We start from the raw sequence: 57,671 nt of genomic DNA, 5'->3' as shown, positions 1-57,671 counted from the left end.
CTCCCACGCGGCGCGCAGCAAGCGCCCCTGCGGATAGTCGCACGCTTCGAACCCGGTGCGCCCGCGCACGTCAGCCTCGCTGGTGAGCGCGATCTGCTCGACGCGCTGGGGTTTACGCCAGGCATCGATGTTATCGAACAGCTTAACGATGGTGGCCGGTTTCAGGATCGGGAAGGTGTGGATAAGGTCGTGGAATTCGGCCACCAGTTTCGCCAGATCGCGGATCTCGTTCGGCACCCGCAGGCGCTGGCACAGCCCCTCGACCAGCTTCACCCCTGCCGGGCCGTGCCCGTGGTGACGAGGCCAGAATTCTTTTGGCGTTAAGCCTTTGCCGAGATCGTGGCACAGCGTTGAGAAGCGCACGTCCACCTCCGGGCTGAGCATGGCCGCCATACTGAGCGTCATCAGGGTGTGCACGCCAGTGTCGATTTCCGGGTGCCATTTCGCCGGGGCAGGCACACCAAACAACGCGTCTATCTCCGGGAACAGCACCTTCAGGGCGCCGCAGTCGCGCAGCACCTGGAAAAAGACCTGTGGGTTGCGGGTGGTGAGGGCGTTCTCCGTCTCTTTCCAGACGCGCTCTGGCGTCAGGTGTTCAAGCTCACCCGCCTCGGTCATGGCGGTCATCAGCGCCATCGTCTCATCGGCAATACGGAAACTGAGATGGGCGTAACGTGCGGCAAAGCGCGCCACGCGCAGCACCCGGAGCGGATCTTCCGAAAACGCCGGGGAGATGTGACGTAAAAGACGGTTGCGCAGATCGTCCTGGCCGCCATAAGCATCAACGATCTGGCCGTTCTCGTCCTGCGCCAGCGCGTTGATGGTGAGATCGCGACGCAGGAGATCCTGCTCCAGCGTGACGTCGGGCGCGGCATAGCAAGTGAAGCCAGTATAGCCGGAACCGGATTTACGCTCCGTACGCGCCAGGGCGTACTCTTCCCGGCTTTGCGGATGGAGGAACACGGGAAAATCGCGGCCTACCTGCTGGTAGCCCGCGTTTAGCATCTCTTCGGGGGTGGCGCCTACCACCACCCAGTCTTTATCTTTGACCGGCAGACCTAACAACGCATCACGTACCGCACCACCGACCAGATAACTCTTCACGCCCTACACTCCCGTTTTCTCTTTTGGCAAGATAATACGTAAGTCTGGCAGAGAAGACGAATTAGTTCATCCAGCGGTCTTTACGTTTACGGCTTGGGATCAGGTGTGGCAGAACAAGACCCAGCACCAGGCCGACGCCCAGCACGCCGCCGCCATACATAAACCACTGCATGATGATGGTGCGCTGTTTGTCATCGAGCTGCAGATTAGCGGCATTCACCTTCTTCTGCGCCACAATCAGCTCATTTTTCAGTTTCTGGTTCTCTTCTTTCAGACCGTTAATCACGCTGTCGCTCTGCGCGACTTTCTGCTGCATTTCAGCGGTGCGCTGGTTCCAGGTACCGTCAATGTTGTTCAGCTTGTCGGTGAGGGTTTTCACCTGGTTTTCCAGATCCGGCACGCGGGTGCGCAGGCTTGGCACGGTGCTCAGCTCTTTCAGGGGGATCCAGGAGGTACGGCCGGAACTGTCGCGAACCTGACCATAATTGGTCTCGGTGTTGGTCTGTAACAGGGTGACTTCCTCGCCGGCATTTACCGTACCCACGAGGCGATAATTATCTCCGGGGCCGCTACGTACCCAGGTGTTCAGTTCGTCAGAAACGTAACGCTTTTCTTCAGCGTGGACCGCAGTCGCGGCGCTAAAAGCGAGTAAAGTAAGTCCAATCAGGCGTAATTTAAGCATATCAGTCGTTATTTTCATAAATAGTGGAACGATAGTAGTGGCATCAGTGTCTCTACGCAAAGGATTCGTCATCAATCAGAATCATCTGTGTCCCGATCGCCGCCGCTGCAAACTTTTTACGCCCGTCAAATTGCTCATTGCGTGGCAATTTGGCGCAAAATACTATGTACTGACAAACAAATGGCGAGGAAGTTCGCCTTCATCGACGCGTCTGTGACGCACGCAAAAGTACAAGGCTATGGCACAAGAGATCGAATTAAAGTTTATCGTCGAAAAAGACAGCGTTGACGCGCTCCGCCAGCATCTGCAAACGCTGTCCGGCGAACACCATGAACCCGTACAGCTGCTCAATATCTATTACGAAACGCCGGACAACTGGCTGCGTCGTCATGATATGGGCTTGCGCATCCGCGGCGCGAACGGGCGCTACGAGATGACGATGAAAATCGCCGGTCGCGTTGTGGGCGGTTTGCATCAGCGCCCCGAATACAATATCGACATCAATCAGCCAGAACTTGAGCTGGAACGTTTTCCGGCAGAAGTGTGGCCAAACGGCGAACTGCCATCCACCCTGGCAGCAGAGGTGCAGCCGCTGTTCAGCACCGATTTCTGGCGCGAGAAATGGCTGGTAACGGAAGGCAAAAGCCGCATTGAAATCGCCCTTGATTTGGGCGAGGTGAAAGCGGGGGAATACCAGGAGCCAATTTGCGAACTGGAGCTTGAACTGCTGGAAGGCGAGACGAACGATGTGCTGAAGCTGGCGCGTAAGCTAGTGAGTCAGTCAGGCTTGCGTCAGGGCAGCCTCAGCAAAGCCGCCCGCGGCTATCATCTGGCCGCCGGGAATGCGCCACGGGCGCTGAAAGAGACCCCTGTGTTGCGCGTAGCCCCAAAAGCCAGCGTTGAGCAGGGCATGGAGGCGGCTCTGGAGCTGGCGCTTTCGCAGTGGCAGTACCACGAAGAGCTCTGGGTGCGTAATGTTAAAAACGCAAAAGCCCACGTCCTGGCTGCTATCGGTCTGGTTCGTCATACCCTGATGCTGTTTGGCGGCATCGTGCCTCGCAAAGCAAGTGCTCACTTACGCGATCTGCTGACGCAAACTGAAACGCTGATGCTCTCTGATGTGTCTGCGCAAACGGCGATCTACAGCCCGCAAACCGCGGCCGCCAAACTGGCGCTGACCGAGTTTCTGGTGACGCGCGGCTGGCGCACTTTCCTGGACGCGAAAGCCCAGACAAAAATCGCAGAAAACTTTAAACGTTTCGCGGATATCCACCTCTCCCGCCATGCCGCAGAGCTGAAAACCACCTTTGCTTATCCGCTGGGTGACCAGTACGGCGACCAGCTGATCCGTCTGACGCGCAACATCGACTGCATGCTACTGCTGTCGGGTGCCTATGATGACGTCAAAACGCAGGCGTGGCTGGAAAACTGGCAGGGGCTGAAACATGCCATCGAAACCCGTCAGCATATTGAGATTGAGCATTTCCGCAACGAGGCCATTTCGCAGGAGCCATTCTGGCTGCACAGCGGAAAACGTTAACTCTGGCAAGGAACCCCTATAATGCCGCTTTCTTCGCAGTTACAGCAGCAGTGGCAGACCGTTTGCGAACGTCTGCCTGAGTCATTACCGGCGTCATGGTTAAGCGAGCAGGCAAAGTGCGTGCTCACGTTCAGTGATTTTGTGCAGGAAAGTATTACTGCTAACCCGGACTGGCTGGTGGAGCTTGAAAACGCCCCGCCGCAGGCTGACGAGTGGCGGCATTATGCAGGCTGGCTGCAAAGCGCGCTGGCTGAGGTGGCGGATGAAGCCACGCTGATGCGCGTTTTGCGCCAGTTTCGCCGCCGGGTGATGGTGCGCATTGCCTGGGCGCAGTCGCTTGAGCTGGTCAGCGAAGAGAGCACGCTCCAGCAGTTGAGCGAGCTGGCGCAGACGTTGATCGTCGCCGCGCGAGACTGGCTCTACGCCGCCTGCTGTAAAGAGTGGGGCACGCCGTGCAGCGAGGAAGGGGTTCCTCAGCCGCTGTTGATTCTGGGGATGGGCAAGCTGGGCGGCTGCGAGCTGAACTTCTCCTCCGATATCGACCTGATTTTTGCCTGGCCGGAGAACGGCTCCACGCGCGGAGGCCGTCGTGAACTGGACAATGCCCAGTTCTTCACCCGTCTTGGCCAGCGTCTGATCAAGGCGCTGGATCAGCCGACGCAGGACGGTTTTGTCTATCGCGTGGATATGCGTCTGCGTCCGTTTGGCGACAGCGGCCCGCTGGTGCTGAGCTTTGCGGCGCTGGAAGATTACTACCAGGAGCAGGGGCGCGACTGGGAGCGTTACGCGATGGTCAAAGCGCGGATCATGGGTGACAGCGACGACGCTTACGCCAACGAGCTACGCGCCATGCTGCGCCCGTTTGTGTTCCGTCGCTACATCGACTTCAGCGTGATCCAGTCCCTGCGTAACATGAAAGGGATGATCGCCCGTGAGGTACGCCGTCGTGGGCTGAAAGATAACATTAAGCTCGGCGCGGGTGGCATTCGTGAAATCGAGTTTATTGTCCAGGTCTTCCAGCTTATCCGCGGTGGTCGCGAGCCGTCGCTGCAATCCCGCTCGTTGCTTCCGACGCTGTCGGCGATTGAGCAACTCCATCTTCTGCCAGAGGGGGACGCGCAAACCCTGCGTGAGGCATACCTGTTCCTGCGTCGTCTGGAAAACCTGCTGCAAAGCATCAATGACGAGCAAACCCAGACCCTGCCGGGGGATGACCTGAACCGGGCGCGTCTGGCGTGGGGCATGCGCGTGGACGACTGGGCCGCATTGACCGAACGGCTGGAGGCGCATATGGCAGGCGTGCGCCGTATCTTTAACGAGCTGATTGGCGATGATGAAAGCGAATCGCAGGACGATACGCTCTCTGAACACTGGCGTGAACTGTGGCAGGATGCCCTGCAGGAAGATGACACCACGCCCGTGCTGGCGCACCTGAGCGACGATGATCGCCATCGGGTGGTGGCGCTGATTGCCGATTTCCGCCTCGAACTCAACAAGCGCGCCATTGGTCCGCGTGGTCGCCAGGTGCTGGATCACCTGATGCCGCACCTGCTGAGCGATGTCTGTTCCCGTGCCGACGCCCCGGTGCCGCTTTCCCGCATGATGCCGCTGCTGAGCGGCATTATTACGCGTACCACCTATCTTGAACTGCTGAGCGAATTCCCGGGGGCGCTGAAGCACCTGATTACGCTCTGCGCGGCGTCACCGATGGTGGCCAACAAGCTGGCGCGTTACCCGCTGCTGCTGGATGAACTGCTCGATCCCAATACCCTCTATCAGCCGACGGCGACCGATGCCTACCGCGATGAGCTGCGCCAGTATCTGCTGCGCGTGCCGGAAGAAGATGAAGAGCAGCAGCTGGAGGCGCTGCGCCAGTTCAAACAGGCCCAGATGCTGCGCGTCGCGGCGGCAGATATTGCCGAAACGCTGCCGGTGATGAAAGTGAGCGATCACTTAACCTGGCTGGCGGAAGCGATCATCGATGCGGTGGTGCATCAGGCGTGGATCCAGATGGTGGCGCGTTACGGCCAGCCGAAGCATCTTGGTGAACGAGAAGGCCGCGGTTTTGCCGTGGTGGGCTACGGTAAGCTCGGCGGGTGGGAGCTGGGATACAGCTCCGATCTGGATTTAATCTTCCTGCACGACTGCCCGGCAGACGTGATGACCGACGGCGAGCGTGAAATTGACGGGCGCCAGTTCTATCTGCGTCTGGCCCAGCGCATTATGCACCTGTTCAGCACCCGCACGTCATCGGGGATTCTGTACGAAGTGGATGCCCGTCTGCGCCCGTCCGGCGCGGCTGGTATGCTGGTGACCTCAACGGAATCCTTCGCCGATTATCAGAAAAACGAAGCCTGGACGTGGGAGCATCAGGCGCTGGTGCGCGCCCGTGTGGTGTATGGCGATCCGCAGTTAAAAACGCAGTTTGATGCCATTCGTAAAGCGGTGATGACCACCCCGCGTGAAGGCAGTAAGTTGCAGACCGAAGTGCGCGAAATGCGTGAAAAGATGCGCGCGCATCTGGGCAATAAACACCGCGATCGGTTTGATATTAAAGCCGATGAGGGTGGCATTACCGACATTGAGTTTATTACCCAGTATCTGGTGCTCCTGCACGCGCATGACAAGCCGAAGCTGACCCGCTGGTCGGATAATGTGCGCATTCTGGAGCTGCTTGCGCAAAACGACATCATGGATGAGCAGGAGGCGCAGGCTTTAACCCGCGCCTACACCACGCTGCGCGATGAGTTGCACCACCTCGCCTTGCAGGAACAGCCGGGCCACGTGGCGCTCGACTGCTTTACCCGTGAACGCGACCAGGTGAAAGCGAGCTGGCAGAAGTGGCTGGTGGAACCGTGCGTAACAAAACAAGTGTGATATCATCGCGCGCAAATTGTGAATCTTTCTGGAGTCAGGAATGAAAGTAACACTGCCAGAGTTTGAACGTGCTGGAGTTATGGTTGTCGGCGATGTAATGCTTGATCGCTACTGGTATGGGCCGACCAGCCGTATCTCCCCGGAAGCACCGGTACCGGTCGTTAAGGTCGATACCATTGAAGAGCGTCCTGGCGGCGCGGCAAACGTGGCGATGAACATTGCTTCTCTGGGCGCGCATTCGCGTCTGGTGGGCCTCACCGGTATCGACGATGCGGCGCGCGCGCTGAGCAAGTCGCTGGCGGACGTGAACGTGAAGTGCGATTTCGTTTCTGTTCCGACGCACCCGACCATTACCAAGCTGCGCGTGTTGTCGCGTAACCAGCAGCTGATCCGCCTCGACTTTGAAGAAGGGTTTGAGGGTGTGGATCCTGAGCCGCTGCACGAGCGCATTAATCAGGCGCTGGGCAATATCGGCGCGCTGGTACTGTCTGATTACGCCAAAGGGGCACTGGCAAGCGTACAACAGATGATCCAGCTGGCGCGTAAAGCCAATGTGCCGGTACTGATCGATCCGAAAGGCACCGACTTTGAGCGCTATCGCGGCGCAACGCTGCTGACGCCAAATCTCTCTGAGTTTGAAGCGGTGGCGGGTAAGTGCAAGTCGGAAGCGGAGATCGTCGAGCGCGGCATGAAGATCATCGCTGACTTCGAGCTGTCTGCACTGCTGGTGACCCGCTCCGAGCAGGGAATGACGCTGCTGCAGCCGGGCAAGGCGCCGCTGCATATGCCAACCCAGGCGCAGGAAGTGTATGACGTGACGGGTGCCGGTGATACGGTGATTGGCGTGCTGGCGGCAACGCTGGCGGCGGGTAACTCCCTCGAAGAAGCGTGCTACTTCGCGAACGCCGCGGCGGGCGTGGTTGTCGGTAAACTCGGGACCTCTACCGTTTCGCCAATCGAACTGGAAAACGCCGTGCGCGGCCGCGCCGATACTGGTTTTGGCGTCATGACGGAAGAAGAGCTGAAAGTGGCCGTTGCCGCCGCGCGTAAACGCGGTGAGAAAGTGGTGATGACCAACGGCGTATTCGACATTCTGCACGCGGGCCATGTCTCTTATCTGGCGAATGCGCGCAAGCTGGGCGATCGTCTGATTGTGGCGGTGAACAGCGATGCCTCGACCAAACGTCTGAAGGGCGAAACGCGTCCGGTGAATCCGCTGGAGCAGCGTATGATTGTGCTCGGCGCGCTGGAAGCGGTGGACTGGGTTGTGCCGTTTGAAGAAGACACGCCTCAGCGCCTGATTGCTGGCATTCTGCCTGACCTGCTGGTAAAAGGCGGCGATTACAAACCGGAGCAAATCGCGGGCAGCGAAGAGGTCTGGGCCAACGGCGGTGAAGTGATGGTGCTCAACTTTGAGGACGGGTGTTCAACCACCAACATCATCAAAAAAATCCAGAAAGACAGTCAGTAAAAAACGGGCCAGTTGGCCCGTTATTTCACCCTCTCCCCGTGGGAGAGGGCTGGGGTGAGGGCATCAGGCCGCACTTAGGCTTGGTCATCCACCGGCGGTATCGCTGGTGCCGGCTTCACTTCTTCCGGGGTATTGCGGTTTTCCAGCTCGGTAAGACGCTGTTCCAGCAGCGCCAGCTTTTCACGGGTGCGCAGCAGAACCTGTGTCTGCACGTCAAACTCTTCGCGGCTCACTAAATCAAGGCGAACTAACTGCGCCTGCAGCGTCTGGCGGATTTTCTTCTCAACGTCATCACCAAATTCACGAATGCCTTTTGGCATGGACTCATGAACCTGACGCGCAATTTGCTCAATTTTCTTCGGGTCAATCATAGTGGCTTCCCTTGATAAGACGGTGTTGATGAACATTGTAGCGCGTCATGCTCCAGGATAAAGCAGATTTGTTTGAAGCTTATGCATTGCCCAGGTTAATCAATAGCGTTATAGTTATCTCGCTTATTCTCAGGGCGGGGCGAAATTCCCCACCGGCGGTAAATCAGCGTCATGCTGAAAGCCCGCGAGCGCTTTGGGTGAACTCTCAAAGGTCAGCAGATCCGGTGTAATTCCGGGGCCGACGGTTAAAGTCCGGATGGGAGAGAGTAACGATCCAGTCGGGCATGGGCCCGCTCACGTTATCTTTTTGCCGCTTATACGGCGCTCCTAAGACTGCCCTGATTCTGGTAACCATAATGTTAATGAGGTTTTTTTACCATGAATCAGACGCTACTTTCCTCTTTTGGCACTTCAACTCAACGTGTTGAACATGCACTGGATGCCCTGCGCGAAGGCCGCGGCGTGATGGTGCTTGACGATGAAAACCGTGAAAACGAAGGCGACATGATTTTCGCCGCCGAAAACATGACCGTTGAGCAGATGGCACTGACCATCCGTCACGGCAGCGGCATCGTATGCCTGTGTATTACCGAAGACCGCCGTAAGCAGCTCGAGCTGCCGATGATGGTCGAAAACAACACCAGCGCCTTTGGTACCGGCTTTACCGTGACCATCGAAGCCGCGCATGGTGTGACTACCGGTGTCTCCGCGGCTGACCGTCTGACTACTGTCCGTGCAGCAATTGCCGATGACGCCAAGCCATCCGACCTGCACCGTCCTGGCCACGTCTTCCCGCTGCGTGCGCAGGCGGGCGGTGTGCTGACCCGTGGTGGCCACACTGAAGCGACCATCGATCTGGTGACGCTGGCAGGCTTCAAACCTGCAGGCGTACTGTGTGAACTGACCAACGATGACGGCACCATGGCGCGAGCACCAGAGTGCATTACCTTTGCACGCCTGCACAACATGCCGGTGGTGACAATTGAAGATCTGATCGAGTACCGTCAGGCGCACGAGCGTAAAGCCAGCTAATGATAAAACGTCGGGACATCCCTAATGCCGATCGTTTAAGGATCGGTTGACCGATCCGCTGGCTGGTGTAAAAAGGGTTCATGTTCATCATGGACCCTTTTTTAATGGACTTTCACAAGCCCTCGGCATTATCAACGTTACCTCTCTTGAGCACGCCCGTAGCCTCTCGGACCTCATTCCGACTGAATTTATTCAGAAAGCGTTAACGTTGACGGCTACTGTCACACTCCGCAAAAGCAAACTTCCTCTTGAATCCATGATTTGGCTGGTCGTTGGCATGTCCATTTTCTGTAAATCGTTCCATGACCGAGATAGTGAATCTGATGGATATCACTGACAGGAGCGGTGAGCCTTTCATCGCCCGCAGCTCAGTCATTCAGCACCGAAAAACGCTGGGGGAAGATGCTGTGCGGGAGCTGTCCGACATTACGCAGCGGCACTGGAACCAGCAGGCAGCCCATCCGAAATGGTACGGACTGAATCTGTTTGCCGTGGACGGTGTTGTCTGGCGTACGGCAGACACGCCGGAAAACAGTGCGGCCTTCAGCAGACCCGCCGGGCGAAATGGTATCGGCGATTATCCACAGGTCAGGATAGTTTGTCTGATGGAGCTGAGCAGTCATCTGATCAACGCTAGCGCCTTTGACAGCGAGAACGTCAGCGAAATGTGACTGGCAGCGCAGCTGGCAGAGAGAACGCCGGATGAGAGTATCAATTTATTCTATAAAGGATTTTACTCCCCGGGACTGCTTCATCACTGGCAGATGTCCGAAGAAAAACGGCACTGGCTGCTGCCACTGAAAAAAACAAAATATGAAGTTGTGTGTCAGCTGGGACGGAACGCGGCGACGAGATTGTTGAAATGAAAACCAGTACAAAGGCCCGGAAACTGTGGCCAGCACTCCCCCGGAAGTGAGAGTAAAAGCCCAGAAATATCCGGCAAAAAATGCTGATCACCTTAAGTGACCAGCATTATGGACATCTCGGCGTTTTTTAACCAATACCTGCCGTTTGTAACAACACCAGGCTTAATCCCATTACAGACATTCCGCACAACACCCCATAACTCGGATTGTTGTTAGGATCGATCTCTTTCGCCAGCGGCATCAGTTCATCAACCGACAGCGCCACCATAATCCCCGCAACCGCGGCCATAATGGCGGCCATCACCACCGGTGAAACCAGGCTTCCCAGTATCAGCCACGCCAGTACGCCCCCGAGAATTTCTGCCATTCCCGATATCCCGGCCCAGAACACGGCGGTGCGTTTTGATCCCGTGGCGGCATAAACCGGCCCGGCAACGGCCAGCCCTTCAGGAATATTGTGTAAGGCCACCGCCAGGGCGATACCCAGACCCATCTCCAGATTGCTGCTGGCGGTGACATAGGTCGCGACACCCTCCGGGAAGTTGTGCAGGCTGATGCCGAGCGTCAGGAGGATGGCAGTACGTTTAATCTTTTGCGGCACCGGCGCGACGCTTTTTTGCATCAAATCCTGCGGATGTGCATGGGGCAACATGCGATCGAGGGCAAAATAGCCCAGCAGACCAAAAACAAACATGCCATAACCCAGTACCGGAGACATGCCTTCTGTGCCCAGTGCGGCAGGCAGCATCTCCATCAGAGAGATGAGCAGCATAATGCCGGCAGCAAATCCCAGTGAAAAGGCCAGCACGCGGTTAGACGGCTTTTGACCAAGCACACCGAGGATCGCACCGATAAAGGTGGCGGCACCCGCCAGGATGGTCAGGATCAAGGGGACGGACATGCAATGCTCCTTGTGATAATGATTCTCATTAATACTAATAATTCACGTTGGCCAAAGCGAGAGGGGAACCTCTGTTTTACATATTCCTTACATTCAAATTTCCTGATGATGATCTTCACGCTTATCTGCGTTCATCTTCATCGTGTTAAGCGTAATGTAGCACCATCAAATTGACACCTTCTGTAAGGATATCACCATGACTTCTTCACGTATGCCAGCACTGTTTTTAGGCCACGGTAGCCCAATGAACGTTCTGGAAGACAATGTCTACACCCGCACATGGCGTCACCTGGGTGAGACGTTGCCGCGTCCGAAGGCGATTGTGGTGGTGTCTGCACACTGGTTCACTCGTGGCACTGGCGTAACTGCCATGGAGGCGCCAAAAACAATCCATGATTTTGGCGGTTTCCCGCAGGCGTTGTACGACACGCATTATCCGGCCCCCGGCTCGCCCGAACTGGCACAGAAGCTGGTGGATTTGCTGGCACCTGTCCCGGTCGCGCTGGATAAAGAGGCCTGGGGCTTTGACCACGGCTCATGGGGCGTGCTGATAAAAATGTACCCGGACGCTGACATCCCGATGGTGCAGTTGAGTATCGACAGTACTAAACCGGCAGCCTGGCACATGGAGATGGGCCGCAAGCTGGCTACGCTTCGTGATGAAGGCATTATGCTGGTGGCAAGCGGTAACGTGGTACACAACCTGCGCACGGCGCGCTGGCACGGAGAAAATACGCCTTACCCATGGGCAACGTCCTTTAACGATTACGTCAAAGACAATCTGACCTGGCAAGGCCCGGTTGAGCAGCATCCGCTGGTGAACTATCTGGATCACGAAGGCGGTTCGCTCTCTAACCCAACGCCGGAACACTTCCTGCCGCTGCTGTACGTTCTTGGCGCGTGGGATGGTCAGGAACCGGTGACAATCCCGGTCGACGGTATTGAGATGGGGAGTTTGAGTATGCTGTCGGTGCAGGTGGGGTAAAAAACATGCCGGGTGGCGGCTTCTCCTTACCCGGCCTACATCTCGCGTGTAGGCCCGGTAAGCGTAGCGCCACCGGGCAAGCCTTATTCGACGAAGATGTGCGGATAGAACCGTGACAGATCCTGCGTGATCAGCGCGCGATCTTCGCGGATGCCAATCCCGGCTGGCTGATCGTTGATAAGCCAGCTGCCAATCAGCGTATAGCTGTCGCCAAATTTCGGCAGCTGATAAAACGCCTGGACGATCATTCCTTCTTCGCCGTAAGGCCCTTCAACCGCTTCCAGCGTTTTACCGTTTTCGATAATGGAGACGTTTGCCCCCTCGCGGGAGAAGATTGGCTTCACGACATATTTTTCCATTTGCGGGTAATCATCTTCCGCAAAGTATGCCGGCAGCAGGTTCGGGTGGTTCGGGAACATTTCCCACAGCATCGGCAGCAGGGCTTTGTTGGAGATGATGCTCTTCCATGCCGGTTCCAGCCAGCGCACGCCAGCGTCTTCCAGCTTGGTGGAGAACATCTCACGCAGCATATATTCCCAAGGGTAGAGCTTGAACAGGTTACTGATCACCTGATCCTGCAGGTCAGTAAACTGACCTTTCTCGCCCAGACCGATATCCTCTATATAGAGAAACTCGGTGGCGACTTCCGCTTCGGCAGCACAATCCTGCAGATACTGAACCGTTCCACGATCTTCTTCCGTGTCACGGCAGCAGGCGAGATGCAGCAGGTTGAAACCGTGCTGTTCACGCAGCTCGGCGAAACGCTCAATCAACTTTTCCTGCAGGCTATTGAACTGGTCGCTCTCTTCCGGCAAGTTTCCGGCGTTCATCTGGTCTTCCAGCCAGATCCACTGGAAGAAGGCCGCTTCATACAGAGAAGTTGGTGTATCGGCGTTATTTTCCAGAAGCTTAGGTTCACCCACGCCATCCCACGCCAGATCAAGGCGAGAATAGAGCGAGGGCTGGCTGGTTTTCCACGACTGGCGCACAAAGCCCCAGGTGTGCTTCGGAATGCGGAATTTAGCCATCAGCTCGTCGCTGTCGATGACTTTCTCGACAACCTTCAGGCACATCTGATGGAGCTCTGCCGTCACCGCCTCCAGTTTTTCCACCTGGGCGAGCGTCAGTTTGTAGTAAGCGTCTTCACACCAGTACGGCTCGCCATACATGGTGTGGAAGTTAAAACCGTATTCGGTCGCTTTTTCGCGCCAGTCCGGGCGCTCGGTGATACTGACTCGTTCCATGATCAGCCGCCCATTGAGCGAGTTGACGTGCCCGTCGCGCTGCGCTGCATGCTGGTCTGTTTCGCCACAGATTCACCGAACCCGCCGCGGGTGATGGTGCTGGTGGTAGCCGGTTTCGGAGCCATCGCCGTTTTCGGTACGGTCACGGTGCGGCCAGGCGTTGCTGCGCCATAGCCTTTGCCGCTGGCATCGGTGTATTGGCCGTAGGCCGGGCTGGCCGGGTTTTTCGAGCTAAACAGCGGCTGCTGTTGGTAACCCGCCCCGCCGCCCATCAGGCGGCCCATCATATAGCCGGCCATCAGTGGCATCCAGAAGCTGCCGCTGGACTGAGCCTGCGCCTGATTTTCTGGCGCCGTTCCCGCCTGAGCCGGTGTCTGTTGACACTGGCCTTCACCGAACTCTGCCACGCAGTCTTCGCGTGTGGCATATTTCGGTGCGGTACGTTCCGCTTCTTTCAGGGCGTTGTTATACGCGGTCTTACATTCTGCCGCGTTACCGGTTGCGGCTGAGCAGTCCTCTGCGTTTTGATACAGAGAGACCGTTTCATCGCTTTTCTCACAGCCTGCCAGCATAAAGACAGCGGTAACCGCCAGCGCAACAGGGGTGAGGTGACGCGCGTTCCAGCTTTTGCGGAACGAAGCGTGATTTATGGATTTTGTCCGTTTCATATTTGTCTTCCAGGACCCAGTGGTTATAACGCTCAGGATAGAGGATGAGTGGTTGAAAATGAAGCGAAGAGGGTCGGAATCAGGGGGATCTTTACGTTGGCTTACGTTCGGATGTGATTCAGATGCTCCCTCTCCCTGTGGGAGAGGGCTGGGGTGAGGGCATCAGGCCGCAGTGGGCCTGATGACACTCTTAGTTACGGAACGGATTGCTGCCGGTGTTGGTACGCGCAGCCGCTGGCTGTGCAGCAGGGGCGTTGCTGTTAGCGTTGAAGTTATCAACCGCAGCAACCTGCTCCGGATTCTCCGGTGCCACGCTGTCCGGCGAGGTTGAGACCGGTTTACCCAGCGCATTGTTCAGCGCCAGCAGGTCCTGCTCGTTCAGCGTACCCAGCGCCTGCTTGATGTTCAGCTGGTTAATCAGGTACTGGTAACGTGCACTGGAGAGCTGTTGTTTCGCGTTATACAGCGTGGTGGTCGCGTCCAGCACGTCAACAATGGTACGGGTACCGACGGAGTAACCAGCTTCCATTGCATCCAGGGAGCTTTGGGCAGACACAACGGCCTGTTTATACGCGTTGATGCTGCTGATCGAGGCGTTCACGTTGTTGAACGAAGAGCGCACGGTCTGCACCACGTTGCGGTGGGCGCTTTCCAGCTGCTCGCTTGCGCCAACGAAGTTGTACTGCGCCTGTTTCACCTGAGAATTCACCAAACCGCCCTGATACAGCGGCAGTGAGAAGCTCAGGCCGACTTTGTTCTGGCCCTGGTTGCTGTCGTCATACTGGGCGGTGTTGGTTTTAGAACCGCTGTAGCTGGTATCAGACACGCCGGTGGAGGCGCTCAGGCTCAGGGTTGGCAGATGGCCATCCTGTGCCTGACGAATCTGCTCGCGGGCCAGGTCCTGGCTCAAACGCGCCTGCAGTAAGGTTAGGTTGCGATTTTCTGCTTCTTTCAGCAGGGCATTCACCGCCTGCGGCTTATCGGTCTTGAAGTTATCTACGTTCAGGGAAGCCAGTTCTGGATAGTAATTACCGGTGACCTGACGCAGAGATTCCAGCGCGTTGTCGAGGTTGTTACGCGCGGTCACTTCGTTGGCCAGTACGCTGTCGTACTGTGAACGGGCGTTCTGCACGTCAGTGATGGCGACCAGGCCCACGTTGAAACGCTGGGTGGTTTGATCTAACTGACGGTAAATTGCCTGTTTCTGCGCTTCAGTATAGGAGAGCGAGTCAATCGCGCTCAGCACGTTGAAGTACGCAGTCGCCGTGTTCAGGATCAGCGTTTGCTGGTCGGTCTGATAGGTCACATCCTGGATACCCGCGCTCTTTTCCTGCAGGGTCAGTGCGCGCCATTTGGACATATCAAACAGCGTCTGTGTTAATTGCAGTGAGGCGCTGGTAGCATTGGAGTTAACGCCGTTAGCGTCGCGGAAACCGTTGCTGTAGGTATAATCTGCACCTAAACCTAACTGCGGCAGCAGTGGGCTACGCGCTTCGTTAATCTTTTCAAACGCAGCATCACGATCGGCCGCTGATTTACGTAAATCAGGGTTGCCCAGACGTGCCTGCTGGTAGACCTGTAACAGGTTTTCCGCCTGGCTCATTGCACTGAAGCCCGTCAGGCTCAGGCCGATAAGGATGGGGAGCAATTTCTTCATTTGCATTCCTTGTTGTGAAGCAGTATTAGCGCTGATCTAATTAAAAATAATTGCCGATTCTAACAGAATCATCCACACCAAAAGGTTGGCGTAATGTGCCATGTGGCGTTAATTTGCACCAATCTACCATATAGCCTTGCAAACGGCAGCCAAACAGCCTTGAAATTCATAATTTCATCACCATTGCTACCAGGACTCGACTCATGCAAAAACCAGATAAGTTGCCCGTGACATTCGCCAAAAACGATGTAGAAATTATTGCACGAGAAACGCTTTATAGCGGTTTTTTTTCAATGGAACTTTACCGTTTCAGGCATCGCCTGTTTAACGGTGAGATGAGCGGCGAAATCAGGCGCGAAATTTTTGAGCGCGGGCATGCAGCAGTCTTGCTACCCTTTGACCCAGTGCGTGATGAAGTCGTACTGGTTGAGCAGATTCGCATTGCGGCGTATGACGTCAGTGAAAGCCCGTGGTTGCTGGAGATGGTCGCCGGCATGATCGAAGAGGGCGAGTCGGTTGAAGACGTTGCCCGCCGCGAGGCGCTGGAAGAGGCGGGGCTGATCGTTGGCCGCACAAAACCGGTGCTCAGCTATCTGGCCAGTCCGGGAGGCACCAGCGAGCGCTTGTCCATCATGGTGGGCGAAGTGGACGCCACGACCGCGGATGGGATCCACGGTCTGGCAGATGAAAACGAAGATATTCGGGTTCATGTGGTGAGTCGGGAGCAGGCTTACCAGTGGGTAAAAGAGGGGAAAATCGACAACGCAGCGTCTGTCATCGCCCTGCAATGGCTGCAACTGCATTATCAGACATTACGAAACGAGTGGAAAAAATGAAGCGTTATACACCTGACTTCCCAGAAATGATGCGCCTGTGCGAAACCAATTTCGCACAATTGCGCCGCCTGCTGCCGAGAAACGACGCACCCGGCGAAACGGTAAGCTATCAGGTGAGCAACGCGCAGTATCGATTAACGATAACAGAATCAACGCGCTACACTACGCTGGTGGAAATCGAACAAACGGCACCCAGCATTAGCTACTGGAGCCTGCCGTCAATGACGGTGCGGCTCTACCACGACGCGATGGTCGCTGAAGTGTGTTCAAGTCAGCAGATCTTTCGTTTTAAAGCGCGGTATGATTACCCGAATAAAAAGTTGCATCAACGCGACGAAAAGCATCAAATTAACCAGTTTTTAGCCGACTGGCTAAGATATTGTTTAGCACATGGAGCAATGGCGATTCCGGTTTGTTAGCGTCATAAACCTACCTAAGGACACCATTTGGAAAGCCTGTTGAACCTGACTGTTGCTGGTGGGGCACCAGTCAGGATATTACAAATCACCGATACTCACCTTTTTGCCGAAAAGCATGAAACGCTGCTGGGGGTGAACACCTGGGAGAGTTATCAGGCTGTACTTAGCGCTATTCACGCTGAAAATCGTGCCTGCGATCTGATCGTTGCAACGGGCGATCTGGCGCAGGATCAATCCTCCGCGGCCTACCAGCATTTTGCTGAAGGCATCGCGAGCTTTAGCGTGCCGTGCGTCTGGCTTCCGGGCAACCACGACTTTCAGCCTGCGATGTACAGCTCTCTTCAGGAGGCGGGGATCTCTCCGGCGAAGTGTGTGTTTGCCGGTGAGCAGTGGCAGATCCTGCTGCTCGACAGCCAGGTGTTTGGCGTCCCGCACGGTGAGTTAAGCGAGTTTCAGCTCGACTGGCTGGAGACCAAACTGGCCGCCGAACCGGCGCGACATACGCTGCTTTTGCTTCATCATCATCCGCTTCCGGCGGGCTGTAGCTGGCTCGATCAACACAGCCTGCGCAATTCTGCCGCCCTGGATAGCGTGCTGGCGAAATTCCCGCGCGTGAAGAATCTGCTGTGCGGACACATTCATCAGGAACAGGATCTCGACTGGAATGGCCGTCGTCTGCTGGCGACGCCGTCGACCTGCGTTCAGTTTAAGCCGCACTGCGCGAACTTTACCCTGGATACCATCGCGCCGGGCTGGCGCTGGCTGGAACTGCATGCGGATGGTTCACTGACCACGGAAGTCTGCCGTCTGGCAGGCGCGCAATTCCGCCCCGATACCGCTTCAGAAGGCTATTGATGTCTACGCTCCTCTACCTGCATGGGTTCAACAGCTCGCCGCGATCTGCAAAAGCGACACAGTTACGCCAGTGGCTGAGCGAGCATCATCCGCACGTTGAGATGATTATCCCGCAGCTGCCGCCTTATCCGGCAGAGGCGGCGGAGATGCTGGAATCCATTGTTCTGGAACACGGCGGCGAATCTTTCGGCGTGGTGGGCTCCTCGCTGGGAGGGTATTACGCCACATGGCTCTCGCAATGCTTTATGCTGCCCGCCGTTGTGGTTAACCCGGCGGTTCGACCGTTTGAGCTGCTGCGGGACTTTCTTGGCGAAAACGAGAACCCCTACACCGGCCAACAATATGTGCTAGAGTCACGCCATATTTACGATCTCAAAGTTATGCAGGTCGACCCGCTTGAAGCACCGGACCTGATCTGGCTGCTGCAACAAACGGGTGATGAAGTGCTGGATTACCGCCAGGCAGTGGCGTATTACGCCTCCTGCCGCCAGACTATAGAAGAGGGCGGAAACCATGCTTTCACGGGCTTTGAAGATCATTTCACCCAGATTGTCGATTTTCTTGGACTGCACAGCCTCTGACAATCAATGCGAATTGCTAGTTTAAATCATGACGCAAACCTATAACGCTGATGCCATTGAGGTACTCACCGGGCTTGAGCCGGTTCGCCGCCGCCCGGGGATGTACACCGATACGACGCGCCCAAACCATCTGGGCCAGGAAGTTATTGATAACAGTGTCGACGAAGCGCTGGCAGGCCATGCCAAACGCGTCGACGTTATCCTGCATGCCGATCAGTCGCTGGAAGTTATCGACGACGGTCGCGGCATGCCGGTGGATATCCACCCGGAAGAGGGCGTACCGGCCGTTGAGCTGATCCTCTGCCGACTGCATGCGGGCGGTAAGTTCTCCAACAAGAACTACCAGTTCTCCGGTGGTTTGCACGGTGTGGGGATTTCCGTGGTTAACGCCCTGTCTAAGCGCGTGGAAGTGAATGTTCGTCGCGACGGCCAGGTGTATAACATCGCGTTTGAAAACGGCGAGAAAGTGCAGGATCTGCAGGTTGTCGGCACGTGCGGTAAACGCAACACCGGCACCAGCGTCCACTTCTGGCCTGACGAAAGCTTCTTCGACAGCCCACGTTTCTCCGTTTCTCGCCTGACGCACCTGCTGAAAGCTAAAGCGGTGCTGTGCCCTGGCGTGGAAATCACGTTTAAAGATAACGTCAACAATACCGAGCAGAGCTGGTGCTATGCCGACGGCCTGAACGACTACCTGTGCGAAGCGGTAAACGGCCTGCCGACGCTGCCGGAAAAACCGTTCGTCGGTAATTTCACTGGTGACACCGAAGCAGTGGACTGGGCGCTGCTGTGGCTGCCGGAAGGCGGCGAGCTGCTGACCGAAAGTTACGTCAACCTGATCCCAACCATGCTCGGCGGTACGCACGTTAACGGGCTGCGTCAGGGTCTGCTGGATGCGATGCGTGAATTCTGCGAATACCGCAACATTCTGCCGCGCGGCGTGAAGCTGTCGGCGGAAGATATCTGGGATCGCTGCGCCTACGTGCTTTCCGTGAAGATGCAGGATCCGCAGTTTGCCGGGCAAACCAAAGAGCGTCTCTCCTCGCGTCAGTGCGCGGCCTTTGTTTCCGGCGTGGTCAAAGATGCCTTCACCCTGTGGCTGAACCAGAACGTTCAGGCTGCAGAGATGCTGGCGGAAATGGCGATCTCCAGCGCGCAGCGTCGTCTGCGTGCGGCGAAGAAAGTGGTGCGTAAAAAGCTTACCAGCGGCCCTGCGTTGCCGGGCAAGCTGGCGGACTGTACCGCGCAGGATCTTAACCGTACCGAGCTGTTCCTGGTGGAAGGAGACTCGGCAGGGGGATCGGCCAAGCAGGCGCGCGACCGTGAATACCAGGCGATCATGCCGCTTAAAGGTAAAATCCTGAATACCTGGGAAGTCTCGTCCGATGAAGTGCTGGCCTCGCAGGAAGTGCATGATATCTCTGTTGCGATCGGTATCGATCCGGACAGCGAAGATCTTAGCCAGCTGCGCTACGGCAAGATCTGTATCCTCGCGGATGCGGACTCCGATGGTCTGCACATCGCCACGCTGTTATGCGCACTGTTCGTGAAGCACTTCCGCACGCTGGTGAAAAACGGCCACGTCTACGTCGCGCTGCCGCCGCTCTACCGTATCGATCTCGGCAAAGAGGTGTACTACGCGCTGACGGAAGAAGAGAAAGCGGGTGTGCTGGAGCAGCTCAAGCGCAAGAAGGGCAAACCAAACGTTCAGCGCTTTAAAGGGCTGGGCGAGATGAACCCAATGCAGCTGCGCGAAACCACGCTGGATCCTAACACCCGTCGTCTGGTTCAACTGACCATCAGCGATGAAGATGAACAGCAAACCAACGCCATGATGGATATGCTGCTGGCCAAAAAACGCTCGGAAGACCGACGCAACTGGCTGCAGGAGAAAGGCGATATGGCGGATATTGAGGCCTGATGCCTCAGCCATAGCAATCGTAGGCCCGGTAAGCGCTAGCGCCACCGGGCTTTTTTACATCAAAACGCCATCTTCACCGTAAACTGCACTTCGCGCGGGTCGCCAATCTGGTTGCCCAGGTTGTTGGTCGCAATGGACGAGGTGTCGTAGGTTTTATCAAACAGGTTCTTCACGTTCACCTGCAGCGTCACCGGATACTTCAGCTTCATTTTGTAGGCCACAAAGGCATCGGCAACAAAGTATCCCGGCAAATAATAATCCGCACCGTTGGTCGCTGAACGACGGCTCACGCCGTGCCCACCGCCGCCAAGCGTCAGGGTATTCCCGCCGATCGCGTTATGAATGTCGTAAGTCAGGAACAGAGAACCGGTATGACGCGGCACGTTCGGCAGGGGCTTACCCGCGTAGTCTGGATCCTCCAGCACTTTGGCGTCGGTGTAGCCGTAGCTGGCGATAATATTGGTATTCTCAGTCAGCGATCCGGCAAGATCCACCTCCACACCCTGCGAGCGTACGCGGCCAGCGGTTTTGGCGATGGTTTCACCCCCCACGCTTTCGTTGTACAGCACGTTGCGCTTGTGAATATCAAACAGCGCGATGTTGGCGGTAATGCCATCGAACAGGTCAAATTTAGCCCCCACTTCGTAAGCATTAGACGTTTCCGGCGGCAGGTCACCAATGTAGCTAGCAATGGACGATTGCGGCATAAACGTCTGGGAATAGTTAGCAAACAGTGAGACGGATGGCGTGAGCTTGTAGACCAGCCCCAGCTTCGGCGTCCACTGTTCGTCGCGGCTGTCGGTATTCACATTGAACGGGCGGCCCTTACCCGCATACTGGGTGTAATACTGGTAACGCAGCCCGGCAACGGCAATCCATTTATCGGTGAGATACAGGGCGTCCTGCGCGTAGGCGGAGTAGCTTTCCTGTTTGAGCGTCTGGTCGCTATCAGCGGCGGAGACGGTGGTGCATTTGCTGAGATTGCCGTAGGTCGGATGGTAGATATTGAAATCTTTAACGTTCTTACAGCGCATCATGTCCGTACGCAGCAGATCGTAATTCTCATACGACACACCGGTCAGGATCTCATTGTAAAAGCCCGCGATATCTACGTTCCCCTGCAGATCCGCACGCGTACTGTGCATACGCTGAGTCGAGCCCTGGGTTGCATCCACGCGGCGGGTCAGATTACCCGTTTTGGCGTCATAGGCCATCACGCGCGCCTGGTTATCGCTGTATTTATCCTGGCTAAAGCTGTAGTCAAACTTCGCGGTCCACTGGCTGTTGAGACGATATTCGGCGTTAAGCTGCGCCAGATCGGACTGCCCGTCGGTAACGTTAAACGGCTCGTCAAAGCGGGTTTTACGATCCACGTTTACCGGTTGTTTGGTGCTGAGATCGAAAATGGTTCCTCGATCGAACGGCGTCTTATAGTCGCGATGTGAATAGAGCACGGTCACGGTGGCATCATCACCAAACCAGGTCAACGACGGGGCGATAAAGGTGCTGCGCTCGTTGCCAAAATTACGCCAGTAATCTTCATCCTGATACTCGCCCGTCAGGCGATACGCCAGCCGCGTGCCGTCAATCGGGCCGGTGACATCAACCTGCCCGGTGCCGCCGCCAAAGCTTGAGGAGGTAGCGGAAATTGAGCCGCCGAAGCGGGTTTCCGGGCGTTTGGTAACCACGTTGATCAGGCCGCCAGGATCGAGAATGCCATACAGCGTTGAGGCCGGCCCTTTCAGCACCTCCACGCGCTCGGTCGCGGCATTAAAGCTGCGCGGCAGCACGGTGCGCAGACCGTTGGTCATTATTGACCCGTCGCGGTTCGCGCCAAATCCCCGGCGCACAAACGCATCCTGCGTACCGCCCAGGGTGTTGGTCTGCACCACGTTGCTGACGTTATAAAGGGCTTCATCAAGCGAAGTAGCGTGCTGATCTTCCAGCACTTTATCACTGACGGTATTCACCACCTGCGGAATATCCAGCATTGGCATGTTGGTTAGCGTGGCGGTGGAGGTGTTAAGCGGCTGATAGCCGTTTGTGGCCTCGGCCACGGCATGGGGATCGGCGGTGACGGTCAGCGTTTCGCCGTCGTTAGCCGTTGCGGTGTCGGCCGCCTGCACCAGCGGTGCCATAAACAGCAGTGAAAAGAGCGCGCGCCCTTTTACCCCAGAGAGAGAAGGTGTGAACGTAGCCATTACATCTGTTTTCCCAAAAGATCCCGCGCATGAAGGGCGCGGAAGAATGTATGAGTCATTGCCCTTAATTGTCTGCTCGTTAGCCGTGTGGCATCGAACATGTAATTGAGAATCATTCAATCATGCGGCAATGTAGTAGTAAATGGAAAAAGCAAAAATCGGCTACAGCCTGAAACCTCCCGTCCTGATATAAGTGGATTCCATATAATTCATTGAAAACGCTTAAATAAAAAATAACACCGCCGCTGTAGTACCTGTTATTTAACCCTGGCTTTATCAGGGTGTTTATCCCCTTGACTACTACATGGCGCAGCGGCAAACTTTCAAAAGAGAATGAGTTTTATTTTTATTTGTTCGATTTTTTATTAAGTTGGCATTCACGTGGCGCACAACACCCATAAACCGGGGCTGGTTCTGGAGAACCTCTCCGCGGGCTATCAGAAAAAAATCATCGTCGATGATATCTCCCTTGCGATCCCCCGGCAGAAAATGACCGTGCTGGTGGGGGCGAACGGCTGTGGAAAATCCACGCTACTGAGCACTATCGCGCGTCTGCTGCAACCGCTTGGCGGGGCAGCGCTGCTTGATGGCAAAGCCATTCACGAGCAACCAACCAGAGCGGTAGCCCGCCAGCTGGGGATCCTGCCGCAATCTCCGCTGCTGCCGGAAGGGCTGACGGTGTTTGAGCTGGTATCACGCGGCCGTTTTCCCTGGCAAAATTTTATGCGCCAGTGGAGCGATGAAGACGAGCAGGCCGTTGAAGAGGCTCTGCACCTGACCGGTACGGCAGAGTTTGCACATCAGCCCGTCGAAAGCCTCTCCGGCGGCCAGCGCCAGCGCTGCTGGATCGCAATGGCCCTGGCGCAGCAAACGCCCTATATCCTGCTGGATGAACCGACAACCTTTCTCGATCTCCGCTATCAGGTGGAGATCCTCGAGCTGCTGCATACCCTGACCCGCCAGCATGGCCGTACGGTGGTGGTGGTGCTCCACGATCTCAACTTCGCCGTCAACTATGGCGATTCCCTGGTCTTTTTACGCCAGGGCAAAGTCGAGGGGGTATTGCATGAAGGCGAGGTCTGCACGCCGGAACTCATCAAAGCGGTGTTTGATGTCGATGTCCATATGTCGGTTAATCCCCTGACCGGTAAGCCGTTCTTTATGCCATTCCGCCAGGCGGCGGAAAAATCATGATGCGAACGTCACTGGCTTTCCTGCTGTTTGCCTTGCTGCTGATGATGGGCGCGATTGCCCACCTGGGTATCGGTGCGCGTGTCATTGCTCCCCAGACGGTGGTGCAGGCCTTGCTTCATTTCGACCCGCGCAATTTCGATCACAACGTGATTGTCAGATTACGCCTGATACGGCTGGCTGCCGCCATGGTCACCGGGGCGGCGCTGGGCGTGGCGGGCGTGTTGTTACAGTCGGTGATCCGTAACCCGCTGGGCGAGCCGCATATTCTGGGGCTTAACGCGGGGGCGGCGCTGGCCGTGGTGCTGACCAGCGCGCTTGGGTTTACCTTGCCGTTTGGCTGCCCGCTGATTGCTGCTGTCGGTGCCGCCGCGCTGTTTATGCTGGTGCTGACGTTCTCCTCTTCAGGGCGAACCGGCCTCACGCCGATGAAAATTACCTTATGCGGCGTGGCGATGTCGGCGTTTGCGTCGTCGATTACCGCCACGGTGCTGATTCTGGATGAACAGACGCTGCTTGCCATGCGCACCTGGCTGGCGGGAGATCTTGCCGGGCTTAACGCGGAGATCGTTCGCAGCGCATCCTGGGTTGCCGCTGTGGGGTTCGCTCTGGCGCTCTGGCTGTCGCCATCGCTCAATATGCTGGCACTGGGCGACCGGATGGCGCAGGGGCTGGGCGTGTCGCTGCTCAAAACTCGCCTTTTGGCTCTGCTGGCGATTGCGCTGCTTTGCGGCGCAGCCGTCTCCATTGCCGGGCCGATTGGTTTTATTGGCCTGGTCGTGCCACAGCTTATCCGCCGTCTGGTGTCGGTGGACTTACGCGTGATGGTGCCGCTTTCTGCCCTGTGCGGGGCACTGGTGTTACTGCTGGCGGATATCGCGGCCCGTACGCTGTTTACGCCGTATGAGCTGGCGACCGGGATCATGACCGCGCTGGTGGGTGCTCCTCTCTTTATCCTGATGGCATCAAGGATGTTCAAATGAGCCGGGCCGGACTGCGTGCATGGCGTGTCGGGCCGTTTTCCGGGCAGGTACGCCCGGCGGCAGTGGCGCGCGTTACGCTTATCGCTCTAATGGGCATTCTCCTGCTGGGGTTTGGCCTGACGCACGGTTCGCTTCCCATTCCCACTTCCGCCATCGGGCGCGCGCTGTTCTCCGGAGAACCCCTGGAGGCGGATGCGCGCTATATCGTGATGGATATCCGCCTGCCACGGCTGCTGATGGCCATTTTAAGCGGCGCGATGCTGGGCATGGCGGGGGCGGCGATGCAGTCCATCACCCGCAATGGCCTGGCCGATCCGGGGCTTATTGGCGTGAAAGAAGGCTGCAGCGCGGCGGTGCTGCTGCTGATTTTTCAGTTCCCGGCGCTGGGGCTGGCCTGGCGTCCGCTGGTCGGGATGGCCGGTGGTCTCATTACCGCGCTGCTGGTGGTGGCGCTGGCCCGCGATATCTCGCGTCCGCGTTTTATTCTGATTGGGATTGGCGTGTCATGGGCTTTCTCTGCGGCAATGGGGATCTTTATGACCACCGCCGACGTGCGCGATGTGCAGACGGCGATGCTGTGGCTGGCGGGGAGCCTGCACGCGGCAAACTGGACGCTGGTCGGTATCGCCGCAGCCTGGGCGGCCCCGGCGTTTGCGCTGCTGCTCTTTACTGCCCGCGCGGCTGACGTGGCATTGCTGGGTAACCACGCCGCAACGGGGCTCGGGGTTCGCACCGCACGATTAGCGCTACTGCGCGTTCTCGCGCCGGTGGTGTTCACGGCGGCCTGTGTCTCCTGCGTGGGGAGTATTGGTTTTGTGGGGCTGATTGCGCCGCATATGGCGCGTCTGGTGATGCGCGGTGGGCAAACCGCGTTGTTGATGGGCAGTGCCGTGCTGGGGGCGCTGCTGGTGCTGCTGGCGGATACCGTCGGGCGGCTGGCATTCCTGCCGTTGCAGTTACCGGCGGGGATTGTGATTTCACTGATTGGCGGACCGTTTTTCCTGCTGCTGCTCTGGCAGCGTCGGGACAGATTTTAGAGGACTATGATGCGCGTACTTGTTTCGATGCTGTTGCTGATAGGGTTTGCGGTGGGTGCGGCGGAGCCTACGCAGACGTTCACTGACGATCTGGGGCGTAAGGTGGAGGTGCCGCTTCACCCGAAGCGGATCGTCTCGTTGCACGACCTGGATATCACCATTCCACTGATTGAGCTTGGCGTACCGCCCGTCGCCAGCCATGGCCGCACGCGCCCGGACGGCAGCCATTTTCTGCGCGCCAGCGGCATGCTGACGGGGGTGGATTTCGATAATTCCGACATCAAATTCATCGGCACGGCGGATATCGACATTGAAGCCATTGCCGCCGCCAAACCCGATCTGATCATCACTGAGCCGACCCGCAACACGCCGGTGGAACAGCTGGAGAAGATTGCCCCGACGGTGAGTATCGACCATCTCGACGGCGGTGCACCGGAGATCTACCGCAAGCTGGCGCAGCTCACCGGTACGCAGGCGCGGCTGAAAATCCTGGAGCGCCGCTATCAGGAGCAAATCAGGGCGCTGAAGGCGACCATCGATACGCGCAAAATCACCGTGTCGGTGATTCAGGCTAACCAGGGAAAAATCAATGCCATGCACAGCTACCACTCTTTAGGCCGCGTGCTGCGTGACGCCGGATTTACCTTCCCGCCGCTGATTGAGAATATCCCGGAAGGGGGACGGATTGACGTCAGCGCCGAACGTCTGCCGGAGCTGGACGCCGATTTTGTCTTTGCCACCTGGCGCGGCGACACCGGGGGTAAACCGCAGGACGAGCTGGCGGCGATGGAGGCGGTGATGCCGGGCTGGTGCCAGTTCCTGAACGCCTGTCGGACCGGCCACTACGTGCTGATTTCACGCGAAGAGGCCATTTCGAACTCCTTCGCCTCTTTAGGGCTGATGGCCGCGCAGGTACAGTCGCAGATTGCCGGGCGGCCATTGCCGGAGGTATCACCGTGATCCGTAAAGAGAAAGGGCGTGTGGATGTTTACGGGGAGCGCTTTCGCGCACGTGCACATCATCTGACGCCGCGTCTGCTGCAGGTGGCGCGCTACATCAACGAGAACCGGGAAGCGGTGATGGAGCAGACGGCAATGGAAATCGCCACGCTGCTAAAAACCTCGGACGCCACCGTGGTGCGCGCGATCCAGGCGCTGGGTTTTGCCGGGCTGCGCGATCTGAAGCAGACGCTGGAGCAGTGGTTTGGTCCGGTGGTGACATCCAGCGAAAAGATCTCCTCAACGGTCAACACGCTCACCAGCGACGTTAACGCGAGCATCGATTTTGTGCTGGAAGGGCATCAGCACACCTGTGAGGTCTTGTCACAACCGCACAACCGCTATGCGATGGCGCAGGCGGTGTCGCTGCTGGCGCAGGCCAGGCAGGTGGCGATCTTCGGCATTGGTGCCTCCGGCATTCTGGCCGAGTACACCGCCAGATTATTCAGCCGGATGGGGCTCCCCGCCATGCCGCTCAACCGCACCGGGATAGGCCTTGCCGAACAGTTGATTGCGCTCCAGCGCGGCGATGTGCTGGTGATGATGGCGCAAAAATCTGCACACCGGGAAGGACAAACCACGTTGCGGGAAGCCAAACGTCTGGGGATCCCGACGATTTTGCTGACCAACGCTCTGGACTCACGTTTCAGCAAAGAGGCCAGCGTGGTGATCCATGTGCCGCGCGGCGGAGAAAAGGGCAAAATCCCGCTGCACGGTACGGTGCTGCTGTGCCTGGAGATGATTATTTTGTCCGTCGCCTCCACCGAGCCGCAGCGCACCATCAAATCCATGAAGCGCATCAACGAGTTTCATCGTGGGTTAAAGCCGGGGAAGAAGAGCGGTTAAAGCATGCAGGGCGCTCACGCCGTTCATCGGTCAGCATGGTTCTTCCGGTACTGCAACGGCGTCTCGCCAATTCCCTTCTTAAACGCGCTGATAAACCACGTCACGTCGGAAAATCCCACCTGGGTGGCAATCTCGCGTACGCTCGCCTCGCTGTGCAGCAGGCGCTCGCAGGCCTTGCGCAGCCTTAGCGTATTCAGATAGTTGTGGATCTTCTCGCCTGTTTCCGCATGGAATTTTCGCGATACGTAGCTGCGGGATTTCCCCAGCGTTTCTGCCAGTGCATCCAGGCGAAATTTCTCCTGGTAATGTTCGTCCAGCCAGAACATCACCTGGCTGGCGAGCCCAAGGCTACTGCCCGGCGCACGGGCATTATCGTCCGGGAGCATGGCGAATAAACCAATCAACAGCGCGGCTATTCCCTCGCGGGTTAAAGGCGACGGGTAACAGCCGAGCAGATGATCGACATGGTGATGGCAGTGCGCCAGATCGGCAACCCACGCTCCGGCGCCGCGGGCAGAAAGTTTCTGCAGCCGCTGCTGCGTGTGGGGAAAATCGCGCAGGGCTGTAAGCACCGCGTGAGGGTCGAGATGAATAATGGTACGTCGGTAAATCGCTTCTGCCTGCTCATCCACCCTCACTTTATGCAGGGTAAACGGCGGAAAGAAAAACAGCCGCCCGGGGCGCATGGTGTAGTGACGGTTATCGACAATGGCGACGCCAAATCCTTCTTCTACATACAGAATCTCCAGACACTGATGCCAGTGATGATAACGCACGGTATTGGCAAACAGACGGCTGAATGACACGACGGTGTCATTTAAGGTGATCAGTTCCAGCCGGTCGGAGGTGGGCGTGTCGCGCATAGTGCAATAAAACTCAATTTTCTGCCGTTATATTCTCGTTATAAACCACCTTTTTAAATTTTCTCAACTGGAGGTTTATTTAGCCTTCACGGCTGTGACGTGGCTAACATTTATCCCCCTTGCGGATTCACTATCCTTCGTCGCAGTTGATGACGAGGGCGAGCGTATGTCTAAAAAATCAAATCCATTGTCTTCGCGCCAGGAGGTGGTGGCGTCGTTACATGACCTGCTGGGCGCGCTGGATAAGTCCTTTCCGCAGGATTGTTCACGGTTCTCGCTGGGAGAAACCTGTGCGCACTACCCCACGGAGATTGCGCAGATGGAAGGGCTATCCCGCGCGCTGTGGGGGTTGTTTCCGCTGATGGCGGGCGGCGGGGACGAGCCGTTTAGTGAGAAGTACCTGACCGCCATTAAGCTCGGCACCGATCCGCAGAGCCCGGGCTATTGGGGGGAAACCGGCCCGTACGACCAGCGTCTGGTGGAGATGGCGGCTTACGGCCTGGGGCTGGCGCTGCTGGGGGATAAGCTCACCCGCCGCTTCAGCGAACGTGAGGTAATGAACCTGCACGCGTGGCTCAACCAGATCACCGATGCGCAGATGCCGGACAGCAACTGGAACTACTTCGCGATTATGGTGCAGCTTGGTTTCAAATGTGCCGGGCTGCCGTATGATCCGCGCGCCATCGACCGTCGGTTTGCGATGATGGAGGCGTATTATCTGGGTGACGGCTGGTATTCTGACGGTCCGGGCCGCCCGAAGGATTACTACATCTCAATGGCGTTCCACTTCTACGGCCTGATTTATGCCACCCTCAGCGGTGATGAAAAAAGGGCGGAGGTGTTACGCGAGCGTGCCCGTCAGTTTGCCGAAGATTTTATTTACTGGTCTGCCGCCGACGGCGCGTTGGTACCGTTTGGCCGGAGCCTTACCTATCGCTTCGCGATGGTCGCTTTCTGGAGCGCAGTGGCCTTTTCCGGGCTGAATGTCTTCTCGCCGGGCATCGTGAAGGGCATTGTGCTGCGCCATCTTCGCTGGTGGCAGCGGCAGCCGATGACCGATCGCGACGGTATTTTGACCCTCGGTTTTACTTATCCCAACCTGGTGATGTGCGAGGATTATAACGCCCCCGGCTCACCGTACTGGGCGCTGAAAACGTACCTGATTCTGGCCTTGCCGGAGTCACACCCGTTCTGGCAGGCAGATGAGCAGCCGCTCCCCTCGCTGGCGGAAAAACGCGTGATCCACCCTGCGCAGCACATCCTGATGCATGCGGATAACTCACAGCACGTCACGATGCTCACTGCCGGTCAGCTTGAGCTGAATAACTACGTCAACACCGAAGCCAAATACACCAAATTTGCGTACTCAAGCCGCTTTGGCTTCACCCTCGAACGGGGACGCTTTGGCCTGAAACATGCCGCCTGCGACTCGATGTTACTGCTGGCGGAGGGGGATAACTACTTCCGCGGGCGTCGTGAATGCGCGGAGGTGCGGGTGGATGAGAACTACCTCTATTCACGCTGGTCACCCTGGCATGATGTCCATGTCGAAACCTGGCAAATTCCCTTTGGCGAGTGGCACGTGCGTCTGCACCGCATTAACAGCGCTCGCACCCTTCAGGCAGTGGAGGGCGGTTTTGCGGTGATGAAAACCGAACACCACATTCATGAGCGTGGCTGTTACCTGACGGCCAGCAACGGCAGCAGCGTGATTGTCGATCTTTCCCCGGCCATTGCCCGGGAGCCAGACAGCATCGTCACGCCGCCGAACAGCAGCATTATGTTCCCGGAATGCGCATCCATTCCGCTGTTAAAAACCGATCTCCCTCAGGGAGAGAGCTGGCTCTGTTGCGCCGTCGTGGCCAGCGAGAACCCCCCCGCGGCATTGGCACCTGAACTGAAGATGACCCCTGACCAGGTCGCGATCCGCGAACCCGGAGGCGAACGTAAGCTGTCGTTCACATTATAAAAATCTGACCCTACACGTCGGCGAGGATGATATGAAAAGTACATCTACAACGAACAGAACCGAATATTACAAAATCAGCAGCTTTATATTTCTCTATTTTTTTACCTGGTCCGCCAGTATTGGGCTATTAGCCATCTGGCTCGGCCAAAAGGCGAATCTCAGCGGCTCGGTAATTGGCACTGTCTTTGCGGTCAACGGTGTCTTCTCAGTCATTCTTAAACCGATCTACGGCTATATTCTCGATAAGATCGGCATGAGTAAATACCTGCTCTATTTTGTGGTTGCCATGTCCGCACTGATGGCGCCGTTCTTTATTTATGTTTATCAGCCGCTACTGATGTCCAATACTCTGGTGGGGATCATCATTGGCGCGCTCTATTTAAGCTTTGCCTGGTACGCGGGCGTGGCGGCGTGTGAATCCTATTCTGACCGCTTTAGCCGTTTAAACGGTATGGAGTTCGGGCAAATTCGCATGTGGGGATCGCTTGGCTGGGCCGTGGCGTCCTCGTTCTCCGGTCTGCTGTTTAATCTCTCTCCGGCGTATAACTTTATTTTGGGCAGCGTCGCATCCATCATCATGCTGATCGTCCTTGTGAGCCTGAAAGTGAATACTAACTCCGCTCACGCCAGCGAGGTGCTGACCAAAGAGAAAATCGCCCCTGCGGATGTCTATGCCCTGCTGCGTAACCGCAAGTTCTGGGCGTTCTGCCTGTATGTGGCGGGCGTGGCGTGGATGATGTTTATTGCCGAGCAGCAGTTCTCACGCTATTTCGTCACGTTCTTTGATGATATTCACCAGGGTAACGCGGTGTTCGGTTATCTGGGAACCGTACAGTCGGGTATGGAATTTGTGATGTATATGGTGATCCCGCTGTTGGTGAATAGTATTGGTGCCAAGCGTGGACTGTTAATTGTCGGGCTGGTGGTTGGTGCGCGACTGATTATTTCCGGCCTGTGCGATTCCCATCTGTTAATTTCCGTACTGAAACCGCTGTATGGCCTGGAAATATGTCTGCTGCTGGTCTCGGTCTTTAAATATATTGCTGAGCATTTCGATAAACGCGTTAACGCCACCATGTATCTGCTGGGCTATCAGGCCATGCTCTACGTGGGCAACGTGGTTGTCTCTTCGCCTGCCGGCTATCTGTATGACCGCATCGGCTTTGAGCACACCTATATCATTATGGGAGCCACGGCGCTGACCTTTACGTTTATCTCTGCCTTTACGTTATCCGCCTGCCAGAGCAAATGGCGCGGTACCCGCTCGCTGAACGCAGCAGAACCCTCATCCCGGTAATTTAAAGGACCCGAAACATGTTAAGTCGTATCAAAGAGGAACACCTGCAGGCTATTCCTGTCCCCGTTGAATCGCGGACATTACGTGATGAACTCAGCTCTGCCCGCAGTCACGTGCTTGAGCTGATTAGCCGTCATTTGGTGGCGTTCGGTGACCGATTCCCGGCAGAAACCTGCCAGAACGGGGTTTATCCGCTGACGGAGAATGTGGAGTGGACCACCAGCTTCTGGACCGGTCAGCTATGGCTGGCGTGGGAGATGAGCGGTGAGACAACGTTCCGCGAGATGGCTGAAAAACACGTGCGCTCGTTTGGCCTGCGCATCGCCGGGCGTAATGATACCAACACTCATGATTTGGGGTTCCTGTATACGCTCTCCTGCGTGGCGGCCTGGCGACTGACCGGTTACCGCGAGGCGCGCGGGTTCGCCCTGCTGGCGGCTGAAGCCCTGCTGGAGCGCTTTCACCCGAAGGCGAAAATTATTCAGGCCTGGGGCGATCTGTCAGACCCGGAGCAGGCCGGGCGGATGATTATCGACTGCAACATGAATCTGCCGCTGCTCTACTGGGCGACGGAACAAACCGGCGACGCGCGCTTTGCTGACGCCGCAAAAGCCCACGTGATGCAGGCCGCTACGTACCTGATTCGTGAAGATGCCTCGACGTTCCACACCTACTACATGGATGTGGTTACCGGCGCGCCTCGTTACGGCAACACGCAGCAAGGATACGCGGACGACTCCTGCTGGTCCCGCGGGCAGGCGTGGGGGATCTACGGTTTTATGCTGAGCTATCTCTATACCGGCGATAAGACGATGATTGTGCTGTCAAAACGCCTGGCAAATTACTTTCTTAATCGTCTGCCGGAGGATTATGTCTGCCACTGGGATCTGGCGCTGCTGGGGACAGATGCACTGCGGGATTCCTCCTCGGCGGCCATTGCCGTCTGCGGGCTGCTGGAGCTGGTAAAACAGTTGCCGGTCACGGATCCGGATCGTGAACGTTATCTGGACTGGGCTAAAGGGATTATGTCGTCACTGACAAAGCACTATCTGATGGGCAAAGACGAGAAGGGGAACGGGCTGCTTAAGCACGCTGTCTATCACCTGGCGAGCAACAAAGGCGTGGATGAGTGTGCGAGCTGGGGCGATTACTTCTACGTTGAGGCGCTGGTGCGGTTCACCCAGAGCTGGAAGCCGTACTGGTAAAAGGTCGGGGGCACGCCCCCGACGTGTGGGTTACGCCTTAGGAATACGCAGCGTCTGGCCGGGATAAATCTTGTCCGGGCTGGAGAGCATCGGGCGGTTCGCCTCAAAAATCTTGTTGTACTGGTTGGCATCCCCGTACACGGTTTTGGAGATGGCGCTGAGGGTGTCGCCTGATTTCACCGTATAGTAAGTGGCTTCATCTTTGGCATCAGTGGCGGTGATGTTGTTTTCCACCTCGCTGACGCCCGCAATATTGCCGACGGCGACCTGGATTTTTTCTTTCTGCTCTTGGGTCAGCCCGTCGCCCGTTACGCTGGCTTTACCGTCGGTAACGTTGACCTGCACTTTATCCGCGCCGGGAATGTTGAGTTTCTTGAGGTGCTCGGTGATTTTGTCGCTCTGGCCTTTATGATCGGTCAGGTTGTCCCACAGCTTTTCGCCTGCTTCTTTTACGAAGTTAAAAAGTCCCATTCCTTCCTCCTGTTAATCATGAAGTCAGAATAAGCATAGCAGGTCAGAGAGATTTCCCTCTCCGAAAGGAGAGGGAAGGCAGGTTTTACACCCCTTGCTCCAGAATACGGATGTGGGTTTCCAGCACGTCACCTTTTACCGCATCGCTCCACGCTTTCATGTGTGCGGTCTGCAGGTGCGCTTCGAGATGCGCCACGGTTTCCCACTGCTCAACCATGATGATGGAGTCCGGCGCGGTGGCCTGGAAGCTGGCGTTGGTTGCGGCGTCAACCATCGGCGCATAGCCGTGGCAGCCTTCTTCTTGCAGTACGGTTGGGATAATTTTCGCGAACTGATCCAGCACCGCCTGGCGGTGATGTTGGCCAGGACGGGTACGGATTTCAGCAATAACGGTAAGCATAATTAACTCCTTCTAATTCCAGGTTACCAGTTAAGCAAAAATTTCAGCCAGATGCTTGCGATATTCTGCGATATAGCGCGGGACGTCAGGCATTTTAATCACGTCGTTGACGATAAAGGTCGGCAGCGGGTCCATGCCGAGGAACTGGTTAGCCTTGTGGAACGGCAGGTATGCGCCGTCTACCCCTACGCCTTCAAAGAACTGATCTTTATCGGTGAACGCGTCCAGCGGGGCGTTCCAGGTCAGGGAGAGCATATATTTCTTACCCTGAATCAGGCCGCCTGAACCATATTTTTTAGACGCGTCGGAACGGGTACGGCCGTCGCTGGCATACAGTGAACCGTGGCCCTCAGTGAACACGTCATCCATGTATTTTTTCACGGTCCACGGTGCGCCCATCCACCAGCCCGGCATTTGCCAGATAACCACGTCAGCCCACAGGAAGTTCTGCACTTCGGCTTTCACGTCGTAATGGCTGTCTGCGCGCACAACCTTAACATCATGCCCGGCGTCGCGCAGGAAGCCGTCCGCGACCTCGGTCAGGGTGTCATTCAATTGGCCTTTAGAGTGGGCGAATTCTTTCGCACCGTTGATAATCAGAATGTTGCTCATTATTTGTCCTCGTCGATGAGAGTATGGCGAGTATTCTACGCGCGAGGGCGATACGGTAAAATGAGCAAAATGTGCAAAGTCTTTTGCGTTAAATGCAATAATCCCTTACCAGCACACCTTCACATCAACGCCGCCTTCCGCAGCATTATCCAGTGAAACGCGCATACCGTGCAGGGCAGCAATGCGTTTTACAATCGATAACCCCAGTCCGCTGCCCGTGGCATCCTGGCCGGGTGGACGATAAAAACGCTCGCCAATACGGGCCAACGCCTCGGGGGCGATCCCTGGTCCGTTGTCGCGTACGGAGAAGCAACGGGCGTCCAGCGTAACGTCAACCACGCTACCGCGCGGGCTGTAACGAACGGCGTTATCCAGCAGGTTACGCACCAGCAGGCTCAACAGCAGCGGCTGACCCGTGCGTTCAGCCTGCGGGGCGTTGATGTTCAGGCGAACATCGATACCCGCCTGCTGCGCCGGATGCCAGATGTCCAGAACCGCTGATTGCAGCAAATCGGCCATCTTTATCGGTTCGACATCGTCGAGATTTTCCAGAGAATCCAGACGCGAGAGAGTGAGGAGTTGATCCACCAGCCGGGAGGCCCGGTCGATCCCCGCGTGGAGCTGCGAGAGCGCTTTTTCCTGCGCCTGCGGGTCGTCCAGAGAGAGTTGCGCCACGTCGGTTTGCACCTTCAGGGCCGCCAGCGGGCTACGTAATTCGTGCGCGGCATCGGAGGTAAAGCGGCGCTCGCGGCTCATCATCTCCTGGGTTCGGGTAAAGAGGTGGTTCAGGGAGTCCAGAAGGGGGCGCACTTCTGATGGCACGCCCTGTGTCGGCAGAGTGTCGGTGGCATCCGGTGAGCGCAGGCGCAACGTCTGAGCCAGTTTTTTCAATGGCTTAAGCTCCCGGCTCAGCAGGACAATCAGCAACAGCAGCATCACCGGTAGCGCCACCAGCCACGGCGTCAGCTGCGAGCTGACCACATCCAGCGCCATCTCCTGCCGGTATTCCCACTCCTGACCGACCACCACGCGGTACTTCCCGTCCGGCGAGGTCAGCCATAAGAAACGCCAGTCATCGTTGTCGTCTTTGAGCCTGCCGTCATCAAACCCATCGCGGCGATAGTGATACGGGATGTCGCGGCCGTTTTCCCCGTCATTGAGGATCATCGTGCCGTCGGTAGCGTAAATGGCGAAGGCCAGAGCATCGTCGTCCAGGCGACCGTGCTTCACTTTTTTGGGGATCTCGCGCATCCGCTCCGGAGCGCGGATCTCATCCAGATCCATCGTCAGCAGCCGTTTAGCAAACAGCATCTGCTGGGTATCAAACAGCTTATCAAGCTTGTGGGTCGTCTGCTGCCAGGCGACAAGGCTTGCGGCAAACCAGGCCGTCAGCGACAGCAGCAGAAAAAGAAGCGTCAGACGGAGTTTCAGGCTCAGTTTCATGCGTCTCCCAGGGTATAGCCGATGCCATGAACCGTGCGGATAAACTCGCTGCCCAGCTTACGCCGCAGATGATGGACGTGAACTTCCACGGCGTTACTGGAGACGTCATCGTCCCACGTATAGAGCTTCTCTTCGATCGCTTTACGCGGCAGGACGCGGCCCGCATTGCGCATCAGTAACTCCAGCAGGGCGAACTCTTTGGGCTTGAGGGCCAGCGTTTCCCCCTCCAGCGTGGCGACGAGGCTTGTCGGGTCGAGCGTCACTTTGCCGTGACGCAGTTCGCTGCGCGTCTGACCGTGGCTGCGACGCACCAGCGCCTCAAGGCGGGCGGCCACTTCGATCAGCGCGAAGGGTTTGCAGAGATAATCATCGGCTCCCAGGCGTAGCCCCTCGACGCGCTGATTCAGCGCATCCCGCGCGGTCAGGATAAGCACCGGCTCGCTGCGCCCGCTTTCGCGCCAGGCGCGCAGGATCGCCAGACCGTCGATCTCCGGTAGCGTCAGGTCAAGCACCACCGCATCGTAAGGGGCAGAACAGAGCGCCGCCTGGCCGGTTTTTCCGTCGGTGAACCAGTCCACGCTGAAGCCCATTTTGCTTAAGCCCGCTTTGATGCCATCGCCAATCAGCTTGTCGTCTTCTACCAGTAATATGCGCATATCCCCTCCTTGATGGCGTCAGTAAACCCTCTGGATCCGCCTGCTGTACAGTAAAAAAATAAAAATTTTCCCCTTAAGAAGTTGTTAAGGATTACCCTGTTTAATGGATTGCGACACCACATTAAAGGGAGAGATGAATATGAAAAAATTCGCTGCAATGGCTGCTATCATGATGATGACCACCGCACCGGTCTTCGCTGCTCAGGGCGGTTTTACGGGCCTATCAGCTACCCAACCCCAGACTCAGACGCAGGCAGGCGGTTTTGTTGATAACAACGCCAACCTGACAACGGCCGCGAAAGTCAAAGACCTGAAGGACGACGCCTGGGTGAAGCTGCGCGGGAACATCACCGAACGCCTGTCCGATGACCGCTACACCTTCCGCGACGAGACCGGCACGGTGGTGGTTGAGATTGATCATAAGCGCTGGAACGGTGTGACCGTGTCCCCGCAAGATAAAGTCGAGCTGCAGGGTAAGGTCGATAAAGACTGGAACGAATTTGAAATCGACGTGAAGCAGGTTATCAAGCTGACGAAATAACCCAGAAAGGGCCGCTTATCCGGCCCTTTTTCTTTGTGACTCAACTCGCCAGATAGGGTAGTATCTGCGGCAATATTGCCTGAAACCCATCGGTTTCTGAGTTGAGGAATCACACGTAATGAGCGATATGGCAGAGCGCCTCGCGCTACATGAATTCACGGAAAACGCCTACCTGAACTACTCCATGTACGTCATCATGGACAGGGCATTGCCGTTTATCGGGGATGGCCTGAAGCCCGTTCAGCGTCGCATCGTCTATGCGATGTCCGAGCTGGGGCTGAACGCCACCGCCAAGTTCAAGAAATCCGCCCGTACCGTCGGCGACGTACTGGGTAAATACCATCCGCACGGCGACAGCGCCTGCTATGAAGCGATGGTGCTGATGGCCCAGCCGTTCTCTTATCGTTACCCGCTGGTGGACGGTCAGGGGAACTGGGGGGCACCGGACGATCCGAAATCCTTCGCGGCGATGCGTTATACCGAATCCCGCCTGTCTAAATATGCCGAAGTGCTGCTGGGTGAACTCGGCCAGGGGACGGTGGACTGGGTGCCAAACTTCGACGGTACGCTGCAGGAGCCGAAAATGCTGCCTGCGCGTCTGCCGAATATCCTGCTGAACGGCACCACCGGTATCGCGGTCGGTATGGCGACGGACATCCCGCCACACAACCTGCGTGAAGTGGCGAAAGCCGCCATCACCCTGATTGAACAGCCGAAAACCTCGCTGGACGAGCTGCTGGATATCGTTCAGGGGCCGGACTTCCCGACCGAAGCTGAGATCATCACCTCGCGTGCGGAAATCCGCAAAATCTACCAGAATGGCCGTGGCTCCGTGCGCATGCGCGCGGTGTGGACCAAAGAGGACGGCGCCGTGGTGATCACCGCGCTGCCGCATCAGGTCTCTGGTGCCAAGGTGCTGGAGCAGATCGCCTCCCAGATGCGCAATAAAAAGCTGCCGATGGTGGACGACCTGCGCGATGAATCCGACCACGAAAACCCAACCCGTCTGGTGATCGTACCGCGCTCTAACCGCGTGGACATGGAGCAGGTGATGAACCACCTGTTCGCCACCACCGACCTGGAAAAAAGCTACCGCATCAACCTGAACATGATCGGTCTGGACGGACGCCCGGCGGTGAAAAACCTGCTGGAGATCCTCTCCGAATGGCTGACCTTCCGTCGCGATACGGTGCGCCGTCGTCTGAACCATCGTCTGGAGAAAGTGCTTAAGCGCTTGCATATCCTCGAAGGTTTGCTGGTGGCGTTCCTCAATATCGATGAAGTCATTGAGATCATCCGTACCGAGGATGAGCCGAAGCCCGCGTTAATGTCGCGCTTTGGTATCAGTGAAACCCAGGCTGAAGCGATCCTCGAACTGAAGCTGCGCCATCTCGCTAAGCTGGAAGAGATGAAGATCCGCGGTGAGCAGAACGAGCTGGAAAAAGAGCGCGATCAGCTGCAGGCGATCCTCGCGTCCGAACGCAAGATGAACACCCTGCTGAAGAAAGAGTTGCAGGCCGATGCCGATGCCTTCGGCGACGACCGCCGTTCTCCGCTGCATGAGCGCGAAGAAGCGAAGGCGATGAACGAGCATGACATGCAGCCTTCAGAGCCGGTCACCATCGTCCTGTCCCAGAGCGGCTGGGTGCGTAGCGCCAAAGGCCATGATATCGACGCGCCGGGGCTGAGCTACAAAGCGGGCGACAGCTTCAAGGCGGCCGTGAAAGGCAAGAGCAACCAGCCGGTGGCGTTTATTGACTCCACGGGCCGCAGTTACGCCATCGATCCGATCACGCTGCCTTCCGCGCGCGGTCAGGGCGAACCGCTGACCGGCAAGCTGACGCTGCCGCCGGGGGCGACGGTTGACCACATGCTGATGGAAGCCGACGACCAGAAACTGCTGTTGGCCTCTGATGCGGGTTACGGCTTTATCTGTACCTTTAACGATCTCGTGTCACGTAACCGTGCCGGTAAAGCCATGATCAGCCTGCCGGATAACGCGCACGTTATGCCGCCGCTGGTGGTTGAGAACGAGAGCGACATGCTGCTGGCCATCACGTCTGCCGGGCGCATGCTGATGTTCCCGGTCAGCGACCTGCCGGAGTTGTCGAAAGGCAAGGGCAATAAGATCATCAACATCCCGTCGGCGGAAGCCGCGAAAGGTGAAGATGGCCTGGCGCATCTCTTCATTCTGCCGCCGCAGAGCACGCTGACCATTCATGTCGGCAAGCGTAAAATCAAGCTGCGTCCGGAAGAGTTGCAGAAGGTGGTGGGCGAGCGCGGACGCCGCGGTTCGCTGATGCGCGGCCTGCAGCGTATCGACCGCGTGGAGATCGATTCTCCTGCACGCAGCAACGCGGGCGACAGCGAAGAGTAACGCGTTTCGAACCCCCTCTGTTCCGGAGGGGGATATCCAATAAAATTTCCCGTAAAACCGTTGTTAATTCGTGCGTTGCGATTAACAATACGCGCTCGTAATAAAGTCCTTACCTGGCCACAGGTGAAGTATAATTGTCAGCTGTCAGGGCTTCAGAGGTCGCTATGCTATACATTGTTCGTCTTATTCTTACCGTTATCTACTGCATTCTGGTCTGTGTTTTCGGCTGCATCTATTGCCTGTTCAGCCCGCGTAACCCGAAGCATGTCGCCACCTTCGGCCACATGTTTGGTCGTCTTGCACCGCTGTTTGGCCTGAAGGTTGAAAAGCGTCTGCCGGAAGGGGCGGAGAATTTCGGTAACGCCATCTATATCGCAAACCATCAAAATAACTACGATATGGTGACCGCCTCTAACATCGTGCTGCCGCCGACCGTGACGGTGGGTAAGAAGAGCCTGCTGTGGATCCCCTTTTTCGGCCAGCTCTACTGGCTGACGGGTAACCTGCTGATTGACCGTAATAACCGCGCAAAAGCGCACGGTACCATTGCGGAAGTGGTGAACCACTTCAAAAAGCGCCGCATTTCTATCTGGATGTTCCCGGAAGGTACGCGCAGCCGCGGTCGCGGTCTGCTGCCGTTTAAAACCGGGGCGTTTCATGCCGCAATTGCGGCGGGCGTTCCAATTATTCCCGTGTGTGTTTCCAATACATCGAATAAGATTAATCTTAACCGCCTGAATAACGGGCTGGTGATTGTCGAGATGCTGCCGCCGGTCGATACCAGCAAATACGGTAAAGATCAGGTCCGCGAGCTGGCAGCGCACTGCCGTGAACTGATGGTTCAGCATATTGCTCAGCTCGACAAAGAAGTCGCAGAGAGAGAAGCCGCCGGGAAGATCTAATCCGGCGTTAAAAGGGAAAACGAATTCCCGCGTTGTTAGTCGTTTCAGATGGAGCTTATATGTCACTCAGTCGGCGTCAGTTTATTCAGGCTTCAGGGATCGCCCTTTGTGCGGGTGCGATGCCGCTGACAGCCAGCGCCGCCGGGCAGCAACAGCCGCTGCCCATTCCGCCGTTGATTGAATCCCGTCGCGGGCAGCCGCTATTCCTGACGCTACAGCGAAGCCACTGGTCGTTTACCCAGGGAACCCGCGCGCCGGTCTGGGGCATTAACGGGCGCTACCTTGGGCCGACCATCCGCGTGTGGAATGGCGATGACGTAAAGCTCATCTACAGCAACCGCACGCCTGAAAATGTGGCGATGACCATCAGCGGGTTGCAGGTTCCCGGCCCGTTGATTGGCGGGGCCGCGCGCATGATGTCGCCTAACGCCGACTGGGCTCCTGTGCTGCCGATCCGTCAGAGCGCGGCGACGCTGTGGTATCACGCTAATACCCCTAACCGCACTGCCCAGCAGGTTTATAACGGCCTGGCCGGGATGTGGCTGATAGAAGACGAGGTCAGTAAATCTCTGCCCATTCCAAACCACTACGGCGTGGATGATTTCCCGGTCATTATCCAGGACAAGCGTCTGGATAACTTTGGCACACCGGAATACAGCGAGCCGGGTAGCGGTGGCTTTGTTGGCGACACGCTGCTGGTCAACGGCGCGCAAAGTCCGTATGTCGAAGTCTCGCGCGGCTGGGTTCGCCTGCGTCTGCTGAACGCCTCTAACTCGCGCCGCTATCTGTTGCAGATGAGCGATGGCCGCCCGCTGCATGTGATCTCTGGCGACCAGGGCTTTTTACCCGCGCCGGTGTCCGTTAAACAGCTGGCGCTTGCCCCGGGTGAACGCCGTGAAATCCTCGTGGATATGACCAACGGCGATGAAGTCTCGGTGACCTGCGGCGAAGCGGCGAGCATTGTGGATCGCATTCGTGGCTTCTTTGAGCCGTCGAGCATTCTGGTCTCCACGCTGGTGCTGACCCTGCGCCCAACCGGTCTCCTGCCGCTGGTGACCGACAGCCTGCCCATGCGCCTGCTGCCGCAGGAGATCATGAGCGGTTCGCCGGTGCGCAGCCGTGATATCAGCCTCGGCGACGACCCGGGCATCAACGGCGCGCTGTGGGACGTTAACCGTATCGACATTACCGCCCAGCAGGGCACCTGGGAGCGCTGGACCGTTCGCTCCGACATGCCGCAGTCGTTCCATATTGAAGGTGTGTCATTTCTGATCCGCAACGTGAACGGCGCGATGCCGTTCCCGGAAGACAGGGGCTGGAAAGACACCGTCTGGGTGGATGGTCAGGTTGAACTGCTTGTCTACTACGGCCAGCCTTCCTGGCCGCACTTCCCGTTCCTGTTCCACAGCCAGACGCTGGAGATGATGGACAGGGGCTCCGTAGGGCAAATGCTGGTGAACCCGGCGCCGTAAGCACAGCATTCCCGGTGCACCGGGAATGCGTTATGCCCGCCAGAAAAAGCGCGAGCACAGGATCAACACCGGATAAATTTCCAGACGTCCTAAGATCATCGCCGCGCACATCAACAGCTTGGCCTCTTCCTTTAACGTCCCGAAGGTTGATGCCGTTTCGCCAAAGCCCAGCCCCATATTGTTGATACAGGCAGCCACCGTCGCAAATGATGTAAACAGGTCATAGCCCATCAGATTGAGCGCCCAGACGAAAAAGCCTGTGATCATCACGTAGAGAAAGAAGAAGCTCCATACTGAACGCAGGACGCGCTCATTCACCACGCTATTGCCAACCTTGATGGTCAGCAGCGCCCGCGGATGCGCCAGCTGATTCATCTCCTGAATGCTCTGCTTGAACATCATCAGAAACCGCAGGGCCTTAATCCCACCGCAGGTCGAACCCACGCAGCCACCAAAAAAGCTGGCGCTCAGCAGCAGGAATATGGTGTGGGCAGGCCAGTGGGCGTAATCGGCCGTTGAAAGGCCGTTATCGGTCATCATTGAGCTTGCCAGGAAGAAGGCGTGCACCAGGCTGTCGAGAGGGTTATACATTCCCGCGTGCCAGACCTGCCAGGCGGTAATGGCGATAAGCACAGCGGCAGCGGCCAGAAAGAATCTCACCTCCGGGCTGCGGCGAATCGGCTTCAGCGTGCGTCTGACAAGGGCGACATACCAGAGGGTAAAGTTAAACGCCGAAAGCAGCGAAAAGGTGCCGGCGACAAGCTCAATCGCGTGGCTGTCATAAAAACCGATGCTCTCGCTGCGGGTTGAAAAGCCGCCCAGGGATACGGTGGAGAGCCCGTGACAAACGGCATCAAAAAAGGGCATCCCCGCCAGCCAGTACGCCAGCGTGCAGGTTATCCCCAGCGCCAGATAGGTGACCCACAGGGTGCGTGCGGTATCGGCGAGCCGGGGCGTCAGACGCTCCTCTTTAAACGGGCCGGGCATTTCTGACTGATACAGCTTCATGCCACCGATGCCCAGCAGCGGCAGGACCGCGACGGCCAGCACGATGACGCCCAGCCCGCCAATGAAATTGAGCTGCGCGCGATAATAGAGGTACGATTTGGGCAGGGCGCTGACGTCGCCGATCACCGTTGCGCCCGTGGTGGTGATCCCGGAAACGCCTTCAAAAAGTGCGTCAGCAAAGGAGAGTTGCAGGCCATCGTCCATCCAGAGCGGCATGGCGCTGATTAATGAGAACAGCAGCCAGAACAGGACGATAATCACGAATCCGTCGCGGGTGCGTAGCTGTATACCGGCGTGACGGGTTGCCCGCCAGGCCAGCCCGCCGAGGCTGAAAAAGGTCAAAAAGGTGGTCAAAAAAGCAAAATAGGTTCGCTCTTTATTCAGCAGAGCGATAACCATCGGCGGCAGCATAGACAGGCTGTACAGAAGAACCAGAAACCCGCAGAGATGAAGCACAACCCGCAGCTGGGAGACATGTAACGAATCGTTGAACTTCACAACAGAACTCCGCGCAAGAACCTGTTCCGGGGGAAAATCACCGGAAGTTAGAGTGAATATTATGAGCCAAAATAATCAGGGCGCTGTATTTTAACGACTTCTGTGAATATCTGTCTGCCTCTTGCATCCTTTTCTTCAAATCTGGCGGATGAACAGCGTATAATCCGGCTCCTTTTGTCTATTTTTTCTTCGGAAGCATTATGAGCGCAATTTCCCTGATCCAGCCGGATCGTGACCTTTTCTCGTGGCCCCAGTACTGGGCGGCCTGCTTTGGACCGGCGCCGTTCCTGCCGATGTCCCGGGAAGAGATGGACCAACTGGGCTGGGATAGCTGCGATATCATTCTGGTCACGGGCGATGCCTACGTTGACCACCCGAGCTTCGGTATGGCCATCTGCGGCCGCATGCTTGAAGCGCAGGGCTTCCGCGTGGGGATCATCTCCCAGCCAGACTGGAACAGCAAAGACGACTTTATGCGTCTGGGTAAACCGAACCTGTTCTTCGGCGTGACCGCCGGCAACATGGACTCGATGATCAACCGTTATACCGCCGACCGTAAGCTGCGCCATGACGATGCGTACACACCGGATAACGTGGCGGGCAAACGCCCTGACCGCGCCACGCTGGTCTACACTCAGCGCTGTAAAGAAGCCTGGAAAGATGTGCCGGTGATCCTGGGCGGCATCGAGGCGAGCCTGCGTCGTACCGCGCACTATGATTACTGGTCTGATACCGTGCGCCGCTCGGTGCTGGTGGACTCCAAAGCCGACATGCTGATTTACGGTAACGGCGAGCGCCCACTGGTAGAAGTGGCGCACCGTCTGTCGCAGGGCGAGCCGGTGAGCAGCATCCGCGACGTGCGCAACACCGCCATCATGGTGAAAGAAGCGCTGCCGGGCTGGCGCGGGGTGGATTCCCGCATCATCGATATGCCGGGCAAAATCGATCCTATCCCGCACCCGTATGGCGAAGATCTGCCGTGCGCCGATAACAAACCGGTTGAGCCAAAGAAAGCGGAAGCGAAGGCAATCGTCGTGCAGCCGCCGCGCCCGAAACCGTGGGAAAAGACCTATGTGCTGCTGCCGTCCTACGAGAAGGTGAAAGCCGATAAGGTGCTCTACGCCCACGCGTCCCGTATTCTGCACCATGAAACCAACCCCGGCTGTGCGCGTGCGTTGATGCAGAAGCACGGCGAGCGTTTTATCTGGATCAACCCACCGGCGATCCCGCTCTCCACCGAAGAGATGGACAGCGTCTTTGCGCTGCCGTACAAACGCGTGCCGCACCCGGCGTACGGCAACGCCCGTATCCCGGCGTATGAGATGATCCGCTTCTCGATCAACATCATGCGCGGCTGCTTCGGCGGCTGTTCCTTCTGCTCCATTACCGAGCACGAGGGGCGCATTATTCAGAGCCGTTCTGAAGATTCGATCATCAACGAGATCGAAGCCATTCGCGATACCGTGCCTGGCTTTACCGGGGTGATCTCCGACCTCGGCGGCCCAACGGCGAATATGTACATGCTGCGCTGTAAATCGCCGCGCGCGGAGCAAACCTGCCGCCGTCTCTCCTGTGTCTATCCGAGCATTTGCGAACATATGGACACCAACCACGAGCCGACGATCAACCTCTATCGCCGCGCGCGTGATCTGAAGGGTATCAAGAAAATCCTGATTGCCTCCGGGGTACGTTACGACATCGCTGTGGAAGATCCGCGCTACATCAAAGAACTGGCGTCGCACCACGTCGGTGGCTATCTGAAGATTGCGCCGGAGCACACCGAAGAAGGCCCGCTGTCGAAAATGATGAAGCCGGGGATGGGCAGCTACGATCGCTTTAAACAGCTGTTCGATACCTACTCAAAGCAGGCAGGGAAAGAGCAGTACCTGATCCCGTACTTCATCTCCGCCCACCCGGGTACGCGCGATGAAGACATGGTGAACCTGGCGCTGTGGCTGAAACAACGTCGCTTCCGTCTGGATCAGGTGCAGAACTTCTATCCGTCACCGCTCGCCAACTCCACAACCATGTACTACACCGGCAAAAACCCGCTGAGTAAAGTTGGTTACAAGAGTGAAGACGTGGTGGTGCCGAAAGGGGATAAACAGCGTCGTCTGCACAAAGCGCTGCTGCGCTACCACGATCCGGCTAACTGGCCGCTGATCCGCCAGGCGCTGGAAGAGATGGGGAAAAAGCATCTGATTGGCTCGCGTCGCGACTGTCTGGTGCCGGCACCAACGCTGGATGAGATGCGCGAAGCGCGTCGTCAGAACCGCCATACGCGCCCGGCGCTGACCAAGCACACGCCGATTGTGCATCAGCGTTCGAACGGTAGCGCGGGAACGAAAAAGAATGTGAAACGTAAGAGCGGCTAGTCTCATTGCCCGGTGGCGCTTCGCTTACCGGGCCTACAACTCAGATCGTAGGCCGGGTAAGGCGCAGCCGCCACCCGGCTTTTTACTACCCGCCAAACTGATCCGGATCGGGCCCTAAACGCTTGCCCTGATCCAGTTTCGCAATCTCGCCCAGCTCATCTTTATCCAGGCGGAAATCCCAGACGTCGAAGTTCTCGGCGATGCGCGATGGCGTGACCGATTTCGGGATCACTACCAGGCCGTTGTCCAGGTGCCAGCGAATGACAATCTGCGCCGGGGTTTTGCCATATTTATCCGCCAGATCGCGGATAATTTTCTGGTCGAACACTCCTTCACCGCCCTGAGCCAGCGGGCTCCAGGATTCGGTCTGGATTTTGTGTGTGGCGTTCCAGGCGTGAAGCTGGCGCTGCTGCATCAGCGGGTGCAGTTCAATCTGATTAATCACCGGCACAACGCCCGTTTCGTCAATCAGACGCTGCAGGTGATGAACCTGGAAGTTACAGACGCCGATGCTTTTCACCAGCCCCTCTTTTTGCAGTTCAATCATCCCTTTCCAGGCATCAACATAATGGTCGATAGCCGGAACCGGCCAGTGCATCAGATACAGATCGACGAAATCGAGCTGGAGTTTCTCCAGGCTCTCCTGCAGCGCTTCGCGCGGGCGCTTTTGGTCGTCGTTCCACAGTTTGGTGGTGATAAAAAGGTCGTCGCGGGGCATACCGGCGCTGGCCAGTGCTTTCCCCACGCCGTCCTCGTTTTTGTAGGCGGCGGCGGTATCAATGGACCGATAGCCGACTTCCAGTGCTTTATGAATGGCGGAGACGACCTCGTCGTTACCGGCTTTCCATACACCTAGCCCCAACTGGGGCATCACGTTGCCGTCCTGCAGCTTGATTACGGTTTGGTTTGCCATTTTTCCTCCTTCAGGTGCGCATCGCCGGAGGGGGACTCCGGCGATGGGGTGTGCATTAAGTCTGGACGAAATGTCAAAAAACGAAAGGCAGGATGCCAAAAACGCTTAGCGCGCCGCCTCGTAGATACGACGGCTAACGTCCAGCGTAATGTCGCCGTGTTCGCCCAGTTGAGTCATGCCGTGTTCTTCAAGTTTAGCCAGCAGGGCTGGGATAGAGCTGCCATCCAGACCATAGCCGGACAGACGCGTCGGCACGCCCAGGCCTTCAAAGAAGTTGCGGGTCGCTTCGATTGCCGCATCGATACGCGCGTCGTCAGAACCTTCGGTGATGTTCCAGACGCGTTCCGCGTACTGCAGCAGTTTGGCGCGTTTGGTATCACGTTTTTCGTTCCACAGGGCCGGCAGAACCACCGCCAGCGTCTGGGCGTGATCCAGACCGTGCATCGCCGTCAGTTCATGGCCCAGCATGTGGGTTGCCCAGTCCTGCGGCACGCCTGCGCCAATCAGGCCGTTCAGGGCCTGCGTTGCAGCCCACATCACGTTGGCACGCACGTCGTAGTTTTCTGGCTCTTTCAGCGCCTTCGGACCCTCTTCGACCAGCGTCAGCAGAATGCCTTCCGCAAAACGATCCTGAATTTTGGCATCCACCGGGTAAGTCACGTACTGCTCAACGGTGTGAACAAAGGCGTCGACCACGCCGTTCGCGACCTGACGCGCGGGCAGGGTGTAGGTGTACACCGGATCGAGGATCGCGAATACGGGCTGAACGTGCTCGTTCATAAAGGCCTGTTTGTCTCCGGTGGTTTTACGGGAGATCACCGCGCCTTTGTTGGATTCAGAACCGGTGGCTGGCAGGGTCAGCACGGAGCCCATCGGGATCGCGCTTTTAATGTCGCTGCCGCGGGTTTCCAGGATATGCCATGGGTCGATACCGTCGGCGTAGTGTGCTGCCGCGGCGATGAACTTCGTGCCGTCCAGCACGGAACCCCCGCCGACAGCCAGCAGGAAGGTGATGTTTTCTTCGCGGGCGATTTTCACCGCGTTCATCAGCGTTTCATAAGAAGGGTTTGGCTCGATACCGCCAAACTCGCGTACGTCCAGACCTTCCAGTGCGCTGTAAACCTGATCCAGCACGCCGGTTTTTTTCACGCTGCCGCCACCGTAGGTGATCAGCACGCGGGCGTCAGCGGGGATCTGTGCACGCAGATCGGCGATAGCGCCTTTACCAAACAGGATGCGGGTTGGGGTGTGGAGATTAAAATTATTCATGGCTCGTTCCCTATCGTGGGTGAAAAATCGTGGCGGCGCGGATGGCTACCTGATGCTGCACATTGTGGCTGCCCGGGGATATCCTCTCAATGCACATTCCTGCCGATGTCTTGCCCATTTCTACAGAGCACTGGAGAAACGTCAGGAAAATGCGCAGACTGTGAGGGTCGCAAACCGTACCCGGAGTAACGCTAAATGAACCGTGAAGCCATCTGTCTTCAGCTCACTTCGCAGATTAAGAGACTGATTGATAAGCAAAATAACCCAGGCGAACTGCTGCCGGATATTCGCCTGCTCTACGGGACGCAGCCGGGAACGCGGACGCCGGTGATGTATCAGCCGGGCATCGTTTTTCTCTTTTCCGGCCATAAAATTGGTTATATCAATGAACGCGTGTTCCGTTATGACACCAATGAATATCTGCTGCTGACAGTACCTTTACCCTTCGAATGTGAAACCTTCGCGACAGAGGAGGTACCGCTGGCGGGGATCCGCGTAAATGTCGATATTCTTCAGCTTCAGGAGTTGCTGATGGACATTGGCGAAGACGAGCTTTTCCAGCCGTCGATGGCGGCGAGCGGCATTAACTCAGCCACGCTGTCAGAGGAGATCCTCTGTGCCATTGAGCGTCTGCTGGACGTGATGGAGAGGCCGCTGGATGCGCGTATTCTGGGTAAGCAAATCATCCGCGAAATTCTCTATCATGTGCTGCTGGGGCCGGGGGGCGGGGCACTACTGGCGCTGGTCAGTCGGCAGACCCACTTCAGCCTGATAAGCCGCGTACTCAAGCGCATCGAAAGCCAGTACACGGAAAACCTCAGCGTTGACCAACTGGCGGCGGAAGCGAACATGAGCGTCTCGGCGTTTCACCACAACTTTAAGTCAGTGACCAGCACCTCGCCGCTGCAATACCTCAAAACCTACCGTCTGCATAAGGCGCGGATGCTGATGATCCACGACGGCATGAAGGCCAGCGCGGCGGCGATGCGGGTCGGGTATGAGAGTGCATCGCAGTTTAGTCGGGAGTTTAAGCGCTACTTCGGCGTCACGCCGGGGGAAGATGCGTCACGCATCCGAACCATGCAGGGAGTCTGACGGCAAACGTAGGCCGGGTAAGCGATAGCGCCACCCGGCTTTTATTTATGCACTGCAGTACTTCTTCTTAATCACCACCGCAATCGTTCCCACCAGTCCAGCCACCAGCAGGAACATCGGCAGCACCATCAGGAAGGTCATTACCTGGTCTTCATGGTGCTTCACAAACGGGATCATGTTCAGCGCATAGCCGAGAGTGGTAACGACACCCACCCATAACAACGCGCTCAGCCAGTTGAAGAACTGGAAGCGGCGGTTCGACAGGCCGGAAATGCCTGCCATGGTGGGCAGCAGGGTGCGAACAAAGGCCAGAAAACGCCCGGCCAGCAAGGCCAGCAGGCCATGCCTGTCAAACATGCAGGTCGCACGCTGATGGTATTTATGCGGTAGCTGCGCCAGCCAGCCCTTCACGACGCGCGTGTTGCCGAGCCAGCGGCCCTGCAGATAGCTCAGCCAGCAGCCCAGGCTTGCCGCGGAGGTGAGGATCACCATGGTCGGCGCGAAGTCCATGACACCTTTACCGATTAACGCCCCCGCAAGCAAAAGGAGACTATCACCGGGTAAAAATGAGGCTGGCAGTAATCCATTTTCCAGAAACAGGGTCGCGAACATCACGAAATAGACGATACCTACAACGTGAGGATCGGTCAGTGCGGCGAAGTCGTGTTGCCAGAGCGCCGCGATAATATCTTGAATAACAGCCATGGACTTTCCTGTGGAACAACAGATATAGCACTATTGTACTCCCTTATTTGCCCGATGGGGTTGATCGCGGGCGCAACTAATGCAGGCTTTTCTGGTGGCGGTGTCCACAAAAGCATCCATGGAGTACATGTTTGCCAGCACTCTACACGATACGCGCAAACCCTGCTGCTAAATCGGCAATTAAATCGTCCGCGTTTTCTAAACCGATATGCAGGCGAATCAGGGTGCCGCTGAAGTCCACTTCACCGCCAGGGCGCAGGGCCGCAATCTGCTCCGGCTGATTAGGCAGGATCAGGGATTCAAACCCGCCCCAGGAGTAGGCCATGCTGAAGAGGGTAAAATTATCCAGATAGCTTGCCAGCTCGTCATTATTCAGCCGTTTTTTTAGAACGAATGAGAACAAACCGCTGCTGCCCGTAAAGTCTCGTTGCCAGAATTCATGCCCTTTACTGCCCGGCAGTGCCGGATGGTTGACGCGCTCAACCTGCGGGTGCTGCGCCAGCCACTCAGCTATCTTCAGGCTGCTTTCGTGATGCTGACGCAGGCGCACCCCCAGCGTGCGGATGCCTCTGCTGGTCATGTAGGCGGTATCGGCATCGACCATCTGCCCCATCAGGTAAGCATTTTCCCGCAGCTGATCCCAGCAGCGGGCGTTAGACACGGCCGTGCCGATCATCCCGTCTGAGTGGCCAATCAGATATTTGGTCGCCGCCTGAATGGAGATATCAATGTCGAATTCCAGCGCTTTAAACAGCACGCCTGCCGCCCAGGTGTTGTCGATCATGATAATCGCCTCTGGCGCTTTGCTGCGCACGGCTTTCACAATGGCCGGCACGTCGTGTACTTCCATGGTGATCGAACCCGGAGATTCCAGGAACACAATGCGCGTGTTGGGCTGAATAAGCTCTGCGATGCCTTCGCCAATCAGCGGATCGAACCAGCCCGTGGTTACGCCGAGTCGGGAGAGGATTTTGGTGCAGAAATCCTGGCTCGGTTCATAGGCGGTGTTGGTCATCAGAATATGGTCGCCCTGTTCCACGAACGCCAGAATGGTGTTGGCGACTGCCGCCGCACCGCACGGAAACAGCGCGCAGCCTGCGCCGCCTTCCAGCTCGCACATGGCTTCCTGCAGTGAGAAATGGGTTAGCGTGCCGCGACGTCCGTAAAACAGCCCGCCTTTGGCGCGGTTACGCGTGGCGATTTTTTTGTCCTCTACGGTATCAAACACCAGCGAGGAGGCCCGTTGGATCACGCTGTTCACCGAACCCTGAGTATATTTCTTGCTGCGCCCGGCCTGTACCAGCGTGGTATCAAGATGCTTCTTGGTCATGTTCGCTAACCCTATTTTTATACGTCTGGACGTCCAGACTACCACGAATGTAAAAATCTGCACCCGGATGCTTATCGAATAAGCAGAAAATATTAGCAAAAAACCGCATAAGAAATTTTTACTGCGTAAGCGCAAGGAATATGAGCGAAAATTGCGGCACTATGTAAATAGTAATGAGAACGACTATCAATTCGACGATGTTTTGATATTATTACGTTCAGATTTTGTGATTTGCGTCCTGGAGATACAGAGTGGGTAATAATTTGATGCAGACGGATCTCTCCGTTTGGGGCATGTATCATCATGCTGACATCGTGGTTAAGATTGTGATGATCGGCCTGATTCTGGCGTCCGTGATCACGTGGGCTATCTTCTTTGGCAAGAGCGCCGAGCTGATTTCTCAGAAGCGCCGCCTCAAGCGTGAGCAACAGCAGCTGGCTGAAGCCCGCTCTCTGGATCAGGCGTCTGATATGACCTCATCCTTCCACGCGAAAAGCCTGACCACCCTGTTAGTTAACGAAGCGCAAAACGAGCTGGAACTCTCCGCAGGCAGTGAAGATAACGAAGGTATTAAAGAACGTACCGGCTTCCGTCTGGAGCGTCGCGTCGCCGCCGTGGGCCGTCATATGGGCCGGGGTAATGGTTATCTGGCGACCATCGGGGCCATCTCGCCGTTCGTGGGTCTGTTCGGTACGGTCTGGGGCATCATGAACAGCTTTATCGGGATTGCGCAAACCCAAACGACGAACCTGGCGGTAGTTGCACCGGGTATCGCCGAAGCGCTGCTGGCGACCGCTATCGGTCTGGTTGCGGCGATCCCTGCGGTGGTTATCTATAACGTCTTCGCGCGCATGATTGGCAGCTATAAAGCCACCCTCGGTGATGTCGCCGCACAGGTTCTGCTGCTGCAAAGCCGCGATCTTGATCTGAATGCCAGTGCCGCTAAACCGGTGCACGCGGCGTCCAAACTGCGCGTAGGTTAATGAATTATGGCAATGCGTCTTAATGAAAATCTGGACGATAACGGCGAAATGCATGAAATCAACGTGACGCCGTTTATCGACGTTATGCTGGTTCTGCTGATTATCTTCATGGTTGCTGCGCCGCTGGCGACGGTCGACGTGAAGGTAAACCTGCCGGCCTCGTCCAGCCAGCCGCAGCCGCGCCCGGAAAAGCCCATCTATCTGTCGGTGAAAGCAGATAAATCGATGTTCCTTGGGAACGACCCGGTGACGGCTGACTCTGTCATCCCGGCGCTGGATCAGCTCACTGGCGGTAAGAAAGACACGACGGTCTTCTTCCGTGCGGATAAAACCGTTGATTACGAGACCATGATGAAGGTCATGGATACGCTGCATCAGGCGGGTTATCTGAAGATTGGGCTGGTCGGCGAAGAGAAAGCGGCCGCGAAATAACGAAGAAGCTGGCGAAAGCCGGCTTTTTTTATGCCTGTCGGGTTATTCGTGTTTGTTATCCGTCGACGCGGGAGAGAGGGCTGCCAGCACGTCCTCGTCAAGCGCGACGCTGGTGACGTTTGAGGTACGATACTCGCCGTCGGACAGTTTGCGCGTCAGGCGCAGGGTTGCGGTTTCTCTGGCCAGCAGATACTGATAATTGGCCTCCAGACGCCCCAGAAGCTTCTCTTTCAGCTCGGGCCGTTGTTCGATGATGGCATTCATCACGGCGCCGTAAATCTCTTCCTTGACCTGTAAGGGATAAATCTCGCGGCGGTTCTGCCATTTCAGGCGCACCAGCGTCGCCGGAATGGAAACCAGATCCTGGGTAATACGCGTCATCTCGGCGTTTTTGGTGTTACGCAAAGCCTCGAGATTTTGCTTTAAGATAAATTCGTCACTTTTTTTCTCATCTAAAGTCAAATAAACATCGTTATCTTTAACGTCTTTCACATTAATCTTCCCCCAGGTTATAAAAAATTGGGTTGTTTTTTTCTCGCGTAATTAGATTAAGCCAAATTTCATTGCCCGCTTCATTTATTTCTTTGGTCTTTTCGGCCATTATTTGACTTAGTTTCTGGGCATCTATTTCGCCTTCTGCCTGCAGGTCATTCAACAGGTGGACAAAGGCTTCAATTTTGATGGCGCGAAATAAGCGATCCTTTATATGACGATCGTGCTCTTCCAGCAACATATTACGGGATTTGCCGCTACGGGAAACACCAATTAATATGTCAGGCTCAAAATCAGCGAGCTTTCTTTTTCCCTGAGTGAAATTAGCCTCTTTTTCTGCTTCCGTCGGTTGCTGTTCCACAGGCGTGATGTGGTACTTAGCCGGGACGAGATAGTCGGGCAACATTTTTTAATTTCCTTTAATTTCAACAAGGTGGGAAAGGTAAAGGCGTGAGATTCGTTGACAATATCATGAGGCAATTTTAAAATCAAAAAAAATGGAGCCAACCCATGAACAGCATCTTTTTTACGGTCATTACATTACTATTACTGACCGCTGGTGTTCTTTTATTGATGCAGGAGTTCAATAAAACGAAAGAGTCGAAAGACACCAGTGAAACCCCACAGCCTGAACTGATGACTAAAGAGGAAGGAGAAGACCATTTCTCTGTTTTGATGAACTCGGTGACGCCGGTTTGGTACTGGCGGGTGAACCATGAATATATCGACTTTTTGCACGCGACAATAAAGCGGATGAAAATGTCGGAAATTAATGACACGCCGGGCCTGTTTGAAGCGCAGCGTCGCTGCAGTGACCTGAATTCAGCGGTCTATAAATATTACGACAATATCAAAAAGCGCTGTCTGAATGGTGAGAAGGTCTCGTATTCCGATTTAGACGTATTAAACCTGCGTCAGTGCTTTCGCGAGTTCAGCCTGGAAGCCTATCCAGAGCTGGTGGTGCTGGTCTGGCCGGAGTATGCGCGCCCTGAGGTGGATCCTGACAACGTGTAATGGTTAGTTGTTGCAAACAGTTAGCGCCGTTGCGATATACTGAGTGCTGGTTTCGTTTGCAGACAGGATTTTATGGAACGCTTCTTTGAAAACGCTATGTACGCCTCGCGCTGGATACTGGCACCCGTCTATTTTGGCCTTTCGCTGGCGCTGATTGCGCTCACGATTAAGTTCTTCCAGGAAATCTTGCATGTTCTGCCGAACATCTTTTCCATTGCCGAAGCAGATTTGATTCTGGTTCTGCTGTCACTGGTGGATATGACGCTGGTGGGGGGCTTACTGGTGATGGTGATGTTCTCTGGCTATGAGAATTTTGTCTCCCAGCTTGATATCGACGCGCGTAAAGAAAAGCTGAGCTGGCTGGGCAAAATGGATGCCACGTCGCTGAAGAATAAAGTGGCCGCCTCGATTGTGGCGATCTCCTCCATCCACCTGTTACGCGTGTTCATGGACGCAAAGAATGTCCCGGACAACAAACTAATGTGGTATGTCATTATCCATCTGACGTTTGTGCTTTCGGCGTTTGTGATGGGGTATCTGGATAAGATCAGCAAGAAGTAATTTCCTTCTTAACCACCCTCTCCCTGTGGGAGAGGGCAACAGACCGCACTATTTATCCGACGACGCCTGCCACAGATTCAACTCTCCATCCGCAACATGCTTATCAATGCGTATCAGCTCCTCTTCGCTAAAGCGCAGGTTTTTCAGCGCCTGAACGTTCTCTTCCAGCTGTTCCGGGCGGCTCGCGCCAATCAGCACGGACGTTACGCGCTCATCTTTCAGCAGCCAGCTTAGCGCCATCTGCGCCATTGTCTGACCACGTGCCTGTGCCATCTCATTGAGCAAGCGCAGACTGTTCAGATTGGCTTCGGTCAGCATCTTCTGCGTCAGCCCGCGCACTTTATTCCCCTCGCGCTGCATCCGCGAACCTTCAGGAATACCGTTGAGGTATTTTCCGGTCAGCAATCCCTGCGCCAGTGGGGTAAACGCAATACAGCCAGTACCGTTTTGCTTTAGCGTCTCCAGCAGGCCGGTTTTATCCACCCAGCGGTTAAGCAGGTTGTACGACGGCTGATGGATGAGCAGTGGGATTTTCCATTCGCGAAGCAGGTCAGCCATTTTCTGCGTGCGCGCCGTTGAATAGGACGAAATTCCGACATACAGCGCTTTACCGCTCTGCACCGCATGGGCCAGCGCGGCAGCGGTCTCTTCCATCGGCGTGTTCTCATCCACGCGATGGGAATAGAAAATATCGACATATTCCAGACCCATACGCTTCAGGCTCTGGTCGAGGCTGGCGAGCAGATATTTGCGCGAGCCGCCCGAGCCATACGGTCCCGGCCACATGTCGTAACCCGCTTTGGTGGAGATAATCAGCTCGTCGCGACAGGCGGCAAAATCCTCCCGCAGCAGGCGACCAAAGTTCTCTTCCGCGCTCCCCGCAGGCGGGCCGTAGTTATTGGCAAGATCGAAATGGGTGATACCAAGGTCGAAGGCTTTACGCAGTAGCGCACGCTGGGTGTCGAGCGGCTGAACGTGGCCGAAACTGTGCCAAAGGCCGAGCGACAGCGCAGGCAGGCGCAGCCCGCTTTTGCCACAGTAGCGGTACTGCATATTTTCATAACGGCCGGGGTTAGGGTGCCAGGACATGATGTCTCCTTTCTTATCGATGAATTTTTGAAACAGCGTTTTCATTCTGTCCTTATCAAAACACAAATCCTGGGAAGAAGCGATGCCAGACCTCACTGACAGCACTTTCCCCAGGACCTGTTTGATGGCGTGCACCGTACTGCCCGGTAAACGCAGCGTACCGGGCATCAGACGACACTCAGAAGCTGTAGCTCATCCCCGCCTGCACGCTGGCATCGTTATCCACATCGCCCGTGCCGACGTATACGCCTGTGTTAAGGGTAAAGTTGTGGGCAACGGTGGCATTAATACCCGCCCCGAACATACCCATGGCGTTGTTATGACCGGAGGTGTTGTGGTAATCCGCTACCTGAATGTCAGTATCATCGCTGAACTCTTTCTGGAAGCGCGCGTCAATCCAGGGCATCACCTGCACATTCTTATTCAGATCCCGAAGCGTGGTCGTTAGCCGAACCCCGACGCCCCCGTTCCATGACGAGACCTGGCTGTCGGCAAAGGCCACTTCACTGTCAGAGAAGCCGTTTGCTTTGGTCTGATCCCAGCCTAAGGTGGCGTAAGGTTGCAGCAGCGTTTCGCCAGGCAGCAATACGTTCACCCCCGTGCGGGCCTGTGCAAGATACAAGCTACCATCGGTGGAGCCGTGCAGCGCTTCCGTCATACCGCTGGTGTTGCCCGTAACGTTATTGGCAGACAGGGAGTAACGCATATCGCCATAGCTGAAGCTGCCATCAGCGAACAGTCCCCAGTTTCTGCTGTCAAGCGCCTGCTGCCAGCCGCCGTAAATGCTGTAGTAATTGCCGTAAACGCTGTCTTTAAAGCTGTCGACACTGTCGCTGGTGTCCTGCGCGCGGCTGCGCGTCCACGCCAGTGCGATACCGCCGGTTACGCTATCGCCGTTGTTCAGATGAGCGGTCCAGTCAACGCCGCCCTGCGCCCCCTGGGTTATGCTCTTATAGTCGACGTCGTTGCTGAAATTGCCGTTCTGATAGAGGAAATCCCCCCAGACCTGCGCACCATCCTGCTGTTCTCCCAGCATATTTGCGAGATGCACCTGGTTCATATGGTTGCTGATGTCATCAGCAACCTGATGTCCGGCCTGTTCGGCGGCATCCAGTCCGGCGATCAGCCCCTGAACGTCGCTCGCGAGGTTTCCCTTCTGGCTGTTAAATTCAATATTCCAGCTCTGGCTATTATCTGCGGTAAGCTGAGTCTGAGGTGAGCCGTCGGCGGCAACAATATTCAGGCTATTGTTGTAGTTATACGCGCCGCTACGGTTCTCAACATTCTGCTGGCCGTTGGTAAAACTTGCGGCGGCATAATTTTCTGGTGCGCTGTTGCCTGAAGTGGTGAACGTACCAAGAACAACGTTATGTTGATTCAGTGCTGACGGGGTGATGCTACTCACAATCACTGCGTTATTGGCGCCGGTAATATTACCGAAATTAACATAGCTGTCGGTGCTCATGGTAACCAGTGCATTGCTGCCGGTGGTGGTGGCTATCAGGGTTGAACCATTTTGCAAACTCCAGCTGGTTGCATCGTTAATTTTATCAATGGCAATACTGTTATCGCTGGTGGTATTCACCGTTTCAAACTGGCTTATTTGTCCGGATATGGAACTGCCCGCATCCATTGAAAGAGTATCGCTACCGTCACCGCCGTTAACATTGCCATTTACATGTGAATCATTGGTCAGCACGATCGTATCATCACCCGCACCCGTTGTAATATCACCGTTGACGGTTGCATTATTCTGCAGCGTGATGGTGCTGCTGCCTTTATTCTGGCTGGTATTTATCCCGCCATTCACGGTGCTGTTATCCACCAGAACGGAATTTGCGGAATTACCATCGACGGTTACATTGCCATTTACAACGCTGTTATTTGTCAGTGAGATATGGGTAGTGCCGTTTTCGTTAATGGCTCCAATATCTCCGGTGATCGTGCTGTTATTCAGCGCCAGCGAATCAGCCTTCGTTCCGTACATTGCAATGGCGACATCGCCAAAGGCATCCAGGTTGATGTCGCTGAAGGGCTTGTATTCGCTCAGTTTTACCGCCAGCGTGTCGATGTTCTGCGCGATTTCGCTCTGCGAGGCATCCACGGAAGCGTTAGTCAGCGTAATATTGGTATCAGATTTATCGCTACCCGCGTAGATACCGCCTCTATCCATCGTACTGTCGCTGATGGCAATATTTTGCGCACCGGCTCCCGCGCTGAGAATACTGCCGTGCAGTAAGCTGCCGTTCTCAACGATCACGTTGTGGTAGCCTTTATCCATCGGGTCGAGGTAAATGGCTGAACCCATCATATAGGCTTTCTTTCCCTCATAACTTCCGGCGTCATTTTGGTAATGGTGCCAACTTACTGATTTAGTGTATGATGGTGTTTTTGAGGTGCTCCAGTGGCTTCTGTTTCTATCAGCTGTCCCTC

At 56.4% G+C, this 57,671-nt stretch carries 51 protein-coding genes, 1 pseudogene and 1 riboswitch (1 of these 53 running past the window's edge); of the genes and pseudogenes, 29 read left to right on the top strand and 23 right to left on the bottom strand.

Annotated features, from left to right (window positions below):
* Together AX755_RS03905 and AX755_RS03900 are read right to left on the bottom strand one after the other, a co-directional pair.
* A protein-coding gene (locus AX755_RS03905) for a multifunctional CCA addition/repair protein (RefSeq protein WP_023620520.1) crosses the window boundary here: on the bottom strand, positions 1-1,104 show its 5' portion. It extends 138 nt beyond the left edge of the window; 1,104 of the gene's 1,242 nt are visible here — the first part of the coding sequence; its start codon is at positions 1,102-1,104; the stop codon falls past the left edge of the window.
* A gap of 61 nt (positions 1,105-1,165) precedes the next feature.
* Positions 1,166-1,786, bottom strand: coding sequence for a TIGR04211 family SH3 domain-containing protein (locus tag AX755_RS03900; RefSeq protein ID WP_013098761.1), 621 nt, complete (start codon positions 1,784-1,786; stop codon positions 1,166-1,168).
* Between the two features lie 238 nt (positions 1,787-2,024).
* Here AX755_RS03900 and AX755_RS03895 point away from each other — a divergent pair, with 238 nt between their 5' ends.
* From AX755_RS03895 to hldE, 3 genes are read left to right on the top strand one after another with little or no spacing between them, the layout of a single operon-like run.
* On the top strand, positions 2,025-3,326 hold the full coding sequence (locus tag AX755_RS03895) for a CYTH domain-containing protein (protein ID WP_013098760.1): 1,302 nt from the start codon (positions 2,025-2,027) through the stop codon (positions 3,324-3,326).
* Positions 3,327-3,344: 18 nt separating this feature from the next.
* Positions 3,345-6,203: a bifunctional [glutamate--ammonia ligase]-adenylyl-L-tyrosine phosphorylase/[glutamate--ammonia-ligase] adenylyltransferase gene (glnE, locus tag AX755_RS03890; RefSeq protein ID WP_104668923.1), complete on the top strand. Its 2,859-nt coding sequence runs from the start codon at positions 3,345-3,347 to the stop codon at positions 6,201-6,203.
* Between the two features lie 40 nt (positions 6,204-6,243).
* Positions 6,244-7,674 carry a bifunctional D-glycero-beta-D-manno-heptose-7-phosphate kinase/D-glycero-beta-D-manno-heptose 1-phosphate adenylyltransferase HldE gene (hldE, locus tag AX755_RS03885; RefSeq protein WP_013098758.1) on the top strand — a complete coding sequence of 477 codons (1,431 nt, stop codon included), beginning with the start codon at positions 6,244-6,246 and terminating at the stop codon, positions 7,672-7,674.
* 74 nt (positions 7,675-7,748) lie between these two features.
* Here hldE and ubiK read toward each other — a convergent pair whose 3' ends face one another.
* Complete coding sequence (gene ubiK / locus AX755_RS03880; protein WP_013098757.1) at positions 7,749-8,045, bottom strand: ubiquinone biosynthesis accessory factor UbiK; 297 nt, start codon at positions 8,043-8,045, stop codon at positions 7,749-7,751.
* Positions 8,046-8,166: 121 nt separating this feature from the next.
* Positions 8,167-8,317, top strand: a riboswitch (FMN riboswitch).
* A gap of 106 nt (positions 8,318-8,423) precedes the next feature.
* Here ubiK and ribB point away from each other — a divergent pair.
* Complete coding sequence (gene ribB / locus AX755_RS03875; RefSeq protein ID WP_008502964.1) at positions 8,424-9,077, top strand: 3,4-dihydroxy-2-butanone-4-phosphate synthase; 654 nt, start codon at positions 8,424-8,426, stop codon at positions 9,075-9,077.
* Positions 9,078-9,135: 58 nt separating this feature from the next.
* Positions 9,136-9,990 (top strand): annotated as a pseudogene (locus AX755_RS25540) (IS4 family transposase); the annotation flags it as partial.
* 80 nt (positions 9,991-10,070) lie between these two features.
* Here the strand turns inward: AX755_RS25540 and zupT are convergent.
* Entirely contained in the window at positions 10,071-10,844 is a 774-nt protein-coding gene (gene zupT, locus AX755_RS03865; protein ID WP_013098748.1) for a zinc transporter ZupT, read from the bottom strand.
* Positions 10,845-11,040: 196 nt separating this feature from the next.
* Here zupT and ygiD point away from each other — a divergent pair, with 196 nt between their 5' ends.
* Positions 11,041-11,829, top strand: a complete 789-nt coding sequence (gene ygiD / locus AX755_RS03860; protein WP_023620513.1) for a 4,5-DOPA dioxygenase extradiol — start codon at positions 11,041-11,043, stop codon at positions 11,827-11,829.
* An 83-nt stretch (positions 11,830-11,912) separates the two neighbouring features.
* Here the strand turns inward: ygiD and AX755_RS03855 are convergent, their stop codons facing one another.
* The 3 genes from AX755_RS03855 to tolC form a co-directional block, all read right to left on the bottom strand.
* A complete protein-coding gene (locus AX755_RS03855; protein ID WP_029883040.1) occupies positions 11,913-13,073 on the bottom strand; it encodes a glutathionylspermidine synthase family protein in 1,161 nt (386 codons plus the stop codon).
* Positions 13,074-13,075: 2 nt separating this feature from the next.
* On the bottom strand, positions 13,076-13,741 hold the full coding sequence (locus AX755_RS03850; protein ID WP_013098745.1) for a DUF1190 family protein: 666 nt from the start codon (positions 13,739-13,741) through the stop codon (positions 13,076-13,078).
* Between the two features lie 190 nt (positions 13,742-13,931).
* Positions 13,932-15,398, bottom strand: coding sequence for an outer membrane channel protein TolC (gene tolC / locus AX755_RS03845; protein ID WP_013098744.1), 1,467 nt, complete (start codon positions 15,396-15,398; stop codon positions 13,932-13,934).
* Positions 15,399-15,601: 203 nt separating this feature from the next.
* Between tolC and nudF the strand changes: the two genes are divergently transcribed.
* From nudF to parE, 5 genes are read left to right on the top strand one after another with little or no spacing between them, the layout of a single operon-like run.
* The gene (nudF, locus tag AX755_RS03840; RefSeq protein ID WP_062856325.1) at positions 15,602-16,234 is read left to right on the top strand and encodes an ADP-ribose diphosphatase; all 633 of its coding nucleotides are present in this window, start codon (positions 15,602-15,604) and stop codon (positions 16,232-16,234) included.
* Positions 16,231-16,653, top strand: coding sequence for a DUF1249 family protein (locus AX755_RS03835; RefSeq protein ID WP_003862516.1), 423 nt, complete (start codon positions 16,231-16,233; stop codon positions 16,651-16,653). The genes nudF and AX755_RS03835 overlap by 4 nt, the downstream gene beginning before the upstream one ends.
* A 27-nt stretch (positions 16,654-16,680) precedes the next feature.
* Entirely contained in the window at positions 16,681-17,508 is an 828-nt protein-coding gene (gene cpdA, locus AX755_RS03830; RefSeq protein ID WP_013098742.1) for a 3',5'-cyclic-AMP phosphodiesterase, read from the top strand.
* Positions 17,508-18,089, top strand: a complete 582-nt coding sequence (gene yqiA, locus AX755_RS03825; protein WP_014833291.1) for an esterase YqiA — start codon at positions 17,508-17,510, stop codon at positions 18,087-18,089. Before cpdA ends, yqiA begins: the two co-directional genes overlap by 1 nt.
* A gap of 28 nt (positions 18,090-18,117) precedes the next feature.
* Complete coding sequence (gene parE / locus AX755_RS03820) at positions 18,118-20,010, top strand: DNA topoisomerase IV subunit B (protein WP_013098740.1); 1,893 nt, start codon at positions 18,118-18,120, stop codon at positions 20,008-20,010.
* A gap of 59 nt (positions 20,011-20,069) precedes the next feature.
* Here parE and AX755_RS03815 read toward each other — a convergent pair whose 3' ends face one another.
* The gene (locus AX755_RS03815) at positions 20,070-22,211 is read right to left on the bottom strand and encodes a TonB-dependent siderophore receptor (protein WP_062856324.1); all 2,142 of its coding nucleotides are present in this window, start codon (positions 22,209-22,211) and stop codon (positions 20,070-20,072) included.
* 381 nt (positions 22,212-22,592) lie between these two features.
* Between AX755_RS03815 and AX755_RS03810 the strand changes: the two genes are divergently transcribed.
* Genes AX755_RS03810 through AX755_RS03790 form a run of 5 tightly spaced genes read left to right on the top strand, consistent with a single transcriptional unit; the run spans position 22,593 to position 27,266 of the window.
* Complete coding sequence (locus AX755_RS03810) at positions 22,593-23,405, top strand: ABC transporter ATP-binding protein (RefSeq protein ID WP_062856323.1); 813 nt, start codon at positions 22,593-22,595, stop codon at positions 23,403-23,405.
* Complete coding sequence (locus tag AX755_RS03805; RefSeq protein ID WP_062856322.1) at positions 23,402-24,385, top strand: FecCD family ABC transporter permease; 984 nt, start codon at positions 23,402-23,404, stop codon at positions 24,383-24,385. The genes AX755_RS03810 and AX755_RS03805 overlap by 4 nt, the downstream gene beginning before the upstream one ends.
* Positions 24,382-25,422 carry a FecCD family ABC transporter permease gene (locus tag AX755_RS03800; RefSeq protein ID WP_058680868.1) on the top strand — a complete coding sequence of 347 codons (1,041 nt, stop codon included), beginning with the start codon at positions 24,382-24,384 and terminating at the stop codon, positions 25,420-25,422. The genes AX755_RS03805 and AX755_RS03800 overlap by 4 nt, the downstream gene beginning before the upstream one ends.
* A 9-nt stretch (positions 25,423-25,431) precedes the next feature.
* Positions 25,432-26,382 carry an iron-siderophore ABC transporter substrate-binding protein gene (locus tag AX755_RS03795; protein WP_062856321.1) on the top strand — a complete coding sequence of 317 codons (951 nt, stop codon included), beginning with the start codon at positions 25,432-25,434 and terminating at the stop codon, positions 26,380-26,382.
* On the top strand, positions 26,379-27,266 hold the full coding sequence (locus AX755_RS03790; protein WP_013098734.1) for a MurR/RpiR family transcriptional regulator: 888 nt from the start codon (positions 26,379-26,381) through the stop codon (positions 27,264-27,266). The genes AX755_RS03795 and AX755_RS03790 overlap by 4 nt, the downstream gene beginning before the upstream one ends.
* Positions 27,267-27,289: 23 nt before the next feature.
* On the opposite strand, the gene AX755_RS03785 is transcribed toward AX755_RS03790, so the two are convergent.
* Positions 27,290-28,129: a helix-turn-helix transcriptional regulator gene (locus AX755_RS03785; protein ID WP_058678713.1), complete on the bottom strand. Its 840-nt coding sequence runs from the start codon at positions 28,127-28,129 to the stop codon at positions 27,290-27,292.
* 166 nt (positions 28,130-28,295) lie between these two features.
* Here AX755_RS03785 and AX755_RS03780 point away from each other — a divergent pair, with 166 nt between their 5' ends.
* The 3 genes from AX755_RS03780 to AX755_RS03770 are packed head-to-tail and all read left to right on the top strand — an operon-like array spanning position 28,296 to position 32,600.
* Positions 28,296-30,098, top strand: coding sequence for a DUF2264 domain-containing protein (locus AX755_RS03780; protein WP_062856320.1), 1,803 nt, complete (start codon positions 28,296-28,298; stop codon positions 30,096-30,098).
* A gap of 31 nt (positions 30,099-30,129) precedes the next feature.
* Positions 30,130-31,395, top strand: a complete 1,266-nt coding sequence (locus tag AX755_RS03775) for an oligosaccharide MFS transporter (RefSeq protein ID WP_062856318.1) — start codon at positions 30,130-30,132, stop codon at positions 31,393-31,395.
* A gap of 17 nt (positions 31,396-31,412) precedes the next feature.
* Positions 31,413-32,600 (top strand): glycoside hydrolase family 88 protein, encoded by a 1,188-nt coding sequence (locus AX755_RS03770; RefSeq protein ID WP_062856316.1) that lies wholly within the window; start codon positions 31,413-31,415, stop codon positions 32,598-32,600.
* A 30-nt stretch (positions 32,601-32,630) separates the two neighbouring features.
* Here the strand turns inward: AX755_RS03770 and lysM are convergent, their stop codons facing one another.
* The 5 genes from lysM to qseB form a co-directional block, all read right to left on the bottom strand.
* On the bottom strand, positions 32,631-33,071 hold the full coding sequence (gene lysM, locus AX755_RS03765) for a peptidoglycan-binding protein LysM (RefSeq protein ID WP_013098729.1): 441 nt from the start codon (positions 33,069-33,071) through the stop codon (positions 32,631-32,633).
* An 85-nt stretch (positions 33,072-33,156) separates the two neighbouring features.
* Positions 33,157-33,471 (bottom strand): putative quinol monooxygenase, encoded by a 315-nt coding sequence (locus AX755_RS03760; protein WP_013098728.1) that lies wholly within the window; start codon positions 33,469-33,471, stop codon positions 33,157-33,159.
* 30 nt (positions 33,472-33,501) lie between these two features.
* Positions 33,502-34,083, bottom strand: a complete 582-nt coding sequence (locus AX755_RS03755; protein ID WP_013098727.1) for an NAD(P)H-dependent oxidoreductase — start codon at positions 34,081-34,083, stop codon at positions 33,502-33,504.
* Between the two features lie 105 nt (positions 34,084-34,188).
* Positions 34,189-35,526 (bottom strand): quorum sensing histidine kinase QseC, encoded by a 1,338-nt coding sequence (gene qseC / locus AX755_RS03750; RefSeq protein WP_061771813.1) that lies wholly within the window; start codon positions 35,524-35,526, stop codon positions 34,189-34,191.
* The gene (gene qseB, locus AX755_RS03745; protein WP_020689493.1) at positions 35,523-36,182 is read right to left on the bottom strand and encodes a quorum sensing response regulator transcription factor QseB; all 660 of its coding nucleotides are present in this window, start codon (positions 36,180-36,182) and stop codon (positions 35,523-35,525) included. Before qseB ends, qseC begins: the two co-directional genes overlap by 4 nt.
* A gap of 139 nt (positions 36,183-36,321) precedes the next feature.
* Here qseB and AX755_RS03740 point away from each other — a divergent pair, with 139 nt between their 5' ends.
* The 4 genes from AX755_RS03740 (at position 36,322) to ftsP (ending at position 41,474) form a co-directional block, all read left to right on the top strand.
* Positions 36,322-36,723: a YgiW/YdeI family stress tolerance OB fold protein gene (locus AX755_RS03740; RefSeq protein ID WP_062856359.1), complete on the top strand. Its 402-nt coding sequence runs from the start codon at positions 36,322-36,324 to the stop codon at positions 36,721-36,723.
* Positions 36,724-36,841: 118 nt separating this feature from the next.
* Positions 36,842-39,100 carry a DNA topoisomerase IV subunit A gene (gene parC / locus AX755_RS03735; protein ID WP_038983486.1) on the top strand — a complete coding sequence of 753 codons (2,259 nt, stop codon included), beginning with the start codon at positions 36,842-36,844 and terminating at the stop codon, positions 39,098-39,100.
* 164 nt (positions 39,101-39,264) lie between these two features.
* Complete coding sequence (gene plsC, locus AX755_RS03730) at positions 39,265-40,002, top strand: 1-acylglycerol-3-phosphate O-acyltransferase (RefSeq protein ID WP_013098722.1); 738 nt, start codon at positions 39,265-39,267, stop codon at positions 40,000-40,002.
* A 59-nt stretch (positions 40,003-40,061) separates the two neighbouring features.
* Positions 40,062-41,474 (top strand): cell division protein FtsP, encoded by a 1,413-nt coding sequence (gene ftsP, locus AX755_RS03725; protein ID WP_013098721.1) that lies wholly within the window; start codon positions 40,062-40,064, stop codon positions 41,472-41,474.
* 30 nt (positions 41,475-41,504) lie between these two features.
* Here the strand turns inward: ftsP and AX755_RS03720 are convergent, their stop codons facing one another.
* Entirely contained in the window at positions 41,505-42,980 is a 1,476-nt protein-coding gene (locus AX755_RS03720) for a TrkH family potassium uptake protein (RefSeq protein WP_013098720.1), read from the bottom strand.
* Between the two features lie 200 nt (positions 42,981-43,180).
* Here AX755_RS03720 and AX755_RS03715 point away from each other — a divergent pair, with 200 nt between their 5' ends.
* The gene (locus tag AX755_RS03715; protein WP_062856314.1) at positions 43,181-45,355 is read left to right on the top strand and encodes a YgiQ family radical SAM protein; all 2,175 of its coding nucleotides are present in this window, start codon (positions 43,181-43,183) and stop codon (positions 45,353-45,355) included.
* 85 nt (positions 45,356-45,440) lie between these two features.
* Here the strand turns inward: AX755_RS03715 and dkgA are convergent, their stop codons facing one another.
* On the bottom strand, positions 45,441-46,268 hold the full coding sequence (gene dkgA, locus AX755_RS03710) for a 2,5-didehydrogluconate reductase DkgA (RefSeq protein ID WP_023619916.1): 828 nt from the start codon (positions 46,266-46,268) through the stop codon (positions 45,441-45,443).
* Between the two features lie 105 nt (positions 46,269-46,373).
* Positions 46,374-47,537, bottom strand: coding sequence for an alcohol dehydrogenase (gene yqhD / locus AX755_RS03705; protein ID WP_013098716.1), 1,164 nt, complete (start codon positions 47,535-47,537; stop codon positions 46,374-46,376).
* Positions 47,538-47,732: 195 nt separating this feature from the next.
* Between yqhD and AX755_RS03700 the strand changes: the two genes are divergently transcribed.
* Positions 47,733-48,632 (top strand): AraC family transcriptional regulator, encoded by a 900-nt coding sequence (locus AX755_RS03700; RefSeq protein WP_023619917.1) that lies wholly within the window; start codon positions 47,733-47,735, stop codon positions 48,630-48,632.
* A 45-nt stretch (positions 48,633-48,677) separates the two neighbouring features.
* On the opposite strand, the gene yghB is transcribed toward AX755_RS03700, so the two are convergent.
* Positions 48,678-49,337 (bottom strand): DedA family general envelope maintenance protein YghB, encoded by a 660-nt coding sequence (gene yghB / locus AX755_RS03695; RefSeq protein ID WP_013098714.1) that lies wholly within the window; start codon positions 49,335-49,337, stop codon positions 48,678-48,680.
* A 142-nt stretch (positions 49,338-49,479) separates the two neighbouring features.
* Positions 49,480-50,667, bottom strand: coding sequence for a cystathionine beta-lyase (gene metC / locus AX755_RS03690; RefSeq protein WP_013098713.1), 1,188 nt, complete (start codon positions 50,665-50,667; stop codon positions 49,480-49,482).
* Between the two features lie 251 nt (positions 50,668-50,918).
* Between metC and exbB the strand changes: the two genes are divergently transcribed.
* A complete protein-coding gene (gene exbB / locus AX755_RS03685) occupies positions 50,919-51,650 on the top strand; it encodes a tol-pal system-associated acyl-CoA thioesterase (RefSeq protein ID WP_013098712.1) in 732 nt (243 codons plus the stop codon).
* A gap of 6 nt (positions 51,651-51,656) precedes the next feature.
* Complete coding sequence (exbD, locus tag AX755_RS03680) at positions 51,657-52,082, top strand: TonB system transport protein ExbD (protein ID WP_014833267.1); 426 nt, start codon at positions 51,657-51,659, stop codon at positions 52,080-52,082.
* 42 nt (positions 52,083-52,124) lie between these two features.
* On the opposite strand, the gene AX755_RS03675 is transcribed toward exbD, so the two are convergent.
* Both AX755_RS03675 and AX755_RS03670 read right to left on the bottom strand, forming a co-directional pair.
* Positions 52,125-52,574: a hypothetical protein gene (locus tag AX755_RS03675; RefSeq protein ID WP_062856312.1), complete on the bottom strand. Its 450-nt coding sequence runs from the start codon at positions 52,572-52,574 to the stop codon at positions 52,125-52,127.
* A 1-nt stretch (position 52,575) separates the two neighbouring features.
* Complete coding sequence (locus AX755_RS03670; RefSeq protein ID WP_013098709.1) at positions 52,576-52,980, bottom strand: hypothetical protein; 405 nt, start codon at positions 52,978-52,980, stop codon at positions 52,576-52,578.
* A gap of 104 nt (positions 52,981-53,084) precedes the next feature.
* Between AX755_RS03670 and AX755_RS03665 the strand changes: the two genes are divergently transcribed.
* Positions 53,085-53,588 (top strand): ESA_00282 family adhesion-associated protein, encoded by a 504-nt coding sequence (locus AX755_RS03665; RefSeq protein WP_013098708.1) that lies wholly within the window; start codon positions 53,085-53,087, stop codon positions 53,586-53,588.
* Positions 53,589-53,660: 72 nt separating this feature from the next.
* Positions 53,661-54,149, top strand: a complete 489-nt coding sequence (locus AX755_RS03660) for a TIGR00645 family protein (RefSeq protein ID WP_013098707.1) — start codon at positions 53,661-53,663, stop codon at positions 54,147-54,149.
* Positions 54,150-54,197: 48 nt separating this feature from the next.
* Here the strand turns inward: AX755_RS03660 and AX755_RS03655 are convergent, their stop codons facing one another.
* A complete protein-coding gene (locus AX755_RS03655; RefSeq protein ID WP_023622102.1) occupies positions 54,198-55,238 on the bottom strand; it encodes an aldo/keto reductase in 1,041 nt (346 codons plus the stop codon).
* A gap of 178 nt (positions 55,239-55,416) precedes the next feature.
* Positions 55,417-57,549, bottom strand: coding sequence for an autotransporter outer membrane beta-barrel domain-containing protein (locus AX755_RS03650; protein ID WP_231883347.1), 2,133 nt, complete (start codon positions 57,547-57,549; stop codon positions 55,417-55,419).
* Between the last annotated feature and the right edge of the window lie 122 nt (positions 57,550-57,671).

The sequence above is a fragment of the Enterobacter sp. SENG-6 genome (genome assembly GCF_001605945.1).
Lineage (GTDB): Bacteria > Pseudomonadota > Gammaproteobacteria > Enterobacterales > Enterobacteriaceae > Enterobacter > Enterobacter cloacae.
This window is presented reverse-complemented; position numbering and strand designations above follow the sequence as displayed.

Bases quoted from the DNA above. Each gene is read 5' to 3' on its own strand.
- AX755_RS03795 (WP_062856321.1), top strand. From the start codon at position 25,432: ATGCGCGTACTTGTTTCGATGCTGTTGCTGATAGGGTTTGCGGTGGGT.
- ftsP (WP_013098721.1), top strand. From the start codon at position 40,062: ATGTCACTCAGTCGGCGTCAGTTTATTCAGGCTTCAGGGATCGCCCTT.
- AX755_RS03815 (WP_062856324.1), bottom strand. From the start codon at position 22,211: ATGGCTACGTTCACACCTTCTCTCTCTGGGGTAAAAGGGCGCGCGCTC.
- dkgA (WP_023619916.1), bottom strand. From the start codon at position 46,268: ATGGCAAACCAAACCGTAATCAAGCTGCAGGACGGCAACGTGATGCCC.
- AX755_RS03775 (WP_062856318.1), top strand. From the start codon at position 30,130: ATGAAAAGTACATCTACAACGAACAGAACCGAATATTACAAAATCAGC.
- yghB (WP_013098714.1), bottom strand. From the start codon at position 49,337: ATGGCTGTTATTCAAGATATTATCGCGGCGCTCTGGCAACACGACTTC.
- lysM (WP_013098729.1), bottom strand. From the start codon at position 33,071: ATGGGACTTTTTAACTTCGTAAAAGAAGCAGGCGAAAAGCTGTGGGAC.
- AX755_RS03835 (WP_003862516.1), top strand. From the start codon at position 16,231: ATGAAGCGTTATACACCTGACTTCCCAGAAATGATGCGCCTGTGCGAA.
- AX755_RS03660 (WP_013098707.1), top strand. From the start codon at position 53,661: ATGGAACGCTTCTTTGAAAACGCTATGTACGCCTCGCGCTGGATACTG.
- nudF (WP_062856325.1), top strand. From the start codon at position 15,602: ATGCAAAAACCAGATAAGTTGCCCGTGACATTCGCCAAAAACGATGTA.
- AX755_RS03805 (WP_062856322.1), top strand. From the start codon at position 23,402: ATGATGCGAACGTCACTGGCTTTCCTGCTGTTTGCCTTGCTGCTGATG.
- AX755_RS03780 (WP_062856320.1), top strand. From the start codon at position 28,296: ATGTCTAAAAAATCAAATCCATTGTCTTCGCGCCAGGAGGTGGTGGCG.
- AX755_RS03800 (WP_058680868.1), top strand. From the start codon at position 24,382: ATGAGCCGGGCCGGACTGCGTGCATGGCGTGTCGGGCCGTTTTCCGGG.
- qseB (WP_020689493.1), bottom strand. From the start codon at position 36,182: ATGCGCATATTACTGGTAGAAGACGACAAGCTGATTGGCGATGGCATC.
- parC (WP_038983486.1), top strand. From the start codon at position 36,842: ATGAGCGATATGGCAGAGCGCCTCGCGCTACATGAATTCACGGAAAAC.
- yqiA (WP_014833291.1), top strand. From the start codon at position 17,508: ATGTCTACGCTCCTCTACCTGCATGGGTTCAACAGCTCGCCGCGATCT.
- AX755_RS03740 (WP_062856359.1), top strand. From the start codon at position 36,322: ATGAAAAAATTCGCTGCAATGGCTGCTATCATGATGATGACCACCGCA.
- ribB (WP_008502964.1), top strand. From the start codon at position 8,424: ATGAATCAGACGCTACTTTCCTCTTTTGGCACTTCAACTCAACGTGTT.
- hldE (WP_013098758.1), top strand. From the start codon at position 6,244: ATGAAAGTAACACTGCCAGAGTTTGAACGTGCTGGAGTTATGGTTGTC.
- AX755_RS03895 (WP_013098760.1), top strand. From the start codon at position 2,025: ATGGCACAAGAGATCGAATTAAAGTTTATCGTCGAAAAAGACAGCGTT.
- ygiD (WP_023620513.1), top strand. From the start codon at position 11,041: ATGACTTCTTCACGTATGCCAGCACTGTTTTTAGGCCACGGTAGCCCA.
- AX755_RS03700 (WP_023619917.1), top strand. From the start codon at position 47,733: ATGAACCGTGAAGCCATCTGTCTTCAGCTCACTTCGCAGATTAAGAGA.
- parE (WP_013098740.1), top strand. From the start codon at position 18,118: ATGACGCAAACCTATAACGCTGATGCCATTGAGGTACTCACCGGGCTT.
- AX755_RS03785 (WP_058678713.1), bottom strand. From the start codon at position 28,129: ATGCGCGACACGCCCACCTCCGACCGGCTGGAACTGATCACCTTAAAT.
- zupT (WP_013098748.1), bottom strand. From the start codon at position 10,844: ATGTCCGTCCCCTTGATCCTGACCATCCTGGCGGGTGCCGCCACCTTT.
- tolC (WP_013098744.1), bottom strand. From the start codon at position 15,398: ATGAAGAAATTGCTCCCCATCCTTATCGGCCTGAGCCTGACGGGCTTC.
- exbD (WP_014833267.1), top strand. From the start codon at position 51,657: ATGGCAATGCGTCTTAATGAAAATCTGGACGATAACGGCGAAATGCAT.
- AX755_RS03770 (WP_062856316.1), top strand. From the start codon at position 31,413: ATGTTAAGTCGTATCAAAGAGGAACACCTGCAGGCTATTCCTGTCCCC.
- AX755_RS03665 (WP_013098708.1), top strand. From the start codon at position 53,085: ATGAACAGCATCTTTTTTACGGTCATTACATTACTATTACTGACCGCT.
- metC (WP_013098713.1), bottom strand. From the start codon at position 50,667: ATGACCAAGAAGCATCTTGATACCACGCTGGTACAGGCCGGGCGCAGC.
- AX755_RS03855 (WP_029883040.1), bottom strand. From the start codon at position 13,073: ATGGAACGAGTCAGTATCACCGAGCGCCCGGACTGGCGCGAAAAAGCG.
- AX755_RS03655 (WP_023622102.1), bottom strand. From the start codon at position 55,238: ATGTCCTGGCACCCTAACCCCGGCCGTTATGAAAATATGCAGTACCGC.
- ubiK (WP_013098757.1), bottom strand. From the start codon at position 8,045: ATGATTGACCCGAAGAAAATTGAGCAAATTGCGCGTCAGGTTCATGAG.
- AX755_RS03760 (WP_013098728.1), bottom strand. From the start codon at position 33,471: ATGCTTACCGTTATTGCTGAAATCCGTACCCGTCCTGGCCAACATCAC.
- AX755_RS03850 (WP_013098745.1), bottom strand. From the start codon at position 13,741: ATGAAACGGACAAAATCCATAAATCACGCTTCGTTCCGCAAAAGCTGG.
- AX755_RS03900 (WP_013098761.1), bottom strand. From the start codon at position 1,786: ATGCTTAAATTACGCCTGATTGGACTTACTTTACTCGCTTTTAGCGCC.
- plsC (WP_013098722.1), top strand. From the start codon at position 39,265: ATGCTATACATTGTTCGTCTTATTCTTACCGTTATCTACTGCATTCTG.
- AX755_RS03670 (WP_013098709.1), bottom strand. From the start codon at position 52,980: ATGTTGCCCGACTATCTCGTCCCGGCTAAGTACCACATCACGCCTGTG.
- AX755_RS03755 (WP_013098727.1), bottom strand. From the start codon at position 34,083: ATGAGCAACATTCTGATTATCAACGGTGCGAAAGAATTCGCCCACTCT.
- AX755_RS03650 (WP_231883347.1), bottom strand. From the start codon at position 57,549: ATGATGGGTTCAGCCATTTACCTCGACCCGATGGATAAAGGCTACCAC.
- yqhD (WP_013098716.1), bottom strand. From the start codon at position 47,537: ATGAATAATTTTAATCTCCACACCCCAACCCGCATCCTGTTTGGTAAA.
- qseC (WP_061771813.1), bottom strand. From the start codon at position 35,526: ATGAAACTGAGCCTGAAACTCCGTCTGACGCTTCTTTTTCTGCTGCTG.
- AX755_RS03715 (WP_062856314.1), top strand. From the start codon at position 43,181: ATGAGCGCAATTTCCCTGATCCAGCCGGATCGTGACCTTTTCTCGTGG.